41 protein-coding genes, 1 other RNA gene and 1 pseudogene (2 of these 43 cut by a window edge) are annotated in these 57,671 nt (G+C 53.4%); 15 read left to right on the top strand and 28 right to left on the bottom strand.

The window, feature by feature from the left end; genetic code table 11:
* The 3 genes in view from ACT9TW_RS22980 to ACT9TW_RS22970 are tightly spaced (each overlapping or abutting the next) and all read right to left on the bottom strand, a layout consistent with a single transcriptional unit that may run on beyond the window.
* Positions 1–6,286, bottom strand: partial view of a two-partner secretion domain-containing protein gene (locus ACT9TW_RS22980; protein WP_446493794.1) — the 5' portion only. Its footprint begins 1,643 nt before the window's first position; 6,286 of the gene's 7,929 nt are visible here — the first part of the coding sequence; its start codon is at positions 6,284–6,286; the stop codon falls past the left edge of the window.
* Positions 6,279–6,827 (bottom strand): toxin-activating lysine-acyltransferase, encoded by a 549-nt coding sequence (locus tag ACT9TW_RS22975; protein WP_014071450.1) that lies wholly within the window; start codon positions 6,825–6,827, stop codon positions 6,279–6,281. The genes ACT9TW_RS22980 and ACT9TW_RS22975 overlap by 8 nt, the downstream gene beginning before the upstream one ends.
* Complete coding sequence (locus tag ACT9TW_RS22970; RefSeq protein WP_446493793.1) at positions 6,827–8,449, bottom strand: ShlB/FhaC/HecB family hemolysin secretion/activation protein; 1,623 nt, start codon at positions 8,447–8,449, stop codon at positions 6,827–6,829. The genes ACT9TW_RS22975 and ACT9TW_RS22970 overlap by 1 nt, the downstream gene beginning before the upstream one ends.
* A 487-nt stretch (positions 8,450–8,936) precedes the next feature.
* Between ACT9TW_RS22970 and ACT9TW_RS22965 the strand changes: the two genes are divergently transcribed.
* Together ACT9TW_RS22965 and ACT9TW_RS22960 are read left to right on the top strand one after the other, a co-directional pair.
* Positions 8,937–10,118 carry an aminotransferase-like domain-containing protein gene (locus ACT9TW_RS22965; protein WP_446493792.1) on the top strand — a complete coding sequence of 394 codons (1,182 nt, stop codon included), beginning with the start codon at positions 8,937–8,939 and terminating at the stop codon, positions 10,116–10,118.
* Positions 10,119–10,205: 87 nt separating this feature from the next.
* A complete protein-coding gene (locus tag ACT9TW_RS22960; protein WP_446493791.1) occupies positions 10,206–10,715 on the top strand; it encodes a DUF6622 family protein in 510 nt (169 codons plus the stop codon).
* A 3-nt stretch (positions 10,716–10,718) separates the two neighbouring features.
* On the opposite strand, the gene nudI is transcribed toward ACT9TW_RS22960, so the two are convergent.
* The 3 genes from nudI to ACT9TW_RS22945 form a co-directional block, all read right to left on the bottom strand.
* Positions 10,719–11,144, bottom strand: a complete 426-nt coding sequence (nudI, locus tag ACT9TW_RS22955) for a nucleoside triphosphatase NudI (RefSeq protein WP_446493790.1) — start codon at positions 11,142–11,144, stop codon at positions 10,719–10,721.
* A 75-nt stretch (positions 11,145–11,219) separates the two neighbouring features.
* Complete coding sequence (locus ACT9TW_RS22950) at positions 11,220–11,471, bottom strand: HigA family addiction module antitoxin (protein ID WP_182062158.1); 252 nt, start codon at positions 11,469–11,471, stop codon at positions 11,220–11,222.
* A 508-nt stretch (positions 11,472–11,979) separates the two neighbouring features.
* Complete coding sequence (locus tag ACT9TW_RS22945) at positions 11,980–12,417, bottom strand: hypothetical protein (RefSeq protein WP_446493868.1); 438 nt, start codon at positions 12,415–12,417, stop codon at positions 11,980–11,982.
* A 695-nt stretch (positions 12,418–13,112) separates the two neighbouring features.
* Here ACT9TW_RS22945 and ACT9TW_RS22940 point away from each other — a divergent pair.
* Positions 13,113–13,433, top strand: a pseudogene (locus tag ACT9TW_RS22940) (serine hydrolase); the annotation flags it as partial.
* Between the two features lie 835 nt (positions 13,434–14,268).
* Here the strand turns inward: ACT9TW_RS22940 and ACT9TW_RS22935 are convergent.
* The 7 genes from ACT9TW_RS22935 to ACT9TW_RS22905 all read right to left on the bottom strand — a co-directional run bounded on the left by ACT9TW_RS22935 (position 14,269) and on the right by ACT9TW_RS22905 (position 32,656).
* The gene (locus ACT9TW_RS22935; protein WP_446493789.1) at positions 14,269–15,561 is read right to left on the bottom strand and encodes a PAAR domain-containing protein; all 1,293 of its coding nucleotides are present in this window, start codon (positions 15,559–15,561) and stop codon (positions 14,269–14,271) included.
* Between the two features lie 7 nt (positions 15,562–15,568).
* A complete protein-coding gene (locus ACT9TW_RS22930; protein ID WP_446493788.1) occupies positions 15,569–16,258 on the bottom strand; it encodes a hypothetical protein in 690 nt (229 codons plus the stop codon).
* Between the two features lie 324 nt (positions 16,259–16,582).
* On the bottom strand, positions 16,583–16,894 hold the full coding sequence (locus tag ACT9TW_RS22925) for a hypothetical protein (protein WP_446493787.1): 312 nt from the start codon (positions 16,892–16,894) through the stop codon (positions 16,583–16,585).
* An 890-nt stretch (positions 16,895–17,784) separates the two neighbouring features.
* Positions 17,785–18,954 carry an HlyD family type I secretion periplasmic adaptor subunit gene (locus ACT9TW_RS22920; RefSeq protein ID WP_446493867.1) on the bottom strand — a complete coding sequence of 390 codons (1,170 nt, stop codon included), beginning with the start codon at positions 18,952–18,954 and terminating at the stop codon, positions 17,785–17,787.
* A gap of 10 nt (positions 18,955–18,964) precedes the next feature.
* On the bottom strand, positions 18,965–21,151 hold the full coding sequence (locus ACT9TW_RS22915) for a type I secretion system permease/ATPase (RefSeq protein WP_446493786.1): 2,187 nt from the start codon (positions 21,149–21,151) through the stop codon (positions 18,965–18,967).
* Positions 21,148–22,548, bottom strand: coding sequence for a TolC family outer membrane protein (locus ACT9TW_RS22910; RefSeq protein ID WP_446493785.1), 1,401 nt, complete (start codon positions 22,546–22,548; stop codon positions 21,148–21,150). The genes ACT9TW_RS22915 and ACT9TW_RS22910 overlap by 4 nt, the downstream gene beginning before the upstream one ends.
* A 79-nt stretch (positions 22,549–22,627) precedes the next feature.
* The gene (locus tag ACT9TW_RS22905) at positions 22,628–32,656 is read right to left on the bottom strand and encodes a BapA/Bap/LapF family large adhesin (protein WP_446493784.1); all 10,029 of its coding nucleotides are present in this window, start codon (positions 32,654–32,656) and stop codon (positions 22,628–22,630) included.
* A gap of 686 nt (positions 32,657–33,342) precedes the next feature.
* On the opposite strand from ACT9TW_RS22905, the gene ACT9TW_RS22900 reads away from it, so the two are divergent.
* From ACT9TW_RS22900 to ACT9TW_RS22890, 3 genes are read left to right on the top strand one after another with little or no spacing between them, the layout of a single operon-like run.
* Positions 33,343–33,879, top strand: coding sequence for a tetratricopeptide repeat protein (locus ACT9TW_RS22900; protein WP_315686540.1), 537 nt, complete (start codon positions 33,343–33,345; stop codon positions 33,877–33,879).
* Positions 33,880–33,939: 60 nt separating this feature from the next.
* A complete protein-coding gene (locus ACT9TW_RS22895) occupies positions 33,940–34,416 on the top strand; it encodes a sigma-70 family RNA polymerase sigma factor (RefSeq protein WP_446493866.1) in 477 nt (158 codons plus the stop codon).
* Positions 34,413–35,201, top strand: a complete 789-nt coding sequence (locus ACT9TW_RS22890) for an anti-sigma factor family protein (RefSeq protein ID WP_446493783.1) — start codon at positions 34,413–34,415, stop codon at positions 35,199–35,201. The genes ACT9TW_RS22895 and ACT9TW_RS22890 overlap by 4 nt, the downstream gene beginning before the upstream one ends.
* Here the strand turns inward: ACT9TW_RS22890 and ACT9TW_RS22885 are convergent.
* The 6 genes from ACT9TW_RS22885 to rhaD form a co-directional block, all read right to left on the bottom strand.
* Positions 35,181–35,756 carry a YceI family protein gene (locus ACT9TW_RS22885; protein WP_446493782.1) on the bottom strand — a complete coding sequence of 192 codons (576 nt, stop codon included), beginning with the start codon at positions 35,754–35,756 and terminating at the stop codon, positions 35,181–35,183. The genes ACT9TW_RS22890 and ACT9TW_RS22885 overlap by 21 nt on opposite strands.
* 99 nt (positions 35,757–35,855) lie before the next feature.
* Positions 35,856–36,200 (bottom strand): cupin domain-containing protein, encoded by a 345-nt coding sequence (locus ACT9TW_RS22880; RefSeq protein ID WP_182062145.1) that lies wholly within the window; start codon positions 36,198–36,200, stop codon positions 35,856–35,858.
* A 130-nt stretch (positions 36,201–36,330) separates the two neighbouring features.
* A complete protein-coding gene (locus tag ACT9TW_RS22875; RefSeq protein WP_182062144.1) occupies positions 36,331–36,687 on the bottom strand; it encodes a hypothetical protein in 357 nt (118 codons plus the stop codon).
* 196 nt (positions 36,688–36,883) lie between these two features.
* A complete protein-coding gene (locus ACT9TW_RS22870) occupies positions 36,884–37,159 on the bottom strand; it encodes a hypothetical protein (RefSeq protein WP_446493781.1) in 276 nt (91 codons plus the stop codon).
* Between the two features lie 4 nt (positions 37,160–37,163).
* The gene (locus ACT9TW_RS22865) at positions 37,164–37,367 is read right to left on the bottom strand and encodes a hypothetical protein (RefSeq protein WP_446493780.1); all 204 of its coding nucleotides are present in this window, start codon (positions 37,365–37,367) and stop codon (positions 37,164–37,166) included.
* A gap of 275 nt (positions 37,368–37,642) precedes the next feature.
* Positions 37,643–38,470: a rhamnulose-1-phosphate aldolase gene (gene rhaD / locus ACT9TW_RS22860; RefSeq protein WP_446493779.1), complete on the bottom strand. Its 828-nt coding sequence runs from the start codon at positions 38,468–38,470 to the stop codon at positions 37,643–37,645.
* A gap of 261 nt (positions 38,471–38,731) precedes the next feature.
* Between rhaD and pagP the strand changes: the two genes are divergently transcribed.
* Complete coding sequence (pagP, locus tag ACT9TW_RS22855; RefSeq protein ID WP_182063453.1) at positions 38,732–39,307, top strand: lipid IV(A) palmitoyltransferase PagP; 576 nt, start codon at positions 38,732–38,734, stop codon at positions 39,305–39,307.
* On the opposite strand, the gene ACT9TW_RS22850 is transcribed toward pagP, so the two are convergent.
* Genes ACT9TW_RS22850 through ACT9TW_RS22840 form a run of 3 tightly spaced genes read right to left on the bottom strand, consistent with a single transcriptional unit; the run spans position 39,304 to position 44,413 of the window.
* Entirely contained in the window at positions 39,304–40,269 is a 966-nt protein-coding gene (locus ACT9TW_RS22850; protein ID WP_446493778.1) for an acyltransferase, read from the bottom strand. The genes pagP and ACT9TW_RS22850 overlap by 4 nt on opposite strands.
* Positions 40,266–43,328 (bottom strand): efflux RND transporter permease subunit, encoded by a 3,063-nt coding sequence (locus tag ACT9TW_RS22845; protein ID WP_446493777.1) that lies wholly within the window; start codon positions 43,326–43,328, stop codon positions 40,266–40,268. Before ACT9TW_RS22845 ends, ACT9TW_RS22850 begins: the two co-directional genes overlap by 4 nt.
* On the bottom strand, positions 43,328–44,413 hold the full coding sequence (locus ACT9TW_RS22840; protein WP_446493776.1) for an efflux RND transporter periplasmic adaptor subunit: 1,086 nt from the start codon (positions 44,411–44,413) through the stop codon (positions 43,328–43,330). The genes ACT9TW_RS22845 and ACT9TW_RS22840 overlap by 1 nt, the downstream gene beginning before the upstream one ends.
* A 397-nt stretch (positions 44,414–44,810) precedes the next feature.
* Here ACT9TW_RS22840 and ACT9TW_RS22835 point away from each other — a divergent pair, with 397 nt between their 5' ends.
* The 6 genes from ACT9TW_RS22835 (at position 44,811) to ACT9TW_RS22810 (ending at position 52,437) form a co-directional block, all read left to right on the top strand.
* Positions 44,811–45,242: a universal stress protein gene (locus ACT9TW_RS22835; RefSeq protein ID WP_446493775.1), complete on the top strand. Its 432-nt coding sequence runs from the start codon at positions 44,811–44,813 to the stop codon at positions 45,240–45,242.
* Positions 45,243–45,289: 47 nt separating this feature from the next.
* Complete coding sequence (locus ACT9TW_RS22830) at positions 45,290–47,983, top strand: cation-transporting P-type ATPase (RefSeq protein ID WP_446493774.1); 2,694 nt, start codon at positions 45,290–45,292, stop codon at positions 47,981–47,983.
* Between the two features lie 108 nt (positions 47,984–48,091).
* Positions 48,092–48,634 carry a hypothetical protein gene (locus ACT9TW_RS22825; RefSeq protein ID WP_446493773.1) on the top strand — a complete coding sequence of 181 codons (543 nt, stop codon included), beginning with the start codon at positions 48,092–48,094 and terminating at the stop codon, positions 48,632–48,634.
* An 822-nt stretch (positions 48,635–49,456) separates the two neighbouring features.
* Positions 49,457–50,631 (top strand): IS3 family transposase gene (locus ACT9TW_RS22820; protein ID WP_446492749.1). Its coding sequence is split into 2 segments (ribosomal slippage): positions 49,457–49,715 and positions 49,715–50,631, totalling 1,176 coding nucleotides; the frame shifts between segments, so codons are not numbered across the junction.
* Positions 50,576–51,142 carry a hypothetical protein gene (locus ACT9TW_RS22815; RefSeq protein ID WP_446493772.1) on the top strand — a complete coding sequence of 189 codons (567 nt, stop codon included), beginning with the start codon at positions 50,576–50,578 and terminating at the stop codon, positions 51,140–51,142. Before ACT9TW_RS22820 ends, ACT9TW_RS22815 begins: the two co-directional genes overlap by 56 nt.
* Positions 51,143–51,201: 59 nt before the next feature.
* Positions 51,202–52,437: an acyltransferase family protein gene (locus tag ACT9TW_RS22810; RefSeq protein WP_446493771.1), complete on the top strand. Its 1,236-nt coding sequence runs from the start codon at positions 51,202–51,204 to the stop codon at positions 52,435–52,437.
* 124 nt (positions 52,438–52,561) lie between these two features.
* Here ACT9TW_RS22810 and ACT9TW_RS22805 read toward each other — a convergent pair whose 3' ends face one another.
* The 3 genes from ACT9TW_RS22805 to smpB all read right to left on the bottom strand — a co-directional run bounded on the left by ACT9TW_RS22805 (position 52,562) and on the right by smpB (position 54,011).
* Positions 52,562–52,804, bottom strand: a complete 243-nt coding sequence (locus ACT9TW_RS22805) for a DinI family protein (protein ID WP_446493770.1) — start codon at positions 52,802–52,804, stop codon at positions 52,562–52,564.
* Between the two features lie 271 nt (positions 52,805–53,075).
* Positions 53,076–53,438: a transfer-messenger RNA gene (gene ssrA, locus ACT9TW_RS22800) on the bottom strand.
* A gap of 90 nt (positions 53,439–53,528) precedes the next feature.
* Entirely contained in the window at positions 53,529–54,011 is a 483-nt protein-coding gene (gene smpB / locus ACT9TW_RS22795) for an SsrA-binding protein SmpB (protein ID WP_014071418.1), read from the bottom strand.
* A 156-nt stretch (positions 54,012–54,167) separates the two neighbouring features.
* Here smpB and ACT9TW_RS22790 point away from each other — a divergent pair, with 156 nt between their 5' ends.
* Together ACT9TW_RS22790 and ACT9TW_RS22785 are read left to right on the top strand one after the other, a co-directional pair.
* Positions 54,168–54,605: a type II toxin-antitoxin system RatA family toxin gene (locus ACT9TW_RS22790; RefSeq protein WP_041162109.1), complete on the top strand. Its 438-nt coding sequence runs from the start codon at positions 54,168–54,170 to the stop codon at positions 54,603–54,605.
* Entirely contained in the window at positions 54,595–54,882 is a 288-nt protein-coding gene (locus tag ACT9TW_RS22785) for an RnfH family protein (RefSeq protein ID WP_446493769.1), read from the top strand. Before ACT9TW_RS22790 ends, ACT9TW_RS22785 begins: the two co-directional genes overlap by 11 nt.
* A 101-nt stretch (positions 54,883–54,983) precedes the next feature.
* Here ACT9TW_RS22785 and bamE read toward each other — a convergent pair whose 3' ends face one another.
* The 3 genes from bamE to nadK form a co-directional block, all read right to left on the bottom strand.
* Complete coding sequence (gene bamE, locus ACT9TW_RS22780; RefSeq protein ID WP_182062123.1) at positions 54,984–55,322, bottom strand: outer membrane protein assembly factor BamE; 339 nt, start codon at positions 55,320–55,322, stop codon at positions 54,984–54,986.
* A 138-nt stretch (positions 55,323–55,460) separates the two neighbouring features.
* Complete coding sequence (recN, locus tag ACT9TW_RS22775; protein ID WP_446493768.1) at positions 55,461–57,122, bottom strand: DNA repair protein RecN; 1,662 nt, start codon at positions 57,120–57,122, stop codon at positions 55,461–55,463.
* 85 nt (positions 57,123–57,207) lie between these two features.
* On the bottom strand, positions 57,208–57,671 hold the 3' portion of the coding sequence (gene nadK / locus ACT9TW_RS22770; RefSeq protein ID WP_041162108.1) for an NAD(+) kinase. It continues 415 nt past the right edge of the window; only the last 464 of its 879 coding nucleotides appear in the window; its start codon lies off the right edge, out of view — the gene reads right to left on this strand; the stop codon is at positions 57,208–57,210.

Below are 57,671 nucleotides of genomic sequence, written 5' to 3'. Positions count from 1 at the left end.
AGCTCACCGCTATCCCGGCGTTCCAGCCGCTGGAGTTGTCGGTGCTGCAGTCGTGGCTTTCCTGCTGCGTCGCCAGAATATTGATGTCGTTATCAGCAAACAGCGTGGTGCCCTGTTTGCCGCTCACGTCCGAGCCGATGATATTGATGTCAGACTGCTCACCGCCGGTGGCGACCACCACAGCCTGCTTCCCGGCATTCACTTTACTGGCCAGCGCCGTGGTGCTGTCGTTGGTCTGGGTGTGGGTCTGCTTGCTCTCGCCGTAGGTCAGCGAGACGCTGACGTTCTGCGTAGCCGCCTGTGCGCCGTTCGCCATCACGCCCTGAGCGGCATTCATCATGGTGTTAGCCGCCCGCGCGCTATCCCACGCGGCGTTTGCGGCGGCCATCATGTTGATGCGATCGTCTTTGCTTTGCCCGACTTTCTCGGTCGACGCAATCACGCTCTGGAGCGCCTGCACCACAGGTACGTTCACCGCGAGGGTAAAGCCTTTCTGCTCAACGGTGCGTTTGTACTGTGAGGCATAGGTGTTTTGCGCCGCCTCGATGGTGACGTTTTTACCCTGGATCGCCACGTTGCCGTTTGGTGAGGCAACCGTGCTGCCGGTCTGGCGGTAGTTGTTACCCGCCAGCAGGACGGTATCGCCATTCAGACTGCCGATCGTCGAACCTTGTCCTGCCAGCGCCTGGCTGGCCTGGTCGGTGGTTTCTTTGCGCGAGCCCACGGTAAAGCCAATGCCGCCGGAGGCCATCAGTCCGGATTTTTTCTCCTCTTTCAGATGGGTTTCGTTATTGCGCCCGCCCATGCTGGTGAGGGTTAAATCGTTGCCTGCCCGCAGCGCCACGTCGCCCGAGCCAACCACGCTGCTGCCCGCCACGCTGAGATCGTTTCCGGCAGCGATGTTCACCGAGTCTGCGCTCAGTTCGCTGCCCTGAACGGTTAGTCGGTCTACCGTGTCGCGGGTTTTGGTGGTGGTTTTGGATAAGAAGCCGTTGCCGCCCACCACTTTATGTTTCTCATCAAGCTGGCTGTCGTTGAGCACGCCTTCGATGTTCACGTCATGCTTCGCGGCGGCGGTCAGCGCGACGTCAGAGGTGATTTGTGCCCCGCGCACGTTGATGTCGTTATTGGCCACCAGCGCGACGCCGCCCACGCCCTGTACGGTGCTGGCGTTGTGGTCTGTGCTGCTCTGTTTGAGGGTGTTATCCGCATCCCAGACCAGATTGTCGCTGCTGGCGGTGGTTACGGTGTTCAGGTTCAGGTCACGCCCGGCTACCAGCTGTGCTTTGCCGTTTTCGCCGCTGGCGATCACCTGCGCCCCGGTGAGCGTAATGTCGCGTCCGGACTGTAGCGCCAGTTTGCCGTCGTCGCCCTGTACGTAAATGCCGGAAACGCTGTCGATGGTGGTGCGGGTAAAGCTGTTTTCGCCGTTAACGCTCTGCGCGCTGGCGGTGGTGGTGGTGACGTTAATATCGCGCCCGGCGTTAGCCAGCATGCTGTTGTCGCCGACAATCGCCGCGCCGATGTTGTTGATATCGGTACGTGCGTTGAGGTTCACGTCTGTGGCCTGAAGCGTGCCGGACTGGTTGGTGATGTTGTCCGCATCCAGTTGCAGCACTTTACGCCCGGCAATGGTTCCGCTGTTAAACAGATCGCCGTTGAGCTTCATCGACACGTTATTCCCGGCAATCAGCGCCCCGGAGCCGTCGATATCACCCTGTTTCACTTTGGCGTAAACCTGTGGCACCAGCACGGTCTGCATCGAGCCGTCCGGCATTTTGACCCGGGTATTGACCAGCCAGATGATATCGCCGGTCAGCAACGCCATTTGCTCTGGCGTGAGCGCCACACCCAGCTTCAGGGAATACTGCTTGCCGAAGGTGACCCCTTTGTCCATCAGCGATTTGAACTGATCTTCGTCATTGGTGAAGCCATCCAGATAACGTTGCCCGGTAATGCCAACCACCTGTTCGCGCACCAGACGCTGCTCGTAATAACCATCACCCAGGCGTTTCAGGGTGTTATCGCCATCGTCGGTGAAGGCATTTTGCATGTAGTCACTGCCAAGCCACTGCCGTTCGTTAGTAAAGCGCGGATCGGTTTCCACCAGATACGGCACGTCGGCGTTCGGGTTGACCCTGAACAGGCTGTTGTCCGGCAGAGTGGTGTTCGGGCCGATAATGCGGATTGCACCGTCGGCTGGCGTCACCTCAAACTGCTGTCCGGCAGGCGGCGTGACCGGTTCGCCCGGCGAGACGGTCTGCTCAGGCGTGGCGTTGACGCCTGCCGACCGACCAATCGCCACATCGGTTCCCTGCAACACCAGCGGTGTAATGCTGAGATTGCTGCCCTCTACGCTGCCGTTGCTCACAAGCTGGCCCGGTTTCAGGGAGATGCTCTGAATTGCCGTTGGCGGGGTGTACGAGGTGCTGCTGCGCCCCTGTTCGTCATCGCCCTTGTGGCGAATACGGTAGTAGTGGGTCACGGTGCCGTTATCGGTGGTATAGCGCTCGCCGGTTACATCGTCGTTTTGCACGCTGCCCAACTGGTCAATCAGCAGTGTACCGCCTGCGACAACCTGACTTTTGTCGTTAAACAGGCGGTCGCCCGTCAGGGTCATATTGCCGCCCGCGAGGATCTTCGCCGGGTCGCTCTCTTTGATGCGTGTCTCTTCAACGGTACGGGTGTAGTCGTACTGGTTGAAGTTGTCGTTACCGTGGCCACTCTTTTCCGGGGTGTTGAGATTGCGCAGGCCATCGGAAGAGTTACCGTCAACCCAGACGCCTTCATCGCCCGCTTTCCAGCGGCTGGTCGAGCCGGTGTGCTGGTATTCGGTCAGCTGTTCTTGTGAAACCAGCGCCACTTCAGTTGAGAAGTTATCGTTGATGTTATTGATCTGCGAGGCGGCGATGGCCATATCTCCCGCTGATTCAATGGTTGAGCTGTGGTTGTTGATGGCCTGAGTCTGGCCAACAGGCGTACCGTTCTCATCCAGCGCACCGCCAATGCGCATTGACCCGGCACTGTAAATCAGCCCGTGGCCGCTGTTGTTCAGGGTCTGCACGCCCAGATCCACACGCTCGCGCCCGGCAAGCGTGGCCGCCGTGCCATTTTCTGCCAGGTTGTTGAAAGTGACGACGTTGACGCCCACCGTATCGCCATAAAGACGCCCGGAGCCAATGTTGGTCAGCGTGTCGGCGTTGATACGCGTGGCAATGCCGTCGATCAGGCCATAGTTCAGTACCGCACCGGAGGCATTCAGGGTGGTGCTTCCGGCATTAATTTCACCGCTGGCAACGTTAGTGAGACTGGCGCTTTGCACGTTCAGCGCGCTGCCTGCCATCAGCTTACCGCTGTTGGTGATATCCCCAGGCGTGGTGAAGGTGAGATTGCCGTTGGCAAGGGTGCTGCCGCTGAGGGCGACGCCGTTTGCGCTGCTCAGGGTCATATTCCCGAGCGATAACAGCTGGCCGCTGCCATCGAGGCTATCAGCCTGTACGTTGAGGTTTTCACCAGCTTTTAGCGTACCGCCGCCATTGATGAGGTTCAGCCCGCTACCGCGGGTATCAAGCGTGCCCGCTGAAGAGAGGACACCGGCGGTGTTGTTCAGCACGCCGTTGTTGCGGATCGCCAGCGCGTTGTTCGCCAGAATGCTGCCGCTCTGGTTGTCGAGCGTCTCTGAATTGAGGGCAACATTCTGCGCCTCCAGCCCCTGATTTTCGCCCTGGGTGTTCTGATTGACGACGTTAAGCGCCGTGACTGTCAGCTGTTTACCACTGCGGATAAGCCCGGACGCGTTATCGACCAGGCCTCTGGCGCTGTCGAGCAACAGGTCGCCAACGGTCTGGATCTGCCCGCCGCTATTTTGCAGGCTGTCGGTGTGCAGTGCGGCATCCGACTTGCCGATAATGCGCCCGCCGCTGCGGTTATCTACGTTGTTTGCCGCGATATCGGCTGTACCCGTGGCGGCAAGTGTACCTGCCTGGTTGTTCAGGCTGCCTGCCGAGAGGTTCAGTGCATCCAGGCTGTTGAGCGTGCCTGCGCTGTTATCGAGCGCGCCAGTGGTCAGGTTAATGCCATTGCCCTGAAGCACGCCAGAAGTGTTAAGCAGCTGGCTCGCCGCGTTCAATGACAAGCCATCGGCTGCCGCCAGTTGCCCACTAGTGTTATTCAGCGTATCGCCTGTGAACGCGAGGCTGGCACCGGAGAAGGTGGTGCCGCTGGTGTTATCAAGCTCACCGCCTGCAAGCGCCATCGCGCCGACCGATTTCACGGCACCGCCGGCATTGTGCAGCGCGGCAAAGGTGGCGTTCAGGCTCTGGTTCGCGCCAATCTGGCCGCGGGTGTTATCCACATCCCCGCTGTTAAGCGCAAAATTACCGTCGCTGGCAAGGAAGCCGTCCTGGTTATTGATAGCGCCGCTGTCAACGTTGAGTGCGCCCTGAGAAAGCAGGGAGCCGGAGCGGTTATCAAGCGTGCCGCTGCCCAGCGCGAGGGTAGTGCCACTGGCGACAATCACCCCTTGCTGGTTGTTCACGTCCCCCGCAGTGATGTGCTGGGTTTTTGCCGCTTCGATACGCCCTTTGGTGTTGTTCACCGTTTGCTGGCTGCGAATTTCACCGTCGCCTGCGGCTGCGGAAATCAGCCCCTGCTCGTTATTCAGGCTGCCCGTATCAAGCCCGGTTTTCCCCGCCACGGCAACGATTTGGCCTTCGGTGTTGTTAAGCGTACCCGCACCGAGCTGCACGCCATTCGCCGCGCCAATCTGCCCCTGCTGATTATCAATATTGCCCGGCAGTGTCACCGCAAGCGCGCCGCTGCCGCTCTGAAGCAGCTTGCCTTTCTGGTTTGCCAGATCGTGAGCGCTGACGTTCACCGTCTCAGCGCTCAGCGTACCGCCGGTGTTATTGAGCGTTTTACCGGTACGGACCGTTAGCTCGCTGGCGCGGACGTTGGCGCTGGCGGTTGTTACATCCTGCGCGCCACCGTCAAGGGTGACACGTTTACCCTGAGTCTGACTGCCGCTCACATCCACGCCCTGACCGCTGGCGCTGAGGTTACCCCCGGCCAGCGTCTGGCCGTGGGCGCTGAGTTGCCCACTGGTCGTTAGCTGTAAATCACCGGCATCCGCCAGCTTGCCGTCGGTGTTCACCCCGGCGGCCAGAACGCTCTCTTTGCTACTGGTCAGGCTTGCTGCATTAACCTGCACGTTGTTTGCCGCCGTCAGCACGCCGGTGTTGGATACCTCGCCAGCGGTGCGCAGGGCTGCGCTGTCGCTGGCGCGAAGGGTTCCGCTGTTTTCGATACGGCCATCGGCAGTGAGGGTTACGCTGCCAGCCTGCGCGCCAATGGCACCGGCATTGCGCACGCCCACGCCACGCTCGGTGCCGACCATGCGAATTTTACCGGCGTACATGCCGCCAAGACTGGAAACATCCACCGCCAGCTGAGGACGCGTGGCGTCATCATCGCTGCCTTTTTCGATTTTCTCGTGGGCGGCATCGACTTTATTGCGCCCGGTGGTGATTTTCAGATCTTTCGCCCACAACCCGGCGTTGACTTTCACCGAGCGGGCGATGATATCGGTGTAATCTGCGCCGGAAGTATCCATCCCGTTACCGTCCACCACGACTTCACCGCGCTCGACGTTAAAACCTGTGAGGTTGCCGTCTTTCATCTGCGCCTGGCCGGTGGTAAGCGTGGCACGGTTGGCATTAATAAAACCGCACCCGCTACAGGTGATGCCCGCCGGGTTGGCGATCACCACCTGCGCTTTTTTCCCTGCCACTTCAATCATGCCGTTGAGTTTGCTCGGATCGCGCGAGCTCACTTCGTTAAGAATGACTTTGGCTTCCCCTTTGGCAAGCCAGGGGTTACCCGCCACCATGCCGCCGAGGTTGGTCTGCACATTTTTGTGGGAGTTATTGAGTATCGCGCCGTTTTTATCCACGTCGAACTGGGTGTAGTTGTTGCGTGATACCCCGGCTTTGGACGGCGTCTGAATGTTCACTTGCGGCGTGCCGTTGGCGCTTTTGATGACCGTCGGCTGCTGGTTTTTCGGTGCGCCATTGTTAGCGACAATGGCCGCTTCGGCGCTGTGTATGGCTCCCATTGCCATCCACAGGCTAAAGCTCAGGGCGCTCACCTTGCCGACAAGACGACTATGGGTGTGACCGATGCCGGAAGAGCGGGACGAACCGGCGCGGCCAGAGCGGGCGATATCCGCCACGACCATCAACATGCCGCGCGCTTTGTTAAAGACAATCCGGTACAGGTTCTTATTCATGGTTCGTTCCTTTCAGCGCTTCCGGCAGATTGACGGTGAGCGGGTGTTTCAGTTGCCATTCGCGTGCGGTGGTACGGCTGATGTGTCCGCCGTGGAACATCACGACACGTTTGCCGCGCTCTGCCCCACGGTGATAAAGCGCACGCCAGCAGTGGTCAGGGAAGATGTCATCGCGGATCAGTTTTTTGATGGCGCTGGTGTGGCCAAACGGGGCGATCCAGTCGCAAAACCACATCCTGTCCCCACTGTCCCAGTCCTCTTCTTTCATCTCAATCGACGGACGGGTGAGGTAGCGGGCTTCCGATTCTTCGTTAAGCCAGGCCCAGCTCAGGAAAAACACCGGGCGTTCGTTTTCGCTAATCAGAACGTACTGGCGGCGTTTGATGATGGGCAGCAGCAGCGTTGGCAGCGCGTGCAGGGGGGCATCCCGGTGCATGGGCGAGTGCATCCACAGCCAGACGGTGGCACCCAGCACTTCCGCTTCGCTCTCTTCGCCGCCGAGGATCAGCGGGGCTTTGATATCCAGATTTCCGATGCGCATCACCAACTCCAGTTGAGGTTAAACCCGAGGGTAAGGTTGCTGGTGGTGAACCCATCCGGTTTCGAGAACGGCGTGCCGGCAAACAGGTCATACCCGGTGTTGAAGGCGCTGCCGCGCAGCCCCACCACGCCGCCTGCCAGATGTTTGCCAATCAGGTAGTCCGAGCTGTAACCGCCCACTTCACCGTAATCCGCGCCGAGATAAAGCTCCTGGTTTGGCAGCGGTGTGCTCCAGGCCAGGTCGTTACGCATGTACCAGCCGTGGCTGGCATTCAGGGTACGTTCCCCGTCAAAGCCGCGTACCGTCCAGCGGTTACCGATGGCAAACTGATCCTGCGGCGTCAGCGGCGTGTTGCTGATTTGGCGCTGGTACTGCACGTTGTAGCGGAAGTTCTGTGAGCCAATTTCAAACGGCAGATCGAGCTGGGCGCTCAACTGGGTAATTTTGCTCAGGGCGGTGGCATCGCCGGTAAATTCTTCCGGGGCAGGCTGCGCGCCAAACCAGCGCGTACCACGCTGGTAGCTGATGCCCGCGTCCAGCGTGGCCTGGCCGATGTAGTGGCGATGTTCCAGCCCCACGCGCCAGCCCGCCGTCTGACGTCGCTGCACGCCCACTTCGGTGTCATCGATGTAGTTGCGTGTTTCGCGCGCGAGCACGTCGTACGTGAAGGTGGTTTTTTGCGAGCCGCTGCGATGCAGAACGCGGCTTAGCTGCACGTCGAGGTTTTTGCTTTTGCCGCTGTAGCGGTAATCCCCGTTCAGCCCGGCGATGGTCTGGTGGTAGTCGTAGTCACTGCCGGTAACCCCCAGCATCCAGTAGCCAAACGGCACCGAGTAGTGCGCGGTGTAGTTTTTGCTGCCCTTGCCGCTTTTGTCGTTAAGGTCGTGGCTGGCGGAGACATACAGCAGATCGCTCAGGGAGAAGGGGTTATCCAGGGACAAGGTTACACCGCCCTGGTAGCGCCCGGTGGTTTCGGTTCCTGCGTCGTCCAGCGACAGCCCAAGACGCCACATCTTGCTCTGCTTACGGGTGATCACCACATCGCTCTCGCCGGGTTTTTCACCGGGCAGGATCTCCATGCTGGCTTCCACGGTGGGCAAGCGCTGTAAATTCTCCAGCCCCTGCTCAATGTCACGCAGATCCAGCAGATTTCCCTCGTGAGCAGGGAAGGCGCTGTAAAGCTGGATGTAATCGTCGCTCTCTTTGGTGAGCGTCACGTGGCGAACATAGCCCGGGACAATCGCCAGCTTCAGCGTGCCGCTTTTTAAATCCTGAGAGGGTGCGAGAATGCGGGTGGTTATCCAGCCGTGATCGACAATGCGGTTTTGCATCGTACTCATCAGCAGGTTAATGCCTTTGCCGCCAAGACAACGGCCCTGAGCCTGATCGGCAAGACGCTGCAACGGCAGCCAGTGGGGAAGGGCATCCTGGCCGCTCAGCTCTACGTGCTGAATAGGGAAGCAGGGCGTTTCGGTGGGGAAATCAATCCTGCCAAAGCTTGATGATGGCTCCGAAAGACGCACATCCGGGACGGGCGGCGTCAGTTGCTGCTCAAGTGCTTTCTGACGTTGCTGCTGAATAATAAACTGGTTATTCGGTTCAGCAGCATGGGCAGAGAGCATTAAAGTCAGGCCAGTGGCTGTGGATATTATTATCGCTATATTTTGTCGGGCTATCATCAAACGTTCCGCGCAATGTAAGGAAAATGGATGCAATGTGAATTTGTGTAAGATTGTTTAAATAATGGCGAGGTAATTAAAGGGGGAATAATCCTAAAGCTCGGAAGATTCCGAGCCTGAATATCCTTAAATCTGGTAGGTCAGGTGAAATTGGGGAATATATTTGCGTTTGGTGCAGTGAGAAAAAATATATCCTTCCCGATACGTGGTGTTATTTATTGACCAAATTCCCTGAGCGCGGATGGCGAGGCTGTGTCTGGTGGTTAATGTGGCTAATTTTCATTATTCTGGTTTGTTGTGCTGTATCGTGGCGGGTGTTGACGCACTTGCAGGCAGAACATTCCTGCGGTCAGCGTTGAAAAGGGTTATCAAAGCGATCTGCATATGATACTAAGATTGAGCACATCATAAAAAATAAGGTTACAAGAGAATGTCTGTTAATAAACTCGCCAGCAGTGCACAAGGCCTGCAATCATCTGCCATCCGTGAATTATTAAAACATAGCAAAATGGCGGGAGTAATTTCGCTGGGCGGTGGCATTCCTAATCCGGCGCTTTTCGATCACGAAGGCCTTAAAATTGCCGCAGATGCCGTTTTATCACAGCATTTTGGTGAGGCCTTTCAGTATGGTCTGACAGAGGGTGTTCCGGGCCTGCGCGAGGCAGTTCAACAGATTTGTATTGGCCGTGGAATTACCTGTAAAGCCGATGATGTGGTTATTACGTCCGGTTCGCAACAATCCCTTGATGTACTGGCCCGCGCATTAATTAACCCAGGCGATATCGTCGTGGTGGAACGTCCTACTTATCTGGCTGCTTTGCAGGTATTTGGACTGGCGCAGGCGCAATTTGAATCGGTGGGCACTGACGGCGACGGCATGATTGTTGATGAGCTTGAAGCGCTGGTCGCTAAAAAGACCATCAAAGCGGTTTATATTGTCCCGACCTTTGGTAATCCTGGCGGCGTAACGCTGTCTGAAGCTCGTCGTAAACAGCTGGTGGAATTATCCCTGCGTTATGACTTCGTGATTATTGAAGATGACCCGTACAGCGAAATTAATTACACCGACGAAGTCTTCCGCCCGCTGATTGCCCATGCCAAAGATATTGGCAACGAAGATAACGTGGTTTATACCTCCACCTTCTCTAAAATTCTCGCCCCGGGAACCCGTGTGGGCTGGGTGCTGGTGCCAGAGTGGCTGAAACGCGCGGTGGTGAATCTGAAACAGACTACCGATTTGCACACCAGTACCCTGTCGCAGCTGATGACCTATGAATATCTGAAAACTGGCCGTCTGGCGGATCAAATTAAAATGATCCGTGAAGCCTATCGCCAGAAATATCAGACCTTCGCCAGTGAGCTGGAAGCGGAACTGGGTGATGTGATGTCATTCCATAAGCCGAAAGGTGGCATGTTCCTGTGGGCGAAAATGAATAACAGCATCAATACGACCCGCTGGCTGGAAAAAACGCTCAGTAACGGCGTAGTATTTGTACCGGGTGAGTTTTTCTATTGCAACGAGCCGGACCATACGACGTTGCGAATGTCGTTTGTTACGCCAACGGATGAGCAGCTGAAAGAGGCTGTAAGACGCCTGAAAATATCACTGTAATTTCCTCTGCCCATTGTGGCATTTACGCCGCAATGGGCAATACTGATCCGGGTCTTAACGTTTTGTTATTCCGCCACGGTGAGCAACATGTCTGAATTGATTATCGGTATCCTGACCCATACACCCGTCTGGGTGTGGGTGCTGTTTATTTTTCTGATATCACGTGGGATTAAAGCCCGTAAACCCGCCATTGTGACGCTCGAAAAACTCGCCATTATTCCTGCCATTTTTCTGGTCTGGGATATTTACGACCTGGTGATTTACCGTCAGCTTACTCTTACAACCGTTGCTCTGTGGATTGCAGGAATAGTGGCGGGCGCAGCGCTCGGCTTCATGCTGATAAAGTCGGCTGCCATTACGCGTGCTGGCGCACCGCGCAGTATTTCCCGACAGGCAGATTATTCGGCGCTACCGTTTATGATGCTGGCATTTCTGGTGAAATATGTGCTGGGTGTGATGAGCGCCATTTCGCCGCAAACATTGCAACAGCCTGCCATGAGCGCATTCGCCATTGTCTCTGGTGGGGTGTTTGCGGGGGTGTTTATTGGCAAATTTATCCGGTACACGAGCGTTTTTTTCGCCCGCGTACCCGCGTGAGGATTACAGCAACCCTTTCTGGGCGAAGGTGATGCGAGTGGCTTCGTTCAGATCCAGAGCTTTAAGTGACTCCGGCTGTACCCAGGCAATCTCCTGAAACTCTTCATTAAACGTTACTTCACGGTTGGCACTGAAGCAGTCGAAGATCAGGTAAATCATGTAAATCTCTTCCGTGCTGCCGTCGGCGTAGGTTTTCACGCGGATGTCATCGCGAAAGGCCCAGGGCTTCACGTCGGTTATCTCCAGCGCTTCGCCCAGCTCTTCGCGAATTTCACGGCGTAGCGCCTGCTCCATGGTTTCTCCTGGTTCCATCCCGCCACCGGAAAGCGCCCACTGGCCGGGGAATACCCCACGGTCATCGGCCATTTTGCACAGCAGATAAGCCCCGTTGTTCTGAATAATCGGACAGACAATCGTACGTTGACGCATGGTTTCTTCCTGAAAAATGAGAGTGGTTTATGGTAGCAGGTACGTGGTGCCAGGTGTGTTACTGGTGGCTGATTTTCACCGTGGGTTATCAGGATTTTGTTGTAGGTTCAGCCAGAATTCGACACTGGTGTCGAATGTCTTTGCGAGACGGGAAGCCATATCTGCAGTAAGAATGATTTTATTGTTGATCAGCGCGCTGGCTGTATTGGGGTCTACGTTCAGCATATCGGCCAGATCGGAGATTTCCATATTAAGCGGTTTAAGATACTCGTATAGCAACACATCGCCTGGTCCGGTGGGTATACGTAGGTCTTTATGGTTATTCATGATTAATACCTTGTTTATGTGTGTGGTCTGACGCACGCATCCTGTGGGAGAGGGTTAGGGTGAGGGGGAACATACGGCTGTGGTGGTCATTCCGTTCACTTTATGTTCCTTGCTACTCTGTCACCACATTACCGGTGAACGTGCCAGGGTGGCTCACCGCCACCACCCTGGCGACCCGGGCTCCCGGCAAGAAAATCGTCGCTACGCGAATTGTTCGCCCCATCCCTGGGGCTCACCCCTTCGGGGCCAGCGCAGGCGCTGTCCAAAATTGCTCCCGGCAATTTTGTCCTCAGCTTATTCCTTTCGGCTTTCGGGTCGGGCGCGATGCAGCGTCCATGCAAGTCGCGCCCTCTCGGCGCATCCATGCGCCTCGCCCCGGCCTACAGGAAACGCTTCGGCGATTTTCAGCCGGACCATGGAGTCGCTGTAAGCATTTTATTTTAATGAAGTTATTTAATCGCTTATCGAGTAGGCCGGGTAAGGCGTAGCCGCCACCCGGCTTTTACATTTAACCCAGTAACGCGACGCCAGCCTCTGTTCTCAGCCAGCGCGGAGCTTTTAACAGGTCGGCAAAATAACGGGTCAGTTCAAACAGTAAATCACCCATCACGCGGGCTGATTCAGGGGCAAGTGCACCACTGATAAGTAACTGCGCGATCTCCTCGCAGTAACGGTTGAGCTGATCGGATTCTGTGGTAAATGCGGGGGCATGATCGGGAAAAACATCCACGGTAAGACGTTCCTGTAAATATTCAGGAACCGGCTCCAGCAGCATCGGGCGGAGCAGGGCGAGGCTGGTGGCAAGACGGCCACAAAGAGCCATTTTTCTTGCGGGATCGGTTTCTTCTACCAGAGCCTCACAAAAACGTTCGCAGTTGTCGGCAAGGTCGATGAAGTCGGTGTTGTGATCGAATGGGGTAGTGAAAAGCGCGTTGCTGGTATTCATGATGTTTAATCCATTAAGTGATGTTTTACCGCCACCGGAAATGCCAATTTCCAGGGTGGCAGGACTGAACGGAGTTGGCATTACCGGCCTTAATGGATACCGGCGCGTCTTGCGACGCCCCCGTCCAGCCCACCATTGAGATGTAACCAGACGCATGGCGCAGTAAAGTCCGCGCCACCATTAAGTTTAACCAGGATGCCAATCCCGACGCCAGATTTTGCTGGTGTGGAAGAAACATACGCTCGAATAACCTTATGAAAAAGAGGGTGAGAAAGGAGAAGTTGAAACCTGCGAGATGGCTTCAGGAAAGATGTATGGCGTTGCAATGACCTGTGGTGTGTTGCCCTCTGCTCTTCAGGGGGAGAGTTAGGGTGTGGGGGAACATACGGCTGTGGTGGTTATTCCGTTCACTTTATGTTCCTTGCTACTTTGTTACTACATTACCGGTGAACGTGCCAGGGTGGCTCACCGCCACCACCCTGGCGACCCGGGCTCCCGGCAAGAAAATCGCCGCTTCGCGGATTGTTCGACCCATCCCTGGGGCTCACCCCTTCGGGGCCAGCGCAAGCGCTGTCCAAATTAAGTAGACCACTTCAGCTTATTCCTTTCGGCTTTCGGGTCGGGCGCGATGCAGCGTCCATGCAAGTCGCGCCCTCTCGGCGCATCCATGCGCCTCGCCCCGGCCTACAGGAAATGACAGGGCTACGGTAGAGCAGTTCACTCAAAGCTCGCCAGAAGACGCTACGTTTGGCCTGGGCTGGCGTGTAAATGGTAATGCTTCGATGACACCAACTTTCGGTGTGCTGGCAAGTTCTCTGACATATGGCCACACCGGATGGACAGGTACTCTGACGGCCATCGACCCGGCTAACAATATGGCTATCGTTATCCTCGGTAACAGGCCGCATTCGCCAGTGGCGAATCCTTCCGTGAATCCTAATGTGTTTGTCAGCGGTTTATTGCCAGCGGCAACATATGGATGGATTGTTGATCAGATATATGGTGCATTGAAATAAATTTAAAACTATTAAAAAAGGACTCCATTGGAGTCCTTTTTTAATCAAAAAGAAAATTGATAATGCCATTTCGATTTATAAATATCACCAACAGACTTAATAATACAATTAAAAAGCCCAATAATCAAATAATAATGAATATATTAGTGTGCTTTCCTGGTAAGCTATTAATAAAGGAAGCGCAAGTATTAAAATGATTGAATCTATCACTATATGCTTCCTTGTTTGGGATGGAATATATTCGCTTTAAAATAAATAATCACAAGTGAGCTATGAAGAAGATCCTATGCAGTCATAGCAACAATTATTAATGCAATAAATACAATAGTCATTAATACACTAAGATAGAAAGTTATTAAGAAAATATTTGTTAACTCTTTAGGCAAATCTCTTATAAATTTCACTTTTTCATCCTGTAAACCCAAACTAGAGGGCATATTGAACACAAGAGGAATTATAATGAAATTCATTTTGATGTTATATCCGATAATAAAAAAAAGGGCTTGATGTATTAAATAATTTCGCTTCAAAAGGTAAAGTTCCAAATTCTTTTTTATATAAATCACAAATAATATAAAACTTATTATTTTCAACATGCATTAAAATAAACATTAAAATTAAACCTAAAATTACTATGCATGTTAAAATTAAAAATACATATTCTGCCATAAATATATTTACCTTTTTCTTTCGGTAGGGGTTATTAAATACTCCTGCCGGATTTTTAATGAGAATAATTATATATTTTTTCAGCTATGATTTCACCACTTACTTCTCCAGCTTTACTAAGACCAAACCCGGTAAGTGCAGGTACAACAATTTCACAAGCAATAGCTCAAACTCCTCCAGCGGGCGCACTAAGATATGATAATACAACTACACAGCCAGTAGATGCTGCAACTGTCGCACTTCTTAATAATATAGGAACAAGTATACCACCTGAGAACTTTCCAATTTCTGTATAAGTGGTTTTTTCACACTCCCTTCCAACAGTACAGGCATCATAGATTGAATTCATTCCATTTAAAGCAGATAAACCAATGCCTACTTTATTAAAGGTTTTCATAAGTTTAGCAAGCTTTGCAGATTTTTCTATATAAGTTGCATAACCTTCAATATCATTAACGCCAGTTTGATTCCATCTATGAATGATCGAAGATGATGATAACCTTAAGGCTTTTTTCATATCATCATACTGAGCAAGACCTATATTGTTTCTGAAAATCTTTAAAAGTATCCCATCTAATTCCTTAAATAATTTTCTACGTTCAATAAAAAATTGTTCCCCTATCAATGTCCCACGAGTTAAATATTGGTTTTTATATGCATCATGAATTTTAGTTAAAGTTTTCTCAATTTCACCAAAATATTTCTCAGACATATCACTTATAACCCCTCCATAATCTGAACCATATGAAGTAACCATATCTATCAAATTTCTGTTTTGATAAAGGAATCTGGCTTCATCTAATGAAAGAGGCTCTAAAGCGTTATCAATTCTATCTCTGGCATTTTCCAGATGTTTGATTTGTTCTGGATTTTGGCGTTCAGGATCAGCAATGATAACTATTGAACCAGGTTTTTTCTTTATATCCGGATTCAATTGATTATACAACTCCTTAGTACCATCTGGGGGAGTATTGAATAAATAAGGTTCAAAAGCTTTTGGCGTTGCACCATAAGGCAGAACGCAAAATCCTGCATCTACGAGTTCCCGTTCTTCCTGTGGCTCTGTAGGCGCTTCAGCAGGTTCTACTACTGGTGTAACAGGTTTTGGTGTTGGTGATGATTCTGAGTGTATGAGGGAAATGGGCCGGGTAGCACTCACAGAACTTTTAATAGCTTCAGATTCATATCCGTAAATGCAATTAGTAAAAGAATTTATAAAATAGCATTTGCAGGCACACGTTCCCCTGCTATGTGCAGTCCCGGCTGCCTGAACGCCATGTATAGAATAATTGGGGATACCTCCTGCTATACGATATGTTTTTTTATCAGCACCACAAATATACTTATCACCCATCCGTGCTGTAGCCTGACCATGTATCGAATGAGAATCACATCCTTCTATAATACTGCCACCACAAGTAGTTTTATCACCACGCACTAAAAAATATCCAGTACCCATTACGACCTCATTTAATCAAAGTTAGATTATCCGGATTATTAAAAATCCAGTTGTTTTTCCAGGTAACAATATATTTACAGTCTTCTATACTGTTAGATTCAGTTAAATTAATATGATTGTATGCGAGTAAGGCTTGCACCATAATTTCATTATCAGAACCTGTCATAAATCCGGTATACTCTTTAAAATCTGAAAATCTTCCTCTCCAGTATTTTTCAAAGCGCTCAACAACGCTCGAAGGTATTCTTAATATTGCATGACCTTCTTTATTTGCTACAGCATTGGAATTATAGGTTACAGGAATCGTAACCTGTACCAGATGATAACCTGAATACATTAATTGATTATCTTTATTTGCCCAAAAACCTGCACTAAGTAATACATTATAATCATCAGTGTTTTTAACACTCTGATTATGTATCATCATTTCCTTAATATTTAATTCATTCAAAGAATAAACCACCCATTTTTGCCGGAATTTTTTCTCCAGATGAATGCTGTATATTGCTGCTTCTATTCTCGAAAAAAATACCATGATCCCTTCTAATCCTTCACGGTATTTCCTCCAGAGTGGCTCTAACATTTTTTCTTCTTTGTTTGTATTGCTGTTATATAAATCAACAACACGGGCAAGAACCCATAATTCATGCTGACATATATACTGATTGATGTTTTTATCTTCCTGAAAAAAATACATGCGTCATTCACCTCCTTTTATTAAAGGCTGAACATCACACGTTTTTATAATTAGATAATGAGGTCATGATCACACTAGCAATAAAAAAGCCTGAATTTTTTTCTTTAAAATTCAGGCTGTAAATTGATATTCAATTAATAATCATCGCGCGAATAATTTAGAGGGTTTTTTGGTTCTCAACTATCATTTCAATTCCTTTAAGTCCGTCGACGGAAAGCAGTAAGTTTAAAGCCTTTCCCCATTTTTAAGTTGTTTCATGTTTTTCAATGAAATAATCATATTTATCATAGTGCTTTTTACTGATTGTCTTGTTTATATGTTGGTTTACAATATCACGTTCGTTTTCAGAAAATGCAGCATACCCGCCAAAGTTTTAAATGTACGGCGTATATCCCTCATCGTAAATGACTTATCAAAATGTTTGCGGGTGATCTGTACAGAGGTGATCTCGTTAGCTGATTCATCACCTGTAAAAAGCTTCAGCTTGATTAGCTGTTCCAGGTGTGCGCCGTATTGACCGATTGTACTGCGATGGCCAGAGAGCGATTTAAACGCCTGAAATGCTCCAAACAGCTCGCGCAGTGTTCCGGTGCGCATTTTTTTACCCATCGCATCAGAACGTGCCTGGTGCGCCATACCTGCCAGTTCAGCATAACGTTGCGTTGCCTGTTCGAGCGTGAAGTGAGGCCAGTCTCCCGCGTTTTAAACTGGCGCTTTCCCCCGACCTGGAAACGATAGACGAAAGACTTACGTCCTGAAGGGAAAATTTTGATACCTAAACGTCCGGTGCCTCTTGTACCATCATCCCGGAAAAAATAGTAAGCATATTCTTTTGTGCGTAGTCCGCCGATCACACTATCATTTAACCGCATTGTTGCTATCTCCTTTTGCATAAGCGGTGCATACAATTTGCATAACGGCGGGTGTCGTTGTGGGTGCTATTACGTTGAAACCGTATGCATTCACTTGAGATTGCACAACTATTAAATTGGCTTGTTAATCAGTTGGTTATAACAAGTTTGTGATTGGGTTGGTTATAGTCAATGATTTTGAATGTTCCTCTCCCGGTGGGTTGAGGAATCCCCACAAAAATACGAGCACGGACGGCTCCCTCTCCTTTTTGGGGAGAGGGCTGGGGTGAGGGGGAACATACGGCTCAGGTGGTCATTCCGTTCACTTTACGTTCCTTGCTACTCTGTCACCACAATACCGGTGAACGTGCCAGGGTGGCTCACCGCCACCACCCTGGCGACCCGGGCTCCCGGCAAGAAAATCGCCGCTTCGCGGTACCCTCAGCGTTTGCTCCAGGCTAATCGGGGACGGGCGGATGAAACGTCCCTGTAAAGCCGCCCTCGCCGCGCATCCATGCGCGTCGCCCCGGCCTTCCGTAAACGCTTCGGCGATTTTCAGCCGGACCATGACACCGCTGTAAGTCCCTTAATTCAATGGCGTAATATCATCGCTGAATTAAAGACAAAAATTACTGGGGAACCCTCAGCCCGGTGGGAGAGGGAGAAAACCAAAAATCACCGCTCTCTCAGCGCCTCTTTCGCCCGGTTAAACGGCTTAATCATATAATCCAGCACGGTTTTTTCGCCGGTTTTGATATCCACCGTGGCAATCATCCCTGGCACAATCGAAAAATGCCTTCCCGCTTTATTCACCAGGAAATCCTGGCTGGTGCGGATAAACACCCGGTAATAAAACACTTCCGGTTTGGCTTCGTCCTGAATGGTGTCCGGGGAGATGGTTTCCACCACCCCGTGCAAACCGCCGTAAATGGCGTAGTCATAGGCGGTTATCTTCACCAGTGCTTTTTGCCCGGGATGAATAAAGGCGATGTCGCGCGGCGAAAGGCGGGTTTCGATCAGCAGATGATCGTCCACCGGGACAATCTCCATCAGCTCGCCGTTCGGCGGGATCACACCGCCGATGGTCGTGACTTTGATGTTTTTCACAATGCCGCGAACAGGGGAGCGTACCGTCAGGCGGGTAACGGAATCCTCACGTCCTTTAAGAATAGCGGAGAGCATATCCACTTCGGCATTGGCTTTTGACAGCGCCTCGCGCGCCTGCACGTAATACTGCGAACGCACGTCTGTCAGCTTGAGTTCCAGGTCGCTTTTCTGCCGCTGAAGACGCAGCACTTCAACGTGGCTGGCGGCACCGGTTTTTACCAGACGCTCCGTTATCGCCAGCTCTTTATTCGCCAGACTCAGGGCCGAGTTCAGTTCACGCACGGTGTCTTCAAGCTGTGCGCGGCGGGATTTGTAGAGATGGGTTTCGGTGGCGAGAAGGTCAGGCCAGGCTTTTAATGATTCAGGAAAAACCAGCGGCAGGTCGTTAACTTCTGCGGTTAAACGCACGCTGGACGCCAGCGATGCGCGGTAGCGGGCGGCACTTTCCCCCATGTTGGACTCAGAACGGGTCGGGTCGAGCCTTGCCAGTACCTGGCCTGCCTGAACCTGATCCCCTTCATGCACGTTCAACCCGGCCAGTATTCCGCCATCGAGCGACTGCAATACCTGTTCGCGAGAGCTTGGGATCACTTTGCCGGTTCCCGTAGAGACTTCATCCAGCATTCCGAACCATGCCCATACGCCGGTAACGATAAACAGCAGAAGTGTCCACAGTACAATGCGCCGCGCGCCGGAATAGCCGCTTTCCGAATCAAGCGTATTGTCCAGATCGTCCATCGTTGCGGCATCACGCTGACTGGTTTTCATTTTTCCACTCCCGTCCGTTCGCCTGTTGCTGCATTCGGCTGTTGTTGAGGGCCTGCGCTTTCGGCGCGTCCATGACCAGCATCCCTTCTTTCAGTACCACCACGCGCTCAACCAGTTCCAGTACGGGCACGCGGTGTGTGGCAACAACCAGCGTGCGGTTGCCCAGCCACTGACTCAGGCGCTGAATAAACTCGCGTTCGGTATGTTCATCAAGAGAGGCAGTGGGTTCGTCGAGCAGGACGATATTGGGATCGCGCAGGAGCATTCGCGCCAGCAAAATGGACTGCCGCTGGCCGCCGGACAACCCCACACCATTTTCCATGATCGGGTAGTCCAGCCCCTTTGGTAGCTTCTGTACAAAGCTCGCCGCGCCGCACATCTCCAGCACATTAACGATCTCTTCGTCGGTGGCGCGTGGCATCCCGAGCGTGATGTTCTCGCGCAGCGTGCCGTGGAATAACCGCGCATTCTGGGTCATAAAGCCCACGTTGCGCCGCAGGTCGGCCACGTCCAGATGCGGCAGGCTGAGGTTGTCCAGCCGCAGCTCGCCGCTGGCCAGCTCCATACCGCCCGCCAGCGCCTGAAGCAGCGTCGATTTGCCCGCGCCGTTGCGACCGAGGATCGCGATGCTCTCACCGGGTTTGATCTCCAGCCGGTTGATGCGCAGCGCCATGCGCGGGTCTTCCGGGTGATAGCGAAACTGTGCCTGATCGAAGAGATAGTGCCCGCGCAGCACATCCTGGCGAATCGGGGTGTCTTCTCGCAGGTTTTCGGTGGGCAACTGCATGATGCTGTCCAGGCCCTCTTTGGCGGCTTTCACCTGCTGCCAGCGCGCCAGCACGCCGCACAGGGTGGCCATCGGGGCAATCATGCGCGAGGCCAGCATCGAGGCGGCAACCACGGAGCCCGTGGTTAAGGTGCCTTCGATAACCATCGGTGCGCCGAAAACGATCACCCCTGCGTAGACCAGGCTTTGGATCGTCATCCCCCAGTTGATCAGCCCCTGGCTCAGCTCGCGGGTGCACAGGCCAGATTCTGCGGTGATCTGGATGTAGCTGTTCCACTGTTGCAGGAAGCGGTTTTCCGCCTGCATCAGCTTGATGTCTTCCAGCCCCTGAACGCTCTCGACCAGTACCGCATTGCGCAGGGTGGACTCATGGGCCGATTGTTTCGCCAGCTCCGCCAGCTTTTTCTGCAACAGAATACCAGGCAGCACCATCAGCACGGCGGCTACCGGCGCAATCCACGCCAGCGGTGGGGCAATGATTGCCAGCACCACCACAAACAGCAGAAAGAAGGGCAGGTCGACAATGGTGGAAATGGTCGACGAGGTGACCATTTCGCGGATCTGCTCCAGCTCGCGCAGCTGCGAGATAAAGCTGCCGGTGGAGCGAGGCACCGCGCTGTTACGCAGGCGCAGGGCATGGCCAAAGACCCGGTCAGAGACGCGTAAATCGGCGCGTTTACCCAGCAGATCCATAATGTGACCCCGGGCGATACGCAGCACAAAGCCAAACAGGGTGGCAATCAGCACGCCAATCGTCAGCACATACAGGGTGGGGTACGACTGGGCGGGGATCACCCGGTCATATACCTGCATCGAAAAGACCACGCCAGAAAGGGATAACAGGTTGATAAAGAGGGCAGCCAGCATTACCCAGGTGTAGGGGCGCAGGTCGCGCATTACCAGTCGGTAGAGCCAGTCCGGACGATACTTCGAAATATAGGCATCCACGCGGCTGTCTTTTAAGGCCGCCAACGGGCGCAGGGCGGCAACATGGTGAATGGCGGGCAGCAGCGCCTGAAGGGATAGACGGTTAGTTTGCGGCGTGCTGTCGATAAAACAGATCTCCAGCGTGTCTTCGCCGTCAAAGTACTCAATGACGCCAATCTTGCCCTCTTTCAGCTCAACCACCAGCGGCAAACGCCAGCTGTTGATGGCGTCCTGCGTTGAGTGCAAAAGCTGGAACGAAAGCCCGGCCTCACGCGCCAGCAGGGTGAGGGCGTTGATCATCGGTTTGCCGCTGAGCCACGGGGCGTCCGCCACCAGCGCGCCGGGGGAACAGGCTACCCGGTAGTGATCGGCAACATGACAAAATGCCTGGGCCCAGTGCGCCAGGGCCTGATCCGAAATCGGTTCGTTTTGCGATGGGTCGGTGTGTTTCATGGCTGGATCTCCACTGACTGGATCGTGCGGTTATCCAGGCTAAAGGCGTGGCGCATACGGCCCGTGTTGTACAGGCAGTTCAGCTGGAGTTGATGCAACTGGCCGAGCGTTTGCTGCTGAGTAAAACGCGCCTGGTAGACCTCTTGTTCGGCGTTTAGCACGTCCAGCAGCGGGCGTGAGCCAAGCTCAAGATACTGTTGCTGGTAGAGCTCGCGGGTGCGCACGCTGAGCGATTCCTGGCGGGACTGGATCTGCAATGTGCTGAGCAGGCTCATCACCTGGCTGCGCGATTCCAGCAGTTTTTGTCTGACATCCAGCCGCGTGCGTTGAATGGTAGACTGTGCCGCTTCAACCGCGTGTCCGGCTGCATTGCGCCGCGCGGTTAACCCGCCGCCCTGGTAGAGCGGCATCTCCACTTTCACCCACGCGGAATACTGGGTGCGATCCAGCGAACCGTGTCCCGCATAGTTGTCATTCAGATAGTGGCGAACTTCCGGCTCCAGCGAGACGGTCGGGGTCATCTGGGCGTTGGCGTAGTCCAGGTTGGCCTGCGCGATATTAGCCTGCGCCCAGGCCGCAAGCACCGCTGGCACCAGCCGGTCGTCTGGCTCAGCGATGTCGCAGCTGCGTTTCATTCGGTCCGGGAAATCATTGCTGATTGCGCCCAGTGTATTCCAGCCGAGGTTGCTCATCAGCGTGGCGCGCGAGCTGTCCAGGTTGGCCTGATACTGCATTAACTGTGCGCGTGCGCCTTCAACACGGGCATCGGTTTGTACTACGTCTGAGAGCGACGTCGCCCCTTCGTCGTTACGCTGGCGGGTGAGCTTGCCGATTGCGTTCAGGGCATCAAGCTGCTCTCTGGCGGTTTCAACCATCTGTTGCCAGGTCTGAACCTGCACCATGGCGGTGGCCGTGTCGTGGGCAATGGTATCGATACTGACCAGCACATTGGCCTGCTGTTGTGCGACGCCAGCGTTTTCGGCGCGCACCTGGCTTGCCACTTTGCCGAAGTCATACAGCATTTGCGAAAGCGAGAGCACCAGAGAAGGGGTAAAACCGGAGTCGCCGCCATTATGCGTGTAGCCGCTATCCATCCCGGCGTTAACCTGCGGATAGTATTTCGATTTGGCGACATCGACCTGTTCTGATTGCTGGAAGAGTTTTCCCACCGCTTCGCTGATGGCCGGATGCCAGCTCACGGCGCGGACGACGGCGTCATCCAGGTTTAATACGCCCGGCGGTGTTTTACTGACCGGAAGCGCAACGCGGCCTTCAAGAGAGGGAAGTTCCTGCTCAGCACTCAGCTGTTCGGCGTTGATCACCACCGCCTGAGCAGGCAACACGGGTACAGAAAACAGGCAGCACGAGAGCCACCAGCGAGGCATTCTTTTTCTCATGTCTTGTCCCTAATAAAAGAGTACCGCTTTATGTTGTCTATGCCCGGGCGGCAAGCGCCCGGGTCATTATTTTCGGCTGTCAGGTAATGATGTTGTGGTGCTGATTTACAAGCTCGTCGAAGGTGGTCTGAACATTATCCAGGGTGACCAGTGTGGTTTTGGCGTAAGCACTTCCTGTGCCGTCGCGGTCGATGGAAATCACGGTGTTACTTCCGTTAGTGGAGACGGACACATAGTTACCGAGCGACGATGTCTGGCCGTTCCAGCCCACCAGCAGATCGCCGATATCGATCTTATCCCCCTGCGAAACAGAGAAGTTGGTCCAGTGATCGCCGGTGCCGTTGCCCCCGGTACCGGCACCTGTGGTGGTATCGAGCACGTGATAAATCAGCGTGTCGCCATAGGCACTGCCGGTCATGATGTCGCTGTGGTTGGTGCTGGTCATCTGCGGTGACAGGTTGATGGTCAGCGAGGCGGTATCGGTCGTGCCGTTGGCGGCGGTCAGGGTGTAGCTGAAGACCTCTTTACTGGTCATGGTGGAAAGCGAGATCCCGCTGTTCAGCGTGTAGGTGTAGCTGCCGTCCACGCCAATAGAGAGCGTGCCGTAATGCCCGACAATCGACGTGCTGGCGCTGCTGGTGGTGTACGGATCAAGCGTGGTGACATGGCCGTCATACCCGGTGATGCTCAGACGGGTGTTCACCGATGCCAGCTGATCCAGCGCCCCCTGCGAATCCGTACCGTCGTAGATATTGCCCGTCACCAGATGCCCGGCGGTGGTTTCGAAGTTATTGAGGAACACCGAGGTGCCTGTTACGGATGGGGTGATCGTAATGCCGCCCACACCCAGTGGCCCCGCGGTACCGGTAAAGCTCAGGGTGTATGTCCCTGCATCCAGATCCAGCCCGCTCAGGTTGATGGTGGTGGAGCCACCGCTAAACGAGCTGGAGGCAATCGGCGTTGAAGACCCTTGCAGGGTAATCGACCAGGTGACGCCTAGCCCGCCCAGCGGCAGCACGGATGCAATGTCAAAGTGCAGCACCACATTGTGCAGCGCGGTGTTCGGGTCGACGGTAAAGGTGCCGCTACCGGAGGCGCGGGTGGTACTCAGCAGGGCGGCCTGCCAGCTTGCGCTGCCAACGGAGGTATCGCTCCAGGCTGCGATGTGCTGTGTGGCATCAAAGGTCACCAGTTTGCTGACATCGTCGATGGCATCCAGCGCGTGCGGCGTTGGGGTGATGTTGAGCGACGCGCTGTCCTTGTGCCCGGTCGAGTCGGTAATGGTGTAGACAAAGGTATCCGGGGTGCGGATTTTGTCCGCCCCGGTGCCGGCTTTCAGGGTGTAGCTGTAGTGACCCTGAGCATCAATGGTCAGTGTGCCGTACAGCCCCTGAATGGTTGTGGTGCCGGTTGCGTTAACCTGCACGCCGTTCACTTCGGTCACCGTGGCGGTCACGCCGGTTGGCAGGATGTCGTCCGCCATCACGTTACCGGTGGTCGAACCGTCGGTGCTGGATACGGTGTAAACGTGATCCTCAAGCACGTTCAGGGTGTAGCCAGTCAGGGCGGTGATCCCCGATGCGGTATTCAGCAGGAACAGATACTGCCCGGCCGGGAGATCCAGCGTTAGCTTGCCGGACGTGCCGCCCAGCAGCGGCGCGGTCAGCCAGCTTTTATCGTAACGATACTGCTGGTAGGTCTGGGTTGCGGCGTTGAACTTATAGACGTAAAGGTCAAACACCGAGCCGATGGCTACCCCGCCAACGCTTGCCTGCAACGTCATGGTGCGGGTGGTGCCCTGATCGACGTTATAGATAATCGGGTTGCTGAGGTTACTTAGCACGTCAAGACTCAGCACGTTGCCCAGACTGACGCCCACCACCGTGAACCCGCCCTGGGATGATGTCCCGTTGTCGATGGCATGAACGCTGGTATCGAAAGTGAAGCTTGTCGCGTCATCTACAGCCGTCGCGTGGGCGACCGTTGCCCCGGAGCTGGTGCCAAGCGAAATCTCCAGCTGGGCGCTGGCGGTTGAGCCGTTGTGCGCGATGGTATAGGTGAAGTTCTCCGTGCGGCCGTTGGCGCTGGCACTGGTGGTGGTCAGCGTGTAGGTGTAGCTCCCGTTGGCGCTGATGGTCAAGTCGCCGTACAGACCGTGAACCACGGTGGTGCCGCTGGCATTAACCGTCGTCACCTGGCCCTGCGCGTTCGTCACCTGGGTGACCAGCGTGCCGGACGGCGCGTTGTCGCTGCCGGAGACGGCATCGTTGTCGGTTATCACGTTACCCGCAACGTTCAGGTTGCTGCCAACAATGGTGCCCGCACTGGTTTGCGTGACGTCTACATCGAGGCTGCTGTAAGCCCCTGTTGCCAGCAGGCTGGTATTGTAGGTCAGCACCCGATACTGCCCCTGAGGCAGCCCGGTCAGGTTCAGGGAAACCCCGTTCGCCCCGAGGGTCAACAGGTTCAGCGTGCTGCCATCCCCGGAGTCCACCACAGTGGTCCAGACGTTGTTGGTGGCATCCCAGTGCTGCACCACAATCTGCATGGTGTTGAGCAAGCTGAGCACCGCGCCCGTCCCGTAGGCGTTAATACTGATATTGGCCGACGCTCCCGTGTCAACGTTGAAGGTGACCTGCGCGCTGTTGTTCCCCAGCAGCGAGAGCACATTACCTACCGCGCCCACCAGCAGCAGACCGTAATCGCTGTACTGGGCATCGGTCACCGTCGCCGTGGTGGTGAAGTTCAGCTCGTCGAGGTTATTCGCGGCAGACAGCGGCAGGTTAGGGGCGATAGCCTGCCCCGGCAGCGAAGTGTTACCTGCGGCATCGGTCGCGTTCAGCGTCAGTGTTCCCCCTTCGGTTTGCTTGTTGGCAAAGGTCAGAGAGAAGACACCGCTGGCGTTGGCAGTCGTGGTGTAGGTGGTGCCATCCGGCAGGCGAATGGTGACCGTGCTGCCCGCTTCGGCTTGACCGGTCAGCACGCTGCCATCGGCGTTAAAGGTGCCTGTCGGGATGCCAGGTGCGGTGGTATCCACAACCACGGCAATGCTGCCCGAAACCGGGCCGGTACCCGTGCCGTTGGAGGCGGTTGCTGTGAACGTATGCGCACCTTCGCTCAGGGCGGGCGCGGTAAAGCTCCAGTTGCCGTTCACGTCAGCGGTGACTGTGCCCATCGACACCCCGTTGTTAAACAGGGTCACCGTTGAGCCTGGCTGCGCGGTCCCTGCAAGCGTTGGGGTGGTGTCGTCGGTACTCTGCCCGTTACTCAGCGTGCCTTTCACCGTACCGAAATCATCGGTCACGGTGTTGATGACTGGCGCGCCCGGCAGAGTGGTAAACGGTGCGATGACCGGGGAAGAAAGCCCGACATTGCCCGCTTTATCGGTGGCAAAGGCCAGCAGCGTTTCGCCACTGGTCTGTGCAGGGTTGATGGTGGCGGTAAAGTTGCCGTTACCGTCCGCCGTGGCGGTGCCGAGCACCGTACCACCGCTGGTGGTGATGGTTACGGTGCTGCCTGCTTCCGCTGTACCCGTTACGCGCGTTCCGACGTTAACCACCGCCAGCCCGCCCGGCACCAGTGGCGCAACGGTATCCACCACAATAGAGGTGACAGGGGAGGCGGCACTGGTGTTGCCTGCCGCATCCGTGGCGGTAACGGTAAAGTTATGCTGCCCGTCGCTGAGGATGGTGGTGGTCTGTGGCAGGCTCCAGTTGCCGTTGGCATCTGCGGTAACCTGGCCGACAAGCGTGGTGCCATCGTAAATTCTTACCACGCTGTTGGCTTCTGCGGTGCCGTTCAGCGCAGGCTGCGTATCGTTGGTCGGGGTGGTACTGGTCACTGGCCCGGTGATGCTGCCCACATCGTCCACGATGGAGGTAATGGCTGGCGCGTTCGGTGCGGTCGCATCCACCACCAGGGTGAAGGTATTTGAATCACCGCTGACGTTGCCTGCCGGATCGCTGGCGGTGGCCCTGAGCGTGTGTGAGCCATCGGTAAGCGGGCTGGTTGGGGTAAAGCTCCAGCTGCCGTTGGTGGCGACTACACTGCCCAGCAGAGTGCTGCCATCGTAAATACGTACCAGTGAACCCGCCACTGCCGTGCCGCTCAGGGTTGGTTTGTTGTCGTCCGTCAGTTGACCACTGGTGAGATTGCCAATGTTCGGTCCTGTGTCATCAGCCACGGTGAGGATAACCGGCGGAGCCGGCGGCGTGGTATCGACGGTCAGCTGGAACGGTGCAGACGGGTTGCTGATGTTACCGGCTGTATCTACCGCCCGTGCCGTGAAGCTGTGGGTGGTTTCGCTCAGGTTGGCGCTCAGCTGCAACGACCAGTTGCCGTTGATATCGGCGTTTGTCGTGCCGATGAGCGTACCTCCGTCATAGACGTTGACCGTGGCGAGCGGCTCGCTGGTGCCTTTCAGCAGCGGCTGGGCGTCATCGGTGAGCTGCCCGGTGCCCAGTGGCCCCTGAATGGTGCCGAAATCATCCACTGCCTGCGTGATGGCCGGTGCGGCAGGCGGCGTCAGGTCAACCACCAGCACATACGGCGGGGAGGCCGGGCCTACGTTTCCGACTACATCGGTGGCGGTAAAGGTGAAGCTGTGGCTGCCCTCTGTCAGTGCGGCGGGGGTGTAAGCCCAGAATCCTGAGCCGTCTGCCGTGACCTGACCAATTTGCTTGCCATTGTCGTAGACGGTGATCAGGGCATTGCCTTCCGTGGTGCCGTTAAAGGCTGGTGTGGTGTCGTTGGTGGAATCGCCATTGGCCAGAGTCACCGTCGTACCCACGTTGTCGATTACGCTTGCGACTATCGGGGCAACTGGCGCGCTGGTATCTACCGTGAAGGTCACGGTTGTGCTGCCGGTGCTGGTATTCCCGGCCGGGTCGGTGGCGGTGATGACCAGGCTGTGCAGCCCGTCGGCCAGATTTGCGGTCGGGGTAAAAGTCCATGTGCCCCCCGCAGTGACCACTGCGGTACCAATTTCGTTTGCGCCATCTTTGATGTGGATGGTGGTGCCGGCATCCCCGGTGCCGCTCAGGGTCGGACGATTGTCATCGGTGCGACCGTTAGCTGCTATTTGCCCGGTAATCGAACCCACATCGTCCAGGACGCCGGTGACGGCAGGTGTGGCCGGAGCTGTGGCATCGACGGTGATGGCGAAAACAGGCGTGGTAGTGGACACGTTGCCCGCATCGTCGTTGGCATAAATGCGCAGGTTATGTACGCCATCAGTCAGGGCCGTGGTTGGGGTGAAGCTCCAGACGCCGCCGCTCACAATCGCCGTACCTATCTGCACGCCGTTATCCAGAATGTGAATGACATTGCCTTCGCTGCCCGTACCGCTCAGGGTCGGTAGGTTGTCGTTGGTCAACTGACCGTTGGTGAGATTGCCCACGCTTCCCTGCACATCGTCATAGACCGTATCCAGCGTTGGCTGTGCGGGCGGTGTGGTAGAGATAGTAATACCATAGCTGTCCGACACCGTACTCTGGTTGCCCAGCGGATCGGTTGCCGCCACCGTGAAGCTGTGCTGACCGTCTGCCAGCGCTTTCGAAGGCGTAAAGGTCCAGTTGCCGTTGACGTCGGCCAGTGCCGTACCCAGCACCGTGCCGTTATCGCTGATGGTCACCGTGCTGCCCGCTTCGGCTTTGCCATTCAGGGTTGGTGTGGTGTCGTTGGTGGACGCGTTCTTGTCGATGCCGCCCACGTACAGCGGAACGTCGTCAGTAATGGTCGTGATCGTCGGTTTATCTGGTGCAGTGGTGTCGATGACCACCATAAATGGCATGGAAGGCAGGCTGGTAATGCCCAGGTGAGTCACGGTAATGGTATAGGTGTGAAGCCCATCCAACTGGGGGACGGGAGTGAAGGACCATGCTCCATTTGCCACCGCCGTCGCGACGCCAATCGGCAGCCCGTTATCAAAGATGGTGATGATATCGCCCACGCCTGCGGTGCCGCTCAGGGTTGGGGTGTTATCGTTAGTGGATTGCCCGTTGGTCAGCGGCCCGGTGTAAGGCGGAACATTGTCAGTGACTGCATCGATAACCGGAATGCCCACAGAAATCAGATCGATAGTCACGCTGGCGGCGGCGGAGAGATCGCTGGTGGCAGAACCCACCGTGGCCGTGGCGGTAAAGCTGTGTGTGCCCGAGACAAGCGGTGTGGTCAGCTGATAGCTCCAGCTTGTCTGGCTTGCACCCAGCGTGAAGGTGGTCAGGAGCAGCCCGTCCTGGTACAGGTTCACGGTGCTGCCTGCGGCAGCCGTACCGTTCAGCACCGGCAGCGTATCGTCTGAAGTACTGCCTTTCACGTTCCCTACCAGGGTGCCAACGTCATCGATAATGGTGTCGATAGTGGGTGGCTGAACGGTGCCGGTGACCTGGTAGCTGGCAGGATCGCTGGTGTTCCCGGCTTTGTCTTCGGCGGTCACGGTCAGGTTATTTCCTGACGTCTGGGGGCTGGTCAGAGTAATGCTGAAGTGGTTGTTGGAATCGGCGGTGCCGGTACCAATCAGGTTGTTGTTGGCATCGCGAATTTCCACCGTAGAGCCTGCTTCAGCCGTACCGGACAGCGTGGTGCCCTGCACGTTAATGCTGATATCAGAAGGCTGCGCAGGCGCTAAGGTATCTACCGTCACGGTAATCGGCGCACCGCTCGCGCTGACGTTCCCGGCTTCGTCTTTTGCTGTAGTGCTGAAGGTGTGATCGCCCTGGCCCAGCGCCGATGGCTGGAAGTTCCAGTTGCCGTTGATATCAACCGTCGCCGTACCAATCGGACTTTTGGTGCTGTTATAGTCGTCGTAAATGGTGATCACATCACCCGCTGAACCTGTTCCGCTCAGCACCGGGCGCGGATCGTTGGTGGCGCCGTTATTGGCGATAACCCCGGTGAATGCATCCACGTTATCGGTAATGGTCGGGGCCGACGGTGTGGCTGGCGGATCGGTATCAATAATAATGGTCGCCCCGTGCGAGGCGGCGCTCTCATTGCCCGCGCCGTCTTTGTCGGTGGCGGTCAGGGTGATGTTGTAAGTTCCGTTCGGCAGTGGCGTTGTAGGCGTCCAGCTCCAGTGGCCGGTATCATCAACCTCGGCGGTGCCCAGCACCGCGTTGCCGTTGTAGATGGTGATCACATCCCCTTTTGTGCCGGTTCCGCTCAGGGTCGGCGTGGTATCGCGGGTTGGCTGCCCTGGTGCGAGTATGACGTCCGTGCCGTCCGGGTTCACGGTGACAACCGGGGTGGACGGGGCATCTGGCGCAATGGTATCCACCACCACGTTAAACGTGCTGGAAGTGGTGGTGTTCCCGGCGGCATTGATGGCGACCGCCGTAATGCTGTGCGACCCTTCGCCAAGCGGCAGAGACGGAGTAAAACTCCAGTTGCCGGAGGCATCTACCGTTGCGTTGCCCAGGAACTTGCTGCCGTCGTAAATGGCAACGGTGCTACCCACATCCGTTTTCCCTTCGAAAAGGGGCTGGGTGTCATCGGTCGGTTGACCACTGGTGACCGGGCCTTTCACGCTGCCCACATCATCGGTTACGTTATCAATTGTCGGTTTGCCAGGGGCTACCGTTGAAAGGTTAAGTACAAAACTGGTGGCGGTGGTGCTGTGGTTACCCGCGGCATCGACGGCCACAAAACTCAGGTTGTGTGTCCCGGTGACAAAGGCGGAGGCACTGGAAGGAGTCCATGTCCATGACCCGTTTGGCGCGACCAGCGCAGTACCTATGATATTGCCGTTTTCCATTACGTTAATGGTAGCGCCAGCCTCCCCGGTGCCGTTAAAGGTTGGGGTGGTGTCGTTGGTGAGCTGCCCGCTGGTGATATTCCCTGTACTGGCCGCAGCATCGTCAATCACCTGGCTGATAGCAGGGGCGTTCGGGGCGCTGGTATCGACGGTAATGCTCCAGGTGGCGGACCAGCCGCTCTCCAGACCATGGCTGTCTACCGCTTTTGCCGTAATGACGTTCCCGCCTTCTACCAGATGCACATCCGCCGGGAAGCTCCAGGTCCCGTCAGGCAAAATCACCGTCGAGCCAATTGTATTGCCGTTGGTGTACAGGTCCAGCGTAGTGCCCGCTTCGCCTTTACCGTAGATGGTAGGGTGGTTGTCGTTTGTGATGCCGCCATTAGCCACGCTGCCGGTGAAGTCAGCCTGGTTATCCGTCACGCCGATTATCTCTGGCGTTTGCGCTGGTGTCGTGTCTGGCGCAACGGTACTGGCCGGATCGCCGGTATTGCCTGCCGGGTCGGTTGCCCGTGCGGTTAAGGTTTCACCGTTGTTTTGTGCCGGGTTGAGTGTGATTATAAAGTTACCCTGATCGTCCACCAGCGCCGTTCCCACGGTGCCCGTGCTGTTGGTCACGGTCACCGTGCTGCCCGCTTCAGCTTTACCGGTTAGCTCCGTACCATCTGCTGAGACATCCAGGTCGGTCGGTGCGGCCGGTGGCGTGGTATCCGGGGCGGTGGCATGGGCCGGCTGGCTGGTGTTGTTTGCGCCATCGGTTGCCGTGACGTCCAGCAGCTCACCGTTTTTTTGCGCCGGGGAGATGGTTACGTCGAAATGACCGTTATTGTCGGTGGTTCCCGTACCAATTTGCTGGCCGTTTTCCCCCTTCACGATAATGGTACTGCCCGGCTCGGATGTACCGGTAACGTGGTCGCCATCATGAGATACCGCCACGCCATCAGGAATCGCCGGTGGTGTGGTGTCCGGGGCATTCAGGTTTGCCGGGGCGCTCGGGTTACCGGCTTCGTCAGTGGCGATTACCGATATTTTTTCACCGTTGGTGAGAGCAGGCGAGAGCGTAAGGGTGAAGTGGCCAGTCCCGTCTGTGGTGGTGGTTCCAATCACCGTTCCGGCGCTGTTTTTGATGGTAACAATGCTGCCAGCTTCGGCCGTGCCGGTGACCTGATCCCCCGTGCCGTTAATCTGTGCAACCGGGGTAGCAGGTGGCTGAGTGTCGATAATAAAGTTCAGAGGTTTGGTCATGCCGCTGGTGTTGCCTGCGGGATCGGTTTCAGTGAGCGTCAGGGAGTGCGCGCCTTCTGAAAGCGCCTTACCTGGGGTAAAGCTCCAGTTTCCATTCGCATCTACCGCGGTTTCGCCAATTTTCACCCCTTTGTCATACAGGGTGATGGTATCGCCCGGGTCACCTTTTCCGCTCAACACGGGCTTGCCGGCATGGGTGTACTGACCGCTCAGGATCGGAATGGCGCTGGAGCCTGTGCGATCGCTGGCGCTCAGCACGCCGGGTGTGGCGGGTGGAGTGGTATCTATTATCACGATAAACGGTGGAGACGCAGGACCCGTGTTACCTGCGCTATCGGTGGCTTTTGAGGTAATGCTGTGCGCGCCTTCGCTCAAATCTGAAGAGGGAGTGAATTGCCATTTGCCGTCACTGCCCGCAGTCACCGTGCCGATGGCCTTACCGTTGTCATAAATTGTCACCTTCGCGCCAGCTTCCGCCACGCCGCTGAAGGTAGGGCGCGTATCATCGGTACTTTGACCGCGAGAGAGTGCCCCCTGAATTGAGCCAACATCATCACTGGCACCGGCGATCGTCGGGGCCGCCGGGGCGGTGGTATCAGGATCGACCGGGTCTACCGGTGTAGTGGGGTCTGTTGGATCGGTGCCAGGGTTTCCGCCATTGCCGCCACTACTGTGACCGCCACCACCCCCACCGCCACCACCTGCCGCAAGGGCAATGCCCCCTGCCGCGGCAACACCGCCAAGTACCCAGGGCCATACGGCGCCACCGGTTGCGGACTCTGTACCCGCTGCGGCAAGCAGGACATCCGTGGAAGCGATGGATTCGAAATGCACCACCGCCGGATCATCAACCCACCACAGCAGGCCGCCATCCTCTTCAAGTACCAGCTGGCTAAGTCCCTGCGCATCCGCAACATAAAAGTTCTTAATGGTGATGGTTTCACCGGAGTGCAGGGTGATAACCAGATCGTTGCTACTGCGGGCAAAGTGATCAATATCGGAGCGCTCAAGGTGGAGTTTAATGACAGAAGAGTGGGTCAGAGTGACCTGAGTGCCTTCTGTGGTTGACTCCACACCAGTCAGTTTTGAGATGACAGATATTTTGCTCATAGGGTAACGGCTCCCGGCAGCGATACTATTTGGATTAGCAACTCTCTTTTGGTTTCTTCAGAGCGAGCGAGACCCGCCAGTTTGAAGAGTGGCTACGCGCGTAAAACATATTATTTGTTGTCGATGGTGATATTCTCAGTGTTTATTTTCGATAAGACCCTTTCATTAATGTTGTTATTATTTAATTGCCTATAAAAAGGATATAGCTATAAACAGGTGATTGCGCAAATTTAGCGCCAGTGAATAAATGCAGAATGACATGGATGATTGTGGTATTTAATTTTATTGTTAATAATCAGTTTATTAGTGTTTTTTGTGGCATTCTTACTTAAGAGGAATAGTGATTAATTTGCGATAGGGAGCCTTGTTTTTGTGATGCTGGCTTATTTTATTTATATAGCTACTTAACGGCAGCTTAACAGATGTTTAAGCCTCATTATATTAATGAGGGAATATGATATATTATCCTTTAAATTATTTAATGGTGTAGTGGCGTGATAAATATAATCTGCTAGCACTATTTTTATAATCATAATTGGCGTGAATATGTATTAAAAATACGCATTATCTGTTGTGGGTATCACCACCCCTTTTCGCTGAAAAAAGTGCACCAGGTGATGAATAAAAAATCCAGGTCACGCGTTAACTGCATGAACACCCACTGTGCATTTATCCTGGAGCAGAACATGAAAACGTTGACCACGACTCGTTACCTTGCCGTTTCAGCACTGGTGCTTTTCCTGCAATCCCCACTTGCGCTGGCGATGGGTAATAATAGTACTGAGAGTAAAACGCCTGATTGCCCGTCCGGGCAGGTATACGACAGCGTAAGCCAGAAATGTGTACCGGATAAAACCAGCAGTCTGAGCGATCAGGACAAAACCAACTATGCCTATCATCTGGCAAAAAAAGGGGAGTATCAGGCAGCATTGAACCTGCTCGATACCCTGAAAAACAGCAATACGGCAGAAGCCTGGAACTACCGGGGCTACGCGACACGTAAGCTTGGCCGCACGGATGAAGGGATTGGCTATTACCAGCGTTCGCTTGCCCTGGAGCCTAACTACGCCAAAGCCCGTGAATACCTGGGCGAAGCCTGGATGGTAAAAGGTCGCCCCGATCTGGCAAAAGAACAGCTGAAAGTTATTGCCGGTATTTGTGGCCAGAACTGCGAAGAGTATCGCGATTTGCAGGCCGCCATTAACGGACACTCTGAGTCCTGAGCCCCGTGGGAGGAGCTAAAAATCACAACCAGTGACGTTCGCCAGCAGCTTGCAGCACACCTGACGCGCCTGTGGCGCTACGGGCTGGTGTTGTCGCGAAATCGTGATATTGCCGAAGAGTTGGTTCAGTCCACCTGCGTGCGTGCGCTCGAAAAGAGCGCGCAGTTTACGCCGGGTACGCGCATCGACAGGTGGCTGTTTTCGATTCTGCATTCGATATGGGTTTCCGATCTGCGTACGCGTCGTGTCCGGCAGGGGCAGGGCTTTGTGGAAAGCGACGAACTGGAAGCGCCAGACACCCGCGAAAGCAATGATGACAGCCTGCGTTACCGGCAAATTATGCAGCGGGTGAATGCGCTGCCTGAGGCACAACGGAATACCGTGTTTTTAGTTTATGTTGAAGGGTTTACCTATCAGGAGGCGGCGGACACGTTAGCGGTTCCTGTTGGCACGATCATGAGTCGTTTAGCCACCGCGCGCGCGACGCTGGTGAAGTCGTTTGACCTGCCGCCCACTGCAAAGGAGAAACGCTCTTGAAAACTACCCGTTTTACTCCCCCGTATCACGACGATGCCATTGTCACCTGGCTGGATGGCGAGATGCAGAGCGAGGATGCGCGCCAGTTTGAACAGTATCTGCAACGTGATGAACAGCTTGCCGGGCGCACGGTTGAATTGCGTAAAAGCCATCAGGATTATCAAAGCGCGTTTGCCCCGTTACTTAACGAAGCGCCACTGGCCCGAATGCAGGAACGGCTGGAGGCACATCTGGCCGTCAATCCGCCGCCGCAGGCAAATGTCAGCCGCCGCGCATTAATTGCAGCATCGCTGAGCTTTTTGGTGCTGGGAACTGGCGTGGGGTATCTGGTGCGAACATCGTCGGGAGAGCGCGACGAGAGTGCGCAGATCCGCGATCTGGAAGCGCAATATATGTCGCTTTACAGTACCGAAACGCTGGTGGACGCCGACAGTGCCGCGCCGGTGCTTCAACGTGGTCTGGCCCGCACCGCACAGGACCTGGGGCTACAGCTGGATGAACAGCAGCTGATGCTGCCGGGGGCCGAGCTGAAGATGGTGCGTATTTTACGTTACGAACGCACGTCGATTGCGCAGATTGCCTGGCTTCATCACGACTATGGCCCGATGGCGCTGTGTATTTCCGCCACGGACACGGGGGAGACAACGCCGGTTAAACAGGAAAAACGACACAGCATGAACCTGGCCTGGTGGAATCATCGCGGGCATCAGTATGTGCTGATTGGCCGAAACCCGGCCTCAGAACTCCAGGCAACGGCGCAGGCGCTACTGCGGGTTATTGGCTGACCCGGACAGTGGATGCGCCCCAATATTAATATCGATAGCAATGCGGTCGTCCACAACCATCGCGAAGCGATCCAGACCGAATGCCGAACGCGAGATAGCGGTAGTGGCATGGAGAGTCAGCGACGATGGAGATTGCTCTTCAAGTGTGACGTCCAGAATGACCGGACGACGTATCTCCCGCACGTCCAGAACGCCAAACACCCGAAAATGCCCCTTCTGGAGGGTAACGACCCGGTCGCTGATAAATGCGATTGTCGGATAGCGCTCGGCGTCGAAAAACATATTACTTTTGAGCTGCCATGTGAGAAGGCTGTTGGACGCCACCAGCGTCGCAACCGGGATCGTCACCTGGATCTGGTCATTAAATTCGTTATCAGGATCGAGGGTGACTCTTCCGGTGACGTCTTTCAGCCACGCCTGGGAAAGGATCCCACCAAATGCGCGCCACGACAGCACAATGCCTGTTTTCTGCTGGTCGATGTCATAACGAACGGGTGCCGCAAGCAGCATCGGGCTGAATAAAATGACAATCAACAGGGTGGCAAAACGCGTCATACAAGGCTCTCCATCATTCCGGTATAGTGTTAACGCCTGGAGCAGAGATTTTATTCGGCCCGTGACAACAAACCCGGCACAAAGAGGCCGGGTTTTCAGTCAGGCGATGTGGACGATATCGACGGAGATTTCGATGGCAGGAAGTGTTCCGCGATTTTCGAGCCAGTGCGTTGTGTCGTGATCTTCCGGCCATCCCACGCCGGGGCCGTAATCGGTGGCAATACCGTTTCGGTGATCGGTGATGGTGCCCTGTAAAATGTAGACCGTGCCTGGACGGTCGATATGGTTATGCACAGGCCCGAAAACGCCGCCCGGCGCGATGGTGACCCTGCGCATACGTAACTGACGACCTTCCATGCCAGCAATTTCAGGACCCAGATCAACACTCGTCAACAGCTCGACCGTGACACCGCAGGTTTCTGGCGCCACTTCTTCAATATTCATGTGCGTGTACCTCTCTTCAGGGGATGAAGAATGTGCGGTCTTTACGCTTCAATATTAGCGGTTTCAGGTGGAATGAAAGGGGAAAAGGGTGGGGAAATAAAAAAGGCCGCTCTCGCGACCTTTTCGGACATTATTCAGTGACTTTCTTTTCCAGCTCGGCTGCGCCTTCTTTGGTTTTGTTCCAGCCTTTTTCAGCCCCTTCTTTGGTTGCATCCCAACCTTTTTCGGTGCCTTCTTTGGTTTTATGCCAGGCTTTCTGGGAGTCTTCACTCACCTTACTGGAGAAGTTCTCGCTCTTACCTTCAGCGGCATGTTGCTTTTTCAGCTTAAGCTCTTCGCCTTTGTTCTGCTCTTCGTGCAGCTTTTGCTTCGCGTCGTTGGCATTAGCCGTAGCGGCAGCAACGGTATCGTCGGTGGCATGTGTGGTCGCGGCAAAAACAGGAGAAGCCAGCAGAACGGCAGATAATGCAATAATTGTTTTTTTCATCATACATCCTCAATTAACATTTTCGTATTATGAGCGTGATTAAGAATGGCATGATGAATGCGGGGAAGGCTTTAGGAAAAAACTGTAAATGGTCAGCGACTTCCCGCGCATTATATTTCAGGGTCTGATTACCCGAGTATTAAATAACCCATTTCGACCAGCGCTGAGAGCGTCAGGAGAATGAACAGTACAACAACTATTGGCCTGTACATTGTTGATATCCATCCATATTGATATTTTCGTCTGTGACGAACTCCTCATACCCCAGCAGCCACTCCTCTTTTAACCAGTCGGTCAGTTGGCTGGAGAATGAAATAATATCGCCGGTCTCGACATCTTTTATACAATATTTACCCAGTACAACCTGGGCGCGTTTATCCCGTATTTTGTGAACTTTTTGCCCCTTTTTGAGGAACACGTTGTTCAGCCGTTTCATGGCCGCAGAGGTCGATACCGCGTACGTTTTCAGCATCGTGTTAGCCTCTTTTTCCGCCGCCAGTGGCAGGATGCGTATCGAGCGTTATCTCATCCAGATACTTGTTGTATAAGGTATTAAATTCCTCTCTTACCTCTGCCGGCATATTCCCCGTCAGAGCGTCTACTGAATGTGTGTGGGTGGTTGCATCCATCATTGCAAACGATTGCGCTATAAAATCAAGGCTTTGAAGTGTAATTTCCATTTTATTCTCTACCCGGTTCCATTATTTATCAGATAAGAATTTTCCCAACGCCAGTAATTTTCCACTTGCCGCGCTAAAGAACCTTGATATAAATCAACATAGCTTTTCAGGTTTTTATTATTTATTAATTAAAATATGCTGTTATTTCGGTTGGTGATTATTTCGTTGAGTGATTTATGTTGTGGTACAGGTATGGCGGGGGAGTGGGCAATACGACGCAGGCAGTGTATTTCTGACACTGCCTGCGGGGAACATCCTTACTTCTTGCTGGCGGATTAAAGCCCGAACGTCTCTTCCAGCTCTCGCATGTCGTTCATGCTTACGCCTTCCGGCTCGAAGCCGCTTGCAAGACACATTAAGTGCAGCTTGGCGCCTTTGTTGGCGACATCGACGAAATCAAAGGCCTGCAACGCATCAATACCGGTGGCAACAGCGCCGTGTTTTTCCCAGATGGCCACATCGTGATGACTCAGCTGCGTGGTTGTGCCATCCGCCATTACCTGACTACCTGGCATACAGTAAGGGACGATGCCGATACCGCGCGGAACGAAGGCGCGAACTTCAGGGAGCATCTGCCAGCAGGCCTGGGTGTAGGCTTTGCTGTCATGGGCATATTTTGGATGGTGAGAAAGGGCGATAAGCTCAAGTGGATGCGTGTGCACCACGCAGCGGTCAGGGCGACCAGCGCGCTGTTTATCCATGATAATTTCGACATGAGAGATAAATTCGCTGGTGGGTTTGTAATCAGACTGACCGCGACCGCCCCACAGCAGGTGATAACCTTGTGCTTTGTCATCAATACGCAGCACACAACCCGCGAGCGTAGGGTCGCGCAGTTCGCGAATACGTTCCCCGGTTCCCTTCACGAAGAAAATATGGCCTGCACTGTCGGCCGGGAAGGCGCTGCTGCCCCCAACCATAGACAGCGGGCAGTGCGGGAACTGGTCAAGATTGAAGGGTACTTCGCCGAAGATATCCGTCAAATCTACCGAGATGTTGCCACCATTACGCTCTGCCCATTCTCGTTGCCACAGGTAGGCGGAGACTTCGATCACTTTTTCTATTTCAGCACGAACGGCCGCGTTCAATTCAACGTTACGCATGACTACCTCTACTGCACCCGAGAGGGTGTTAGTGTTGTGTTATGGACAACTATATAGAGATGGTCGTCATGCCGCCTTTGGCTGTTTGCCATAAATGGCGGAGGGTTGGCAGAAATTTAAAGACGTTGGGGGGCTGGTGCGTGGGATACCTGCGAAGATGTTGAAGAGATAAATTTCATCTACACCCGCGGCGATATAATTAAGTGTTGAATGGTTTACAGTAATAGTGACCGCTGCGTGAGTTAAGCTGAGGGAATAATGATGCAACGCACCTTTTCGGCATTCTGGATGGCCCTGTTTTTATTCATCGCGCCGCTTCATGCGGAGCCTGGCGTCTATGGTGAACAGCGCATCAGCGGCTGGTGGAATGCGCTGACGGATGATATTTCGCAAACCTGGGAGCAGCCTCAACGTTACGATCTCTACCTGCCATTTTTGAGCTGGCACGCCCGCTTTATGTACGACAAAGAAAAAACGGACAAATACAACGAAATGCCGTGGGGCGGCGGGCTGGGCGTCTCCCGCTATAACGAAGAGGGCAACTGGAGCGCGCTTTTCGCGATGATGTTCAAAGACTCGCACAACGAATGGCAGCCCGCGATGGGCTATGGCTGGGAGAAGGGCTGGTATCTGGATAATGCCAAAGACTTCCGGCTTGGACTGGGTGCCGCTGCGGGGATCACGGCGCGCGATGATTTTGCGAACTATGTGCCTCTGCCGTTTATCTTCCCGCTGTTCTCTGCCGGGTATAAGCGCGTTACCGTCCAGTTCACCTATATTCCCGGGACCTATAACAACGGTAACGTGCTCTTTGCCTGGTTGCGCTTAGGCTTTTAAAGGGTGATCACCTTTTTTGCTACGGCGTTAGAAAGCACCAGCATGGAGAACAGCACCGAGGTGACGAAAGTGAGCACGATCAGGGTCAGCTTCATACCGAGAGATGTCACCGGGAACAGCGCCGTCAGCAGGTGAAACACCGAGTAGTGCACAATGTACACGCCGGTCATCGTTTTGCTGATGGCGGCCAGAATGGATTCTTTCAATTCTGCATTGCGGCGAAAGCGCACGCCGTTCGCCGCGATCACCAGCGCAATGATCAGAATGTAGATTTGCGAGCCGGTGAGAATAAAGGCGTTTCTGTCAGCCTTGAACAGGGCAAAAAAGAAGTGGCGCTCGTAAAACCAGGTGAAGAGATAAATAAACGGGATGGCGATAACCGCGGTCCTGACCACATTCCTGCGGCTTATCCACTCGGCGATGTTGGGATCGCAGAAAAGCTGCCCCGTCAGGTAAAACAGTAACCACGTCCACAGGCGGTACTGTGGCGAAAGGGAAAAGACGTGGACGTTCGGATAGAGCGCTGAAAGCAAATCATACCCGTAGGAGAAGAGAAGCAGGCTGGCAATCACGCCGCAGAACAGCGCACGCCGCTGGCTGAGCCACTCCACCGCCGGATGGAAGGTGTAAATCACGACAAACGCAAACACGAACCACGGCTGGATTAAATACCCGCGCTGATACGGTTCCCACAGGTAGTAGATCGTTATCCAGAACAGAAAGACAATCACCAGGCTTTTAATCTTGCCCAACTGCCAGCGGGTGCCGTGCCGGGACTGGCCGTCGAGATAGCCCGCGACCACAAAAAACAGCGGTGTGGCGATGGTCGAGATAAAGGTTAAAAACCCCAGGATCCAGTGATAGTCATAATCATAATGATCCCAGGTATTGTAGATGGTGAAGAAGGTGACTGCCGTCATACAGCCCAGCGTCTTGATAATGTTCAGGCCTGTCGCATTCATTGTTGTTCCGCTTTGTCCTTACGATGGAAGCACGCATAAATCACGGGAAGTACCAGCAGCGTCAGGATTGTAGCAAACCCAAGTCCGAACATAATCACAACGGCCATGCTCTGGAAGAAAACATCCAGCAGCAGCGGCGCCAGCCCCAGAACGGTGGTAAATGCGGTGAGCAAGATAGGGCGCAGGCGCGAGGTGGCGGCATAAACGATCGCCGCGTGCTGATCTTTATGCGCTTTCTGCTGCTCGATCTCTTCCACCAGTACAATTCCGTTGCGGATCAGCATCCCGCTCAGGCTTAGCAGACCAATCAACGCCATAAAGCCAAACGGAATACCGGTTACCAAGAATCCCGGCGTGACGCCAATCAGCGCCAGCGGCACGGTCAGCCAGATGGCGACGGCGTTTTTCACCGAGCTGAACATCAAAACGGTGATGACAAACATCACCAGGAACCCGATCGGCAGCGTGGTGAAAAGCCCCTGCTGTGCTTCGCTGGAGTTTTCTGCATCGCCTCCCCACTCGATGCTGTAGCCGTGGGGCAGGGCGAGGGCGTCAATCTGTGGTTTCACCCGGGCGAGAATGTCGCCTGACGTTTGCTGGCTAAGCGGATCGGGGTCGGTCATAACCGTCAGCACCCGCGAGCGGTCGCGGCGCAGAATAAGCGGATCTTCCCACTCAAGTGAAAAGCGGCTGACGACGTTACTCAGCGGAATATACTGCTGTCGGGTCTGGCTCCAGACCAGCACGTTGTTCAGGTGATTGGCGTCCAGTCGTTCGCTTTCCGGCGGGCGTACCACGACCGGGAGCAGGTCACTGCCTTCCCGATACAGCCCCGCACGACTGCCGGAAAAATTCATCTCCAGCGCGTTGTCGACGTCCTGCTTATCCACGCCAAGCTCGCGCCCCAGCGCGGCGACATACTGCGGGCGAATCACCTTGCTGCGGTTTTGCCAGTCGTTTCTTACGCTTGCTGTGGCCGGGTCGCGCGCCAGAATATCGTCCACCTGGCTGGCAATCAGGCGTAGTCGGTCAGGATCGGGGCCCTTGATGCGCACCTCGATGGCGCTGTCGCCGGAGGGGCCAAACATCACACGTTTGGTACTGGCGTTGACCTGCGGGTAGTTTCGGGCGATGTACTCATCGACGTGGCGTGTTAGTGCGGAGATGTTGCGCTGGTCATCCATGCGCACCATGATCTGCGCGTAGTTGCTGTACTGCCGCTGTCCGCTGTAGGTCAAAATAAACCGCATACTGCCCTGGCCAATGGTTGAGACGGTGGTTTCTACGCCCGGCTGGCCGTTAATGGTTTTCTCGATATCACTGGTCATTTTCTCGGTCCATTTGATATCGGTGCCGTAGGGTAACCAGAGGTCGACAAAGAAAATCGGCGTATTTGATGACGGGAAAAAGTTTTGCCGCGCGGCGCCGAAACCCCAGACTGATGCGGCCAGCAACGCCGCCATCACGATGAGCGTCGGTGCTTTCCAGTGCAGCAGCGTATTAAGCAGGCGCTGGTAAAGGCGGTAGAAGCGTTTGTCGTAAGGGTCTGACTCGTTACTTTTTTCTGGTGTGCTGTCGTTTTTAAACAGCCACCACTTGATTAGCACTGGCGTGATGGTGAGCGCCGAGAACCAGCTCAGCATCAGGGAAATCAGCAGTACCTGGAACAGGGATTTACAGTACTCCCCGGTAGAATCCTGCGACAACCCGATAGGCGCAAACGCCAGGATGGCGATCACCGTTGCTCCCAGCAGCGGCAGTGCGGAGCGACGGATGATGTAGTTAATGGCGGTCAACAGCGGGGAGCCCTGCTGACGCGCAATCAGCACCCCTTCAACAATCACGATGGCGTTATCCACCAGCATACTGAGGGCGATAATCAGGGCGCCGAGCGAGATGCGCTGTAGTTCAATGCCCCACAGATACATGATCAGCAGCGTACCGAGCACGTTAAGCGCGAGGGAAAAGGCGATGATGATCCCGCTGCGCACGCCCATAAAGATCAGCAGCACGCCGATGACAATCGCCAGCGCCATCAGGAAGTTAATGATAAAACCGTTAACAGAGTGGCCCACTTCAGCGGCCTGATCGTAGAACAGGTCGATGTGTATCCCTGCCGGTTTTTCCGCCGACATCTGGTTTAGCTTCGCCTCCAGTGCGTGGCCCACGTCGATCACGTTCACGCCGGGAATAAACGAAACGCCCATGGTGACGGCTTTTCTGCCGTTGGCATGATAGATACTGGCGGGCGATTCGTTCAGCCCGCGCGAAAGCGTGGCGATATCCCGCAGCCGCGTCGCCGCCCCGGTGCCGGAAGGGGTGATGATGAGGTCCGCCAGCTCGTCAAGATTTTCGAACTCACCGGTCGGATGCAGGCGAATGGATTCTGTTCCGGAGCTGATTTCTCCGGCGCTGGAAACGACATTAAGCCTGCTGAGCAGGGCGGAAAGCTGGTTCAGCGTAATGCCGCGCGCGGCCATTTTAGTCAGGGAGATATCGATGTTGACCTGCTGGCTGATGGCCCCACCGATGGCAACCTTACCGACGCCGGGGACCAGAATCAGTTCGCGACGCAGCTGTTCGGCATATCTCACCAGTTCAGGATTACTGAATTCATCCCCGGAAATCGCGAAGAAAAAGCCGAACACGTCGCCGAAATCATCATTCACGAAGGGCGTAACGACGCCGGGCGGGAACTGACGCGATGCATCGCCCACGCGACGGCGCAGTTCGTCCCAGATCTGCGGCAGTTCGTTCGAATGATAGCGTGAGGCAATGTTCACGGTGATTTGCGACAGGCCGTTTGAGGAGATGGAGCTGACATTGTCCAGATAAGGCAACTGCTGAAGCGCATTCTCCAGCGGCAGCGTAACCTCCTCTTCAACCTGCTGAGCAGAGGCGCCGGGATAGTGAGTGATGACCACGGCAGTTTTGATGGTAAAGGCAGGATCTTCCAGCCTGCCGATGTTGAGCAGCGCGAAAATGCCCCCCACACCCAGCAGCAGGATCGTCAGCCAGACGCGAATGGGGTTATTGATAAACTGACGAGAGATATCCATTACAGTCCCCGTTCACGCGTCCAGATACGCACCGGCTGTTTAGCATGAAGCTCACCAACACCTGCAGCCACCACGCGCTCACCGGCCTTAAGCCCGCTGGTGATCACCACACTCTCTGCGGTCACTTGCCCCACGCTGACCTTACGGTCTTCAAGATGGAGTGCATCACCTTCCCCGGCCACTACCCAGACGTGCGGTTCATTGCGTGGGCTGTTGTCCGGGTTAAAGACCGCTTCAACCGGAATGACCAGCGCCTGAGCGCCCGCGCCAGCCGGGAGGTTGGTTAAATTGATAGTCACCGTACCGCTTACGCCTCCCACGGCGGGAAAATCATCCGGGCGCGGCATGGTGAGTATCACCTGCCAGGTCAGGGTGTTGCTGTCGCTGCTGCCCGAATGCTCTTTGTAGATAGCGGTAAACTCCCGATCCGGGAAGGCGTTAATTCTCACCACGGGACGATACTGCACGTTACGGATATCAAAGGTTTTGAACAGGTTCTCAGGAATACTAAACACCACGTCCAGCAGGTCGGTGCGGGTCAGGGTCGCAATGGGCTGACCGGCAGACACCACCTGATGGTTTCGCACATGCACGCTGGCCGCCGTTCCGCTGAAGGGGGCGACGAGCGTCATCTGATTTAGCTCTTCACGGGCAATCTGCAACGACGCATTCGCCGAATCGCGGTTCGCGCGCTGCACGTCCATTTCGGCTTTCGAAATCGCCTGGCGACCTGCTAGCGTCTGGAAGCGATCGAATTGCCTCTGGGCCAGCGTCGCTGTCGTTTGTCTGTCGTTAACACGCTGCTGGGCTTCACGGGCGTTCAGTCTGGCAAGCTGTTGCCCCTGTTTGATGGTTGCGCCCTGACGTATATCGAGCGCTTCAATTTGACCTGCGCGCTTGAAGGAAAGGTCTGTTGCATCACCCGATTCTATGCGGGCGGGGAAAACACGCTGCTGGGCATGACCGGGGACAGTCACCTCCGCCACTTTTACCATTCGCGGCAGGGGAGAAGCTTGCTCGTGTTTCGGGTCGCATGCCGTGAGCGTTAACATAATGAATGGTAAAAGAGAGAGGTAGCGGTTCACTGTATTCCCCTAATAAATAACTGTTTTATTTATTCCGTAGCAAGGGCAGGGGGTGACACTATTCTGCCAGAACAGTGACAACCATATAGGTAAATAGGCCAATTGCCGTGCTGGCAATAATGGCAAGTGCGATAAACAAACCAAGACGGAAAAGGCTTAAACCGTACATTCATTCCTCCATGCGCCGTAAGGAGCGTCTTTCTATGAGCATAGTTGGAGAAAAGATAAATGTTAATTAACCAATATCAGTGGGTAAGCGTTAAACCTGATATTCCTGTGCTACGTTTAATATCATTCATCTCTTTTTCCCGTTACTGGTATTAAGGGTAACCCCCTGCATTTAATGCGTTTTATTGCTTCTCTCACTACCGTGTTGGTTATAAAAAGGATGCTCGATATGTATAAAAATATTCTGGTTCCGGTGGATGTTTACGAGACTGGCCTGGCGGATAAAGCGTTGCACCATGCACAGTTTCTGGCGCAAAGCGCGTCGGGTGACATTCATTTGTTGCACGTCATGCCCAAGTTTTCAGCCGAACTGACGCGTGGTTTTATTTCAGATGCGCGCAAGATGGATGAATATATGATTAATAATTCGAAAGAAAAACTGTCTGACCTGGTCAAAAAACTGAATCTTCCAGAAGAACGTATTCATCTCCATGTCCGTAGCGGGAATGTTCGCGATGAGGTTATTAAGCTTGCGGATGAACTTGCTGCCGGGGCAATTATTATCGGTTCTCGAAATCCCAATATTCAAACCCATCTGTTAGGGTCAGAGGCGGCAAGTATTGTGCGTTACGCACATGTTCCTGTTTTCGTTATTCGTTAATTACATGAAAGCAAGGTGATTTCTGAAAAGAACCTGAGGAAGGAACGATGAAAACAGGAAAACCTGAACGTCCTTATTATCAACAAACTGTTGACGACACCCTGGCGAATATCAACTCCACCACGGAGGGGCTGAGCAGCACTGAGGCATCGGCCCGACTCCAGCAGTATGGTGAGAATGCGTTACCGCAGAAAAAGGGCAAGCCCGCATGGCTGCGCTTCCTGGCCCATTTTAACGATGTGCTGATTTATGTTCTGCTGGTGGCTGCGCTACTCAAGCTCTTTATGGGCCAGTGGGTAGATATGTTTGTCATCCTCGGTGTTGCCATCATTAACGCGCTGATTGGCCATATTCAGGAGAGTAATGCAGAAAAATCGCTGCAAAGTATTCGCAATATGCTCTCCAGCGAAGCCGTGGTGGTTCGACAAGGTAATCATGAAACGATCCCCACCACGACGTTGGTCCCGGGTGACATCGTAGTGATCCGCGCCGGGGATCGTATTCCTGCGGATTTGCGTGTGATTGAAGCGCATAACCTTCGCGTGGAGGAGGCCATTCTGACCGGCGAATCCACCGTTGTTGAGAAAAACAGCGATGCGTTAAGCGGGGAACTGCCTTTAGGTGACCGGTATAACCTGCTCTATTCCGGCACCACCGTAAGCTCCGGCGGCGGGAAAGGCGTGGTGGTGGCAACCGGGGGCGAAACCGAGCTTGGCCATATCAACCAGATGATGTCCGACATCGAAAAACACCGTACGCCGCTGATGGTGCAGATGGATAAGCTCGGTAAGACCATCTTCATCACTATCCTGGTGATGATGGTGGCGCTGTTTGTCTTCAGTCTTCTGTTCCGGGATATGCCTGTTTCCGAGCTGGTGCTGTCGCTCATCAGCCTCGCCGTTGCCGCGGTGCCGGAAGGCCTGCCGGCCATCATTTCCATCATTCTTTCTCTCGGCGTACAGGCCATGGCGCGTCGCAAGGCCATCATTCGTAAGCTGCCTACGGTGGAAACGCTGGGCGCGATGACGGTCATCTGCTCGGATAAAACCGGCACCCTGACCATGAATGAAATGACGGTCAAAGCGGTGATTACCGCTGACACGACTTATCGCGTGGAGGGCGACAGTTACGAACCGGTGGGGAATATTCACCCCGTTGATGACCCGACGCCCGTCAGCGTAACGCAGGGGTCGTTACTGGAACGCTATCTGCGCACCATTGACCTCTGTAACGACAGTCAGTTGATTAAAGACGAGCAGGGGCTGTGGAAAATCACCGGGGGGCCGACCGAGGGCGCGCTGAAGGTGCTGGCGGCGAAAATCCCGATTCCACCGCTCGATACCGAAATGCGCAGTAAAATCCCGTTTGATTCGCAGTATAAATACATGTCCACGTTGTACCGTCTTGGCGATGAAGAGGTGATTCTGATTACCGGCGCGCCGGACGTCCTGTTCCGCCTCTGTCAGTTCCAGCAGACGAATGACGGACTGCAGCCGTTTGATCTTCCTTACTGGGAAGGGAAGATTGAAGAGTATGCCCGTGAGGGGCTGCGCATGGTGGCTGCGGCCTGGAAACCCGCTCACGACGGTCAACGAGAGCTGGATCATCCGGACCTGCAGGATGGGGTGATCCTGCTTGGGGTTGCCGGAATGATGGATCCGCCGCGTCCGGAGGCCATTACCGCCATTGCCGACTGCCTGCAGGCGGGGATCCGTGTGAAGATGATCACCGGCGACCACCCGCAAACGGCAATGAGCATTGGGCAAATGTTGGGGATTGGTAACGCCGCTAGCGCCATCACCGGACGTGAGCTGGAGGCGATGGACGATCGTCAGCTGAGCGACGCCGCGCAGCAGTACGATATTTTCGCGAGAACCAGCCCGGAGGATAAATTCCGCCTTGTGCAGGCTCTGCAAAGTAAACAGGAAGTGGTGGGTATGACCGGGGATGGCGTCAATGATGCCCCGGCGCTCAAGCGGGCGGACGTGGGTATCGCCATGGGGATTAAGGGGACGGAAGTTACCAAGGAAGCCGCCGACATGGTGTTAACGGATGACAACTTTGCCACCATCGCCCGTGCGGTACATGAGGGACGGCGGGTTTACGATAACCTGAAAAAGACCATTCTGTTCGTTATCCCCAGCAACATCGCACAGGCTCTGCTGATCATCATTGCGCTGCTGGCGGGGAACCTGATCCCGCTGACGCCGGTCCTGATCCTGTGGATGAACATGGCGACGTCGGCAACGCTGTCGTTTGGCCTGGCGTTTGAAGCGGGCGAGAAGGACATCATGACCCGCCCACCGCGCAAGGCGAATCTCCACGTCATGGACGGCTATGCCATCTGGCGCGTGGTGTTTGTCGGTCTGCTTATTGCCATCAGCGCCTTCGTGCTGGAAGCCTGGCTACAGCCCCGCGGTTACTCAGCTGAATTTATCCGTACCGTGCTGCTGCAAACCCTGGTGACCGCGCAGTGGTTCTACATGCTTAACTGCCGCGTGAATGACGGCTTCTCACTGAGTAAAGGCCTGCTGGAGAATAAAGGGATTTGGATCGTGAGCGGCGTACTGTTAGCGCTACAACTTCTTATCATTTACGCACCGTTCATGCAGATGCTGTTTGGCACTGAAGCGCTGCCGTTCCGGTATTGGGTTATAACGTTCAGTATTGGATTCGTTCTGTTTTTGATTGTTGAAATGGAAAAACAATTAACGAAGCGATGGAGAGTTGTAGAACGCTAAAACAGATATCAACACGCAGGTGGATGTAAAATGTTACATCCACCTGCTATAACTAACTACTTTATAGCTTTTTGAAATGTAAAACATTTACTCTTTAAGAGCCTAATCATGAACGCTAAATATGAGAATAAAATCAAACCAGATATACGTCATTATTTATGCGGGGCGGTATGTATCGCGACATTCACTTGTCAGGCAGATGACATAAATCTTTATTCGATAAATACAGGATCTTATGTATACCATTTAACGCATAATCATGGACAATATACAGAACATCTTGATAATAAATTTTTATCGGTAGAACGAAAATTTTCAGAACAATCAGATTATAGTTTTATTCTTGGTACGATGAATAATAGCTTTAATGACAGATGCTTAGCGGCTGGCGTCAGAAAAGATTGGGCGAATCTTGGCGATGGACTGGTTTTTAAGGGGATATATGGGTATGTAGGTGAGTTTTTCTTTGATGCCTTTAGCGATTGTGGTGACCATGGTTCTTATCATGATTTTAAAAAAGTGACTGGGGTTGGTTTTTCACCTTATATTTATCATGGGTTCCAGTATAATTTCACATCATATTTTGGTATGGATGTTGGTTTAATAATACCATCGGTGTTTGTTATTACTGTACAGTGGAGCTTTAGATAAAATTTTTAGAAAATACTCTCAGCAATATGCTTATTTGGCATAAAATGATGTTGTCTTCTAAAAGCGCCGATTCCCCCGCATAACTCCCCCCTCGATTCAGAAGGGAGATAACCTACTGATTCACCTTGGTGGAAGTTTTGTTCTGATACTGTTCTGATCATTACATATGCCTGTAGGACAACCGCGTAGTAATTTCGTTACTTGATGCCATGCTAAATGTCAGGTTAATCGTTTTATGTCGACGAAGGAATTTTCCTCTAAAGGGCTGAAAGGTTCGGATTTAATTCGTTGGTTCAGGCTTCGCGGGACAGATTGAGGTGAGGGTACAAAAAAGCCCGCAGGGCTTGCGCCATGCGGGCTTTCAGGACTTCATCGGATGACTCTGGTGATCGTCGATGGAGAATTTTGGTGGCTGGCGGAGTCTGAATTGGTTGTTTAATTCTTTGTTTTTTTAATTGTCTTCCCCTCAATTTAACTTTGCGAAGGGGTCTATAAAGGGGCCTAAAAGAAATTATCATGTTTATGGTGGGAGCGGAGCCATATGAAAATAGGCTCCGAGTGTTTAGGTTTTGTCAGGAGAGAGGGCTACTTTTCCCCTAACTCGATCTTCATGCTGAGATCATATTCCACTGTTTCAATAATACGGTTGTAAGCCTCAATAATTTTACTGAGCGAGGCTTTACGACCTGCTGCATTAAACTTTCCAAGTTCAATGACGTTTGATGCTATAAACTGTTCAAACTCCAGGTGTAGTGGCACACTAAATTTGGCCACCTGAATAGAGGTGATATCATCGCCTCATAGTCAAAAACAGGTGACATTATGACCGGACGTAACAGACGCAATTTTAGCCCCGAGTTTCGCCTTGAAGCTGCCCAGCTTGTACTCGATCAGCATTACACCGTTGCCGCCGCTGCCACGGCAATGAATGTCGGCAAATCCACGATGGATAAGTGGGTCCGCCAGTTGAAAGAAGAACGATCGGGAAAATCACCCATAGCTTCACCCATGACACCTGAGCAGATTGAAATACGCGAGCTAAAGAAAAGACTTCAACGCGTTGAAATGGAAAGAGATATATTAAAAAAGGCTACCGCGCTCTTGATGTCAGGCTCCCTGAACAGTTCTCATTAGTTGAGAAACTCAGGGCGCGGTTTCCCGTTGCCGTCGTGTGCAACGTGTTTGGGGTTCACCGCAGCAGCTATAAATACTGGCGGCAGCCAAAGAAGCCTGATGCCACACGCGTGGTATTACTCAGTCTTGTCCGTGAAAGCTATCGCGAAAGTAATGGTTCCGCAGGTGCTCGTAATATTGCCGCGATGGTCACGAACAAAGGTGTAAAACTTAGCCGCTGGCGGGCAACAAAACTGATGAAAGAGCTTCGTCTCATCAGCTGTCAGCAGCCAGGTCATCGATATAAAAAGGTGTCTAAAGAACACGTTGAGATCCCTAATTATCTGGAACGCCAGTTTGCTGTAACAGAGCCTAATCAGGTCTGGTGTGGTGATGTGACTTATATCTGGACGGGTAAACGCTGGGCTTATTTGGCCGTAGTGCTTGATCTGTTTTCACGTAAACCGGTTGGCTGGGCGATGTCATTTTTCCCGGACTCAGCACTGACAGCGAAAGCGCTGTCCATGGCCTGGGAAGCGCGAGGAAAGCCAGCTAATTTGCTGTATCACTCGGATCAAGGTAGCCACTATACCAGCAGGAATTTCAGGCAGTTACTGTGGAGATATCAGATAAAGCAAAGCCTGAGTCGCCGGGGAAATTGCTGGGATAACAGTCCGATGGAACGTTTTTTTAGAAGTCTGAAAACAGAATGGGTGCCGGATAATGGATACGCTAATGTTAGCGAAGCCAGCGCAGCGATAACGAACTACATCACGGGATATTACAGCCAGCTCAGACCCCATCAATATAATGGTGGCTTGACGCCGAATGAATCAGAACGATTGTTCTGGAAAAACTCCAAAGCCGTGGCCAGTTTTTGTTGACCACTACAAACCTATGGTTATTTTGGTGGAACCGCAGGAACAAGCTCTGGCGTTGCTGGGGGGGGCGGGGGCTCTTATGGTGGTACCTCAGGACAAGAGGGGAGTGCTACAGTCGATGCAGGTGCTTCAGGCGGGGCTGGAGGAAGTGGCCCTTATGGAACGGCAGGTGGTGCTTCCCGGGGGAATAATGGTTCAACTACCCCTAGCCCAGCAACGGATGGTTATGGATGCGGTGGCGGCGGGGTTCATAATTCAACCATCGGTAATGGCTCAAGCGCGTCGAATGGTTTGCCTGGCTTACTTATTGTGGAGTGGTGATATGCTTACTTTTGCAGTTATTGAAGGTGATATGGTTACTAATACCATTGAATGGGATGGGCAGGAGGATTGGTTACCACCTGAGGGAGCCGAGGTTGTTGAGTTTAACCCTGAAGATACGTTAGTTGGTGTTGGCTTTCAGTACATAAATGGTAAGTTCATCACACCTAAGGTGGAACCACCTGCAAACTGATGCATTTTGATAGTCTTTATTATAGACTTAGTACATTATAATCTAGGGCTTGTATGTAAATGGAAATATCACTATATGATTTAATTGGCGTCTTTTTTGCTCCTGTGATAATCATGTGTTTTGTTTATGCTATGAGCCCTAAGAATATAAAGGTTTCTCTAAATGCTGACCCGGGAAGATATGTTAACATAGAGCCATTAAGAGGTATTGCAGCAGCTTTGGTGGCTATAAGTCATAGTTTTTTTTCTTATAACTTAACCTATCATGGCTCTTGGCAGCCGATAAATTCCAAAGTTGCCGATATCTCTGAACCAGTAGCGCACATGATTTTTTCTATTGGCGGTGTTGGGGTGATGCTGTTTTTTATGATCACTGGATTTCTGTTTTTCGATAAAGCTATAAAATCCGATGGCATGGTTGATTTTAGACGCTTCTATATAGGGCGTTTTTTTAGAATTGTTCCAGCTTATATGGTTGTCGCTATTCTTATTTTGCTAATCGCTTTCTTTACTGGTTATTATCACTATAACACTCCAAAAGAGTATATACTTTCTGGAGTGTCGTGGTTGACTTTCGGGCTCAGTACTCCTTTAACAGTTTCCGCTCATATTGATAAATACCTCATTATTGCAGGTGTGCTTTGGACATTAAATATAGAGTGGAAGTTTTACTTTCTTTACCCGTTAATCTGTCAGTTTGCAAAATATAAAGTTGCACTGATTTCGCTTGCGGCCTTTTTCCTTGTGGTGTGTGCGCTAGCATACCTAGGTTTTTTTGACGGAAATGTTGGAGGCATATTTTTAAGCTTTATTGCTGGTGGCTTTGCTGCATCGTCAATAAACTGGGGTGGAGAAGCTTTCTGTCGGATCATAAGAAGAAACTTGTTCGCTTTGACTGGTGTAATAATATGTGCAGTATCGTTATATTTTCAGCTTGATGTTTATTCGTTTTTACCATGGATGGGGATTTTTATGTTGTTTTTATCAATCTCACATGGTTGCTCTGTGCTTGGGGTGTTGAATATATCTCCAGTTAGGTGGCTTGGGGCTATTAGCTATTCACTCTATCTTTCTCATGGCGTTTTTCTTTTCTTATGCAATAAAATTTTGCTAAATGGGTATGGGTATTTTGTTCCTGCTACATCAGCATTTTCCATGGCAATTCTATTCAGCGTTATTTCATATCATTTTGTTGAAAAGATAGGGGTGAAATTAGGACGTAAAATATCAGAAGGAAAACAGCGTCATGAAAACATTGAAAGTAAATCATCAACCTCGCGTTCAGTTTCCCCATAAACAATTCTAAGTAAACTAAATTACTGCAGCCACGTCATATCTTAAAGCGGGCTGCAGCGACATTTTCGGGAGTTCATGTCGTAGGCAATCAGCGAGATTCTCTCAATTAATCGGTTAACAGTGCTCAATCATCACCAGTTAACCACATATCAGCCTCTTCAAACATATCCTCCAGCATGCGGTTCAGTTTTTCCCGATCGTTTTTGCTGGCATCGCTATTCAAGCCGTTCGCCTGCATCGGCTTCACCTTCACTTCGGCATCAGGGAAAATCTGGTGCACCCGCTTCGTCAGCTCGGCCAGAATAATTTCTCTGGCCCCTTCGAGCCCCTCTACATTGCGTTTGTCATAAACCAGTTCAACGAACATAAAAGCCTCCGGAAAACCACTGTGGTTGTATACAGTATTTTTACTGTAAAAATAAACAGTGTCAAGGCGAGCGGGACGCGAAAGGGAGAGAGGTTTTTGTTACCCTTAGTTACAAATAGAAAAACCCCAGACCGTGAAATCTGGGGTTCTTTTAAAGTGCACGTGCATTTCACGTGCATATTTTTGTCTTTTCTTGGTCTGCGCTCTGTCTGGTCAGAGTCCGTAAGTGGCTGTTTTTATTGCCGCTGTCCGGTTGCAGTCCTATCAAAAGTGGTGGAGCTGGCGGGAGTTGAACCCGCGTCCGAAATTTCTACATCCTCGGTACTACATGCTTAGTTTGTCTTTACATTCGCACGCCAGCTGCGGACAGACACGCCACTAACGAACTAGCCTGATTAGTTTTAGCACTTCAACCCCAGGCAGGGCATCCGCGCGATCTCTTTTGGGTTTGACCTCTCTTGATCCCCGTCTTAAGAGCGGAAGCTAGGGAGAGAGGGCTCTTAGCAGGTTATTAAGCTGCTAAAGCGTAGTTTTCGTCGTTTGCGACTATTTTTTTGCGGCTTTTTACGAGGCAAACCGCCCCTCGGCATGCACCTTGGGTTTCGCAAATCCCGTCGAATCCAGAATCAGCCCCAATAGTGTTGAATTGAGTATACCAGATTTCACTTCCTGGATACCAGCCCGGAACGCTAACTTATTGAATCGCTCAATAAGTATCCTAAAATTAACGGCCTGCGTGCTTCATGATACGCGCTTTATCGACCTGCCATTCGCGATCTTTAGCATCGTTACGTTTGTCGTGCTGCTTCTTACCTTTCGCGACGCCGATTTTCACTTTGCACCATGCGTTCTTCCAGTACAAAGACAGGGCCAGCACGGTATAACCTTCGCGATTGATACGCCCGAAAAGGGAATCCAGCTCACGCTTGTTCAGCAGCAGCTTACGGGTGCGGGTTGGATCGCACACGTAGTGCGAAGAGGCGACCGTCAGCGGCGTAAAGTTTGCGCCAAACAAAAAGGCTTCGCCGTCTTTGAAGATCACATAGCTATCACCAATATTGGCTTTACCTGCGCGCAGTGATTTTACTTCCCAACCCTGCAATGCAAGACCTGCTTCGAATTCTTCTTCGATGAAATACTCATGGCGAGCACGCTTGTTAAGCGCAATGGTCGCCGAACCTGGTTTATGTGCTTTTTTCTTCGTCATAGGTGTCGTAAAGCCGTCGGTAATCTGATTTCAAAAAGTCACCTCATTGCGTCCTGTGAGGTCTAACGCGCTATATTAGCACGAGATGAGGCTTAGCGTTTTTTTAACAGGTGATAAATGTTATTATTTGTCCGTTGTGTGACCATGGAAAATGCTATGCCTCAGATTAGCCGTACTGCGCTTGTCCCTTTCAGCGTGGAACAAATGTATCAGTTAGTGAACGATGTTCAGTCTTATCCGCAGTTTATTCCGGGATGTACCGGTAGCCGGGTACTGGAATCTGGCCCGACGCAGATGACGGCGGCCGTGGATGTCTCGAAAGCAGGGATCAGTAAGACGTTCACGACCCGCAATACGCTGACCGATAATCAGAGTATTTTAATGCATCTGGTCGATGGCCCGTTTAAAACTCTGATGGGGGGCTGGAAGTTCACGCCATTGAGTGCTGACGCCTGCCGCATTGAATTCCATCTCGACTTTGAATTTACCAATAAGCTGATTGAGCTGGCCTTTGGCCGTATCTTCAAAGAGCTGGCCTCAAACATGGTTCAGGCGTTCACCTCTCGCGCCAAAGAGGTCTACAGTGTCGCATAAGATTGCTGTAGAAGTGGTGTACGCGCTGCCGGAAAAACAGTATCTGCAACGCGTTTCGCTTGAAGAGAATGCAACGGTTGAGGACGCCATTCGTGCCTCGGGCTTGCTTGAGCTTCGCAGTGATATCGATCTGGCAAAGAACAAAGTCGGTATCTACAGCCGCCCGGTAAAACTGGGGGATGTGCTGAAAGAGGGCGACAGGGTAGAGATTTATCGACCGCTGATTGCCGATCCGAAAGAGCTGCGTCGCCAGCGTGCGGAGAAATCGGGTAAGTAGTTTTGTTCCCCTCACCCTAACCCTCTCCCCAGAGGGGCGAGGGGATAAAAGAAAACAAAAAAGGTGCTCATTGAGCACCTTTTTGCATTTCTGACGCCAGATTAGTTGGTCAGCGCAGGTTTGTTGTCGATGTTAGTCAACACGCCGCCGCTGCTGAAGGTCAGCGTGAGGGTCTGCTGGGTCACATCTTCATGACCAGGCTGCTGACGGAATACATAGAACCAGGTGTTTGTGCCGAATGGATCGGACATCATCGGGGTTCCCAGTGCATAAGCGACCTGCTGTTGTGTCATCCCCACACGGATTTTGGACACATCGTTAGGGGTAAGGTAGTTCCCCTGGTTGATGTCAGGACGGTAAACCACTTTCTCCAGAGTGGAACAGCCTGCGGTCAACATCAGAAGAACCGCTGCGGCAGCGGTCAGCGTTTTACAGCGCATAGTGATTTGATTCCTTTTCGGGCCCGAGCAGTACGCGGCTCATATGTAATATGCCGATGATAATAGACCTTGCCCCACTTTGAAACCGGTCTGGCGGCGTTTTTATTGTTCTCTATGACTCTGAGATCCCGAAAAAGTTTAGGCAGCCAGTAGTTCTTTCGCGTTAGCGAGGGTATTGCGCGTCACTTCACTTCCCCCCAGCAGGCGCGCCAGCTCCTGTAAACGCGAGCGCTTATCTAAAGGCGTCATGTGCGTTTCGGTCATTTCGCCATCAGTTTCTTTGCTGACGATAAAGTGGTGATGGCCACAGCCAGCCACCTGCGGCAGGTGGGTGACGCACATCACCTGGGTGGATTCGCCCAGCTGACGCAGTAGTTTGCCCACCACGGCCGCCGTTGGGCCGCTGATCCCCACATCCACTTCATCGAAAATGAGCGCCGGGGTTTCCATTTTACGTGCCGTAATCACCTGGATGGAGAGGGCGATGCGGGACAGCTCACCACCCGATGCCACTTTAGAAATGGCCTGTAAAGGCTGACCTGGGTTTGTGGTCACGCGAAATTCGATGCGGTCCGCGCCTTCAGCTGTCAGGTAATTTTCTTCAAAGCGAACATCAATCGTGAACACACCGTGCGGCATTGCCAGCGTGTGCATACTCTCGGTGATGTGCTGGCTTAATTCCTGCGCATAGTGCTGACGGATGTCGTGCAGCTGTTTTGCCGTCGCCAGCGCCTGTTGGTGGTGCAGATTCACCGCCAGCGTTAAGGTTTCTTGCGAGTCGGCCTGGTCGTCAAGCTGCTGCTGTTCATCCAGCAGGCTCTGATAAAAGTTTGGCAGATCTTCCGGTGACACATGATGTTTACGCGCCAGCGAAATCTGGCGAGAGATGCGTTGTTCAAGTTCAAACAGACGATTAGGGTCGAGATCCAGGCGCTCACAATAGTGACGCAGTTCGTCCCCCGCCTCTGAAATCTGGATGGCGGCCTCTTCCAGCATATCCAGCACGCTGGAGAGTTTGCTGTCCATGCCTGCCAGCTCGGTAACTAACTGGCGTACGTTATACAGCTGGCTTTGCAGGTTAACGTCTTCGCCATCCGCCAGCAGGTTCAGGGCGTTTTGGCTGGTTGAGAGCAAATGGCCGCTGTTGGCCAGGCGCTTGTACTCTTCGTCGATTTGCTCGAATTCCCCTGGCAGCGGGTTAAATTCGTTCAGCTCTTTCAGCTGATATTCAAGCAGCTCGGCTCGCGCGGCGCGCTCCTGGCTCAGCTGCTGGTGCTGGGCAAGCTCACGGCAGCTCTGGTGCCACTGGCGGTAGTGTTCTGCCATCAGTTGAGTAAGTGCATACTCACCCGCGTAGCCATCGAGCAGGGCTTTTTGCTGCTCAGGCTTAACAAGCTGTTGGTGGGCGTGCTGGCCGTGGATCTGAATCAGTAACTGGCCGAGCTCGCGAAGCTGGGAAAGCGGTACGGCCGTGCCATTGATGAAGCCACGTGAGCGGCCATCACTGCTGATCACACGGCGAAGTAAACACTCACGTCCATCTTCAAGCTGGTTCACTTCCAGCCAGCGCTGAGCGGCGGGGGTGTCTTTCAATGAAAAGCGGGCGCAGAGATCGGCGCGGTTAGCGCCAGCGCGCACCATGTCGCCTTCTGCACGCCCGCCCAGGCACAAGCCCAGAGCATCAATGGCAATGGATTTACCAGCACCGGTTTCCCCGGTGATAGCCGTCATGCCACTGTGGAAGTCGATTTCAAGTTCACGAACAATGGCGAAGTTGCTGATGGTCAGTTGTGCCAGCATAATTGTTTTCCTGTATGAAAAACCATGACTGTGTTTTCATACAGTATAGACTGGTTTTATATACAGTAAAGTGCTGGATGCAAAATCAGAACAATTTTTTTGACCAGCCGAGCTTAGAGCTTAATGTATTGAAATAGCTGTAATCTTTTGGGTGGATCAGATTCAGGTGGTAATCGCAGCGGCGGATTAACACGTCTTCACCTTCCTGTATAGGCAGTGCGATTTGGCTGTCACAGCTGATCTCCAGGTCGTTGCGGCGATGTGAGAAACGCAGGCGAATGGTGCTGCTGCCGTTGATAACCAGCGGACGAGCAGAGAGAGTATGCGGGAACATTGGCACCAGTGTGATGGCATCCAGCGACGGCGTTAAAATGGGGCCGCCCGCAGAAAGCGAGTAGGCGGTAGAACCCGTCGGCGTGGAGATAATCAGCCCGTCAGAACGCTGAGAGAACGCAAAGATCTCATCGATATAGACTTCGAATTCAATCATATGCGCCACTTTTCCTGGGTGGAGAACCACTTCGTTAATGGCGGTGCTGATGCGTTTCT

Source organism: Enterobacter sp. C4G1, from assembly GCF_052886895.1.
This window is presented reverse-complemented; position numbering and strand designations above follow the sequence as displayed.

Excerpts from the sequence above, each read along its gene's own strand:
- ACT9TW_RS22975 (WP_014071450.1), bottom strand. The coding sequence starts at position 6,827 with ATGCGCATCGGAAATCTGGATATCAAAGCCCCGCTGATCCTCGGCGGC.
- ACT9TW_RS22970 (WP_446493793.1), bottom strand. The coding sequence starts at position 8,449 with ATGCTCTCTGCCCATGCTGCTGAACCGAATAACCAGTTTATTATTCAG.
- ACT9TW_RS22965 (WP_446493792.1), top strand. The coding sequence starts at position 8,937 with ATGTCTGTTAATAAACTCGCCAGCAGTGCACAAGGCCTGCAATCATCT.
- ACT9TW_RS22960 (WP_446493791.1), top strand. The coding sequence starts at position 10,206 with ATGTCTGAATTGATTATCGGTATCCTGACCCATACACCCGTCTGGGTG.
- nudI (WP_446493790.1), bottom strand. The coding sequence starts at position 11,144 with ATGCGTCAACGTACGATTGTCTGTCCGATTATTCAGAACAACGGGGCT.
- ACT9TW_RS22950 (WP_182062158.1), bottom strand. The coding sequence starts at position 11,471 with ATGAATAACCATAAAGACCTACGTATACCCACCGGACCAGGCGATGTG.
- ACT9TW_RS22945 (WP_446493868.1), bottom strand. The coding sequence starts at position 12,417 with ATGAATACCAGCAACGCGCTTTTCACTACCCCATTCGATCACAACACC.
- ACT9TW_RS22935 (WP_446493789.1), bottom strand. The coding sequence starts at position 15,561 with ATGGGTACTGGATATTTTTTAGTGCGTGGTGATAAAACTACTTGTGGT.
- ACT9TW_RS22930 (WP_446493788.1), bottom strand. The coding sequence starts at position 16,258 with ATGTATTTTTTTCAGGAAGATAAAAACATCAATCAGTATATATGTCAG.
- ACT9TW_RS22925 (WP_446493787.1), bottom strand. The coding sequence starts at position 16,894 with ATGGCGCACCAGGCACGTTCTGATGCGATGGGTAAAAAAATGCGCACC.
- ACT9TW_RS22920 (WP_446493867.1), bottom strand. The coding sequence starts at position 18,954 with ATGGACGATCTGGACAATACGCTTGATTCGGAAAGCGGCTATTCCGGC.
- ACT9TW_RS22915 (WP_446493786.1), bottom strand. The coding sequence starts at position 21,151 with ATGAAACACACCGACCCATCGCAAAACGAACCGATTTCGGATCAGGCC.
- ACT9TW_RS22910 (WP_446493785.1), bottom strand. The coding sequence starts at position 22,548 with ATGAGAAAAAGAATGCCTCGCTGGTGGCTCTCGTGCTGCCTGTTTTCT.
- ACT9TW_RS22905 (WP_446493784.1), bottom strand. The coding sequence starts at position 32,656 with ATGAGCAAAATATCTGTCATCTCAAAACTGACTGGTGTGGAGTCAACC.
- ACT9TW_RS22900 (WP_315686540.1), top strand. The coding sequence starts at position 33,343 with ATGAAAACGTTGACCACGACTCGTTACCTTGCCGTTTCAGCACTGGTG.
- ACT9TW_RS22885 (WP_446493782.1), bottom strand. The coding sequence starts at position 35,756 with ATGACGCGTTTTGCCACCCTGTTGATTGTCATTTTATTCAGCCCGATG.
- ACT9TW_RS22880 (WP_182062145.1), bottom strand. The coding sequence starts at position 36,200 with ATGAATATTGAAGAAGTGGCGCCAGAAACCTGCGGTGTCACGGTCGAG.
- ACT9TW_RS22875 (WP_182062144.1), bottom strand. The coding sequence starts at position 36,687 with ATGAAAAAAACAATTATTGCATTATCTGCCGTTCTGCTGGCTTCTCCT.
- ACT9TW_RS22870 (WP_446493781.1), bottom strand. The coding sequence starts at position 37,159 with ATGCTGAAAACGTACGCGGTATCGACCTCTGCGGCCATGAAACGGCTG.
- ACT9TW_RS22865 (WP_446493780.1), bottom strand. The coding sequence starts at position 37,367 with ATGGAAATTACACTTCAAAGCCTTGATTTTATAGCGCAATCGTTTGCA.
- rhaD (WP_446493779.1), bottom strand. The coding sequence starts at position 38,470 with ATGCGTAACGTTGAATTGAACGCGGCCGTTCGTGCTGAAATAGAAAAA.
- pagP (WP_182063453.1), top strand. The coding sequence starts at position 38,732 with ATGCAACGCACCTTTTCGGCATTCTGGATGGCCCTGTTTTTATTCATC.
- ACT9TW_RS22850 (WP_446493778.1), bottom strand. The coding sequence starts at position 40,269 with ATGAATGCGACAGGCCTGAACATTATCAAGACGCTGGGCTGTATGACG.
- ACT9TW_RS22845 (WP_446493777.1), bottom strand. The coding sequence starts at position 43,328 with ATGGATATCTCTCGTCAGTTTATCAATAACCCCATTCGCGTCTGGCTG.
- ACT9TW_RS22835 (WP_446493775.1), top strand. The coding sequence starts at position 44,811 with ATGTATAAAAATATTCTGGTTCCGGTGGATGTTTACGAGACTGGCCTG.
- ACT9TW_RS22830 (WP_446493774.1), top strand. The coding sequence starts at position 45,290 with ATGAAAACAGGAAAACCTGAACGTCCTTATTATCAACAAACTGTTGAC.
- ACT9TW_RS22825 (WP_446493773.1), top strand. The coding sequence starts at position 48,092 with ATGAACGCTAAATATGAGAATAAAATCAAACCAGATATACGTCATTAT.
- ACT9TW_RS22815 (WP_446493772.1), top strand. The coding sequence starts at position 50,576 with ATGAATCAGAACGATTGTTCTGGAAAAACTCCAAAGCCGTGGCCAGTT.
- ACT9TW_RS22810 (WP_446493771.1), top strand. The coding sequence starts at position 51,202 with ATGGAAATATCACTATATGATTTAATTGGCGTCTTTTTTGCTCCTGTG.
- ACT9TW_RS22805 (WP_446493770.1), bottom strand. The coding sequence starts at position 52,804 with ATGTTCGTTGAACTGGTTTATGACAAACGCAATGTAGAGGGGCTCGAA.
- smpB (WP_014071418.1), bottom strand. The coding sequence starts at position 54,011 with ATGACGAAGAAAAAAGCACATAAACCAGGTTCGGCGACCATTGCGCTT.
- ACT9TW_RS22790 (WP_041162109.1), top strand. The coding sequence starts at position 54,168 with ATGCCTCAGATTAGCCGTACTGCGCTTGTCCCTTTCAGCGTGGAACAA.
- bamE (WP_182062123.1), bottom strand. The coding sequence starts at position 55,322 with ATGCGCTGTAAAACGCTGACCGCTGCCGCAGCGGTTCTTCTGATGTTG.
- recN (WP_446493768.1), bottom strand. The coding sequence starts at position 57,122 with ATGCTGGCACAACTGACCATCAGCAACTTCGCCATTGTTCGTGAACTT.